Below are 54508 nucleotides of genomic sequence, written 5' to 3'. Positions count from 1 at the left end.
ATAATCAGGGTGGCATAGGCCAGCAGCGCCAGACCAATATGAATCATCATCCCCGGCGTGGTTTCCAGATGGGTGATAAACGCATTAGGCAGAAACGCGGCAAAGGCGAGGTTAATCAGCGCGAAGCTATACACCAGCGGCAGCAGCACCCAGCCACGGTTGCGAGAAGCGACGATGGTCATAATCAGACAGATCAGCAGGCTGACCAGCGAACCGATATTCAGCAGGCTAAGATTCTGCCCCCCATCCATGGCAAATATTCGTTGCTGCAACGCGATACCGTGAGACACCAGCGCGACGCAGGCAGAGAGAACCGCCAGACGCCGCCATGCGCTGTTTTTGCGCAACAGGCTGGGGATGATCAGGGCAAGGCTGATTGAGTAGGCGAGAAGCGCCAGAATCGCGAAAACGAACATAGATGTTGTCAGGTACCGGCCAGTGAATAAAAACAGCAGTATAGCGCCCGTAGCAGCTGGTTCCAAACGTTCTGATCGCCGATTGCAGAGATCGTCATTGCTTCGTGCTATAATCCGCCGAATTGTGTCGCCTGGGCGACCTCTGTATATGACGTAAAAGCGAGAGACAATGTTTGATAATTTAACCGATCGTTTGTCGCAGTCCCTGCGCAATATCAGTGGACGCGGACGGCTGACCGAAGAGAACATCAAAGAAACCCTGCGTGAAGTGCGCATGGCGCTGCTGGAGGCTGATGTCGCCCTGCCGGTAGTTCGTGACTTTATTAATCGCGTCAAAGAGCGCGCGGTAGGTCATGAAGTGAATAAAAGCCTGACCCCAGGTCAGGAATTCGTCAAGATCGTGAAGAACGAGCTGGTCGCGGCGATGGGTGATGAAAATAACACCCTGAACCTGGCGGCGCAGCCACCGGCTGTGGTACTGATGGCGGGCTTGCAGGGTGCAGGTAAAACCACCAGTGTCGCCAAACTGGGTAAGTTCCTGCGCGAGAAGCATAAAAAGAAAGTGCTGGTGGTGTCGGCTGACGTTTATCGTCCGGCGGCAATTCGTCAGCTGGAAACGCTGGCCGAACAGGTTGGCGTTGATTTTTGTCCGTCAGACCTGAGCCAGAAGCCGGTTGATATCGTCAACAATGCGCTGCAAATGGCCAAACTGAAGTTCTACGACGTGCTGCTGGTGGATACCGCTGGTCGTTTACACGTCGATGAAGCGATGATGGATGAAATCAAACAGGTTCATGCGGCGATTAACCCGGTGGAAACCCTGTTTGTTGTCGATGCCATGACCGGTCAGGATGCGGCGAATACCGCCAAAGCGTTTAATGAAGCGCTGCCGCTGACCGGTGTGGTGCTGACTAAAGTTGACGGTGATGCGCGCGGTGGTGCGGCACTGTCGATTCGTCATATTACCGGTAAGCCAATCAAGTTTATGGGTATCGGTGAGAAGACCGATGCGCTTGAGCCATTCTACCCGGAACGTATCGCCTCGCGCATTCTCGGTATGGGTGATGTGCTGTCACTGATCGAAGATATCGAAAGCAAAGTGGACCGCGCGCAAGCGGAGAAACTGGCCACTAAGCTGAAAAAGGGCGATGGCTTTGACCTTAACGACTTCCTTGAGCAGCTGAAGCAGATGCGCAATATGGGCGGTATGGCAAGCCTGATGGGCAAACTGCCGGGTATGGGCCAGTTGCCGGACAATGTTAAATCCCAGATGGATGACAAAGTGCTGGTACGTATGGAAGCGATGATCAATTCCATGACGCGCAAAGAGCGTGAGAAGCCAGAAATTATTAAAGGTTCGCGTAAGCGCCGCATTGCAACCGGTTCCGGTATGCAGGTGCAGGACGTGAACCGCTTGCTGAAGCAGTTCGACGACATGCAGCGTATGATGAAGAAGATGAAAAAAGGCGGCATGGCGAAGATGATGCGTGGCATGAAAGGTATGATGCCGCCAGGATTCCCTGGTCGCTAAACCGGTCCGAAATTCTGCAGGCGCAAAAGCATAGTCAGCTTTCGATTGCTTTTTGCGCCAAAATGAGTAAAATTTTCGGGCTTTTTATATTGCACCCGGGTCCCGCCCCTCGCTGGGTCCCGGGTGTTTTATTAACTTAAGAGGATGTTATGGTAACAATTCGTTTGGCACGTCACGGCGCGAAAAAGCGTCCGTTCTATCAGGTAGTTGTCACTGACAGCCGCAATGCACGCAACGGTCGTTTCATCGAGCGCGTTGGTTTCTTCAACCCGATCGCATCTGGTCAGGCTGAAGCACTGCGTCTGGATCTGGACCGTATTGAGCACTGGGTTGGCCAGGGCGCAACGCTTTCTGATCGCGTTAACGCGCTGATCAAGACTGCAAAAAAAGCAGCTTAATCTGTCACGGTGGTCAACATGAGCAAGCAACAGGCCGCGAAATCCCCTGTTCAGCCGTTAATTCTCGGTAAGATGGGTGGAGCCTACGGTATCCGTGGTTGGCTCAAAGTGTTTTCCTCCACCGAAGACGCCGAAAGCATTTTTGACTATCAGCCGTGGTTTATCCAACGTGCGGGTCAATGGCAGCTTATCGAGCTGGAAGGCTGGAAGCGCCACAATCAGGACATGATCATCAAAGTCAAAGGCATTGACGATCGTGATGCTGCGGGACTCTTCACCAATTGCGAAATTGTGGTCGATTCCGGGCAATTGCCAGCGCTGGATACAGGTGACTATTACTGGAAAGACCTTATCGGTTGCCAGGTTGTCACTACGCAAGGCTATGAACTGGGTAAAGTCACTGAGTTGATGGAAACCGGTTCAAACGACGTTCTCGTCGTCAGCGCAAACCTGAAAGATGCATTCGGTGCGAAGGAGCGGTTAATTCCGTTTCTTGATGAACAGGTTATCAAGAATGTCGATCTCACTACCGGCACCATTGAAGTAGATTGGGATCCTGGTTTTTGACCTCCGAAGATTGCGGTAAACAGACGGTTCCATCAATGTGGATTGGCATAATTAGCCTGTTTCCAGAGATGTTTCGCGCGATTACCGACTACGGAGTAACTGGTCGGGCAGTAAAAAACGGCCTGCTAAGCATTCAGAGCTGGAGTCCACGTGACTTCGCTTATGACCGGCACCGTACCGTAGACGAACGTCCTTACGGCGGCGGACCGGGAATGCTGATGATGGTGCAACCCTTACGGGACGCCATCCACGCAGCGAAAGCAGCGGCAGGGGAAGGCGCGAAGGTGATTTATCTTTCACCTCAGGGTCGCAAACTTGACCAAAACGGTGTTTGCGAACTGGCGACCAGTCAGAAGTTAATTCTGGTGTGTGGTCGTTATGAAGGGATTGATGAGCGCGTAATCAAAACCGAGATCGACGAAGAATGGTCGATTGGCGATTATGTGCTTAGTGGTGGCGAGCTACCAGCAATGACCCTGATTGATTCAGTATCCCGGTTTATACCTGGCGTACTGGGCAAACAGGCTTCAGCCGAAGAAGATTCATTTTCGGAAGGTTTGCTGGATTGTCCACACTACACCCGACCTGAAGTGTTAGAAGGGATGGAGGTTCCGCCAGTATTACTGTCGGGCAACCATGCCGATATTCGCCGGTGGCGTCTGAAACAGTCGTTGGGCCGTACCTGGCTTAGAAGACCTGAACTTCTGGAAAACCTGGCTCTGACTGAAGAGCAAGCAAGGTTGCTGGCAGAGTTCCAACGGGAATTCTCCGGGCACCAAAACGATGATGCGGCAGGTAAAGCGTAACGCTACCTCCTTAAATATCAGTTTACCCAGGATAAGAGATTTAATTATGAGCAACATTATTAAGCAAATTGAACAAGAGCAGATGAAACAGGATGTACCTTCATTCCGTCCGGGTGATTCCGTGGAAGTGAAAGTATGGGTCGTTGAAGGTTCTAAAAAACGTCTGCAGGCATTCGAGGGCGTGGTTATCGCTATTCGTAACCGCGGTCTGCACTCTGCATTCACTGTTCGTAAAATTTCTAACGGCGAAGGTGTTGAGCGTGTATTCCAGACGCATTCACCAGTAATCGACAGCATTGCTGTTAAACGTCGTGGCGCCGTGCGTAAAGCCAAACTGTACTACCTGCGTGAGCGTACTGGTAAGTCAGCTCGTATCAAAGAGCGTCTTAACTAAGATACAGCTTACGCTGCATCCAAAAGTTAATATAGAACAAGGGGTTAGCGATGAGCTAACCCCTTTTTTATGTTTTATGTCCACGGATTGTCCACGCAGAATAAAAATGTGGACAGTGGTGGACACAAAAAACCCGCCGAAGCGGGTAGGGGAGTCGATAGGGATTAGAGCCATAGAGCGCCCTGCAATGTTCTGTCTGGATGAGGTGGAACAGGCTTAACCCTGCCGGGGGCCATAATTATTTCGGCTACTGTCTCATGGGATTTGAAGGTGCAACCACAATTGATGTTCTGGCACTGATTGTAACGTTCTTTGGTTTCTTTAGAGACCTGAAAACTACTTCGCGTATGTGCGGCATTCCCACACAACGGGCAATTCATCATATGCACCACTCCCACTAATCTTAATAATTTAGATAATAATACTCTTAATGTATGATTTTGCGAAATTATACTTACCGGTTTTCATTCCATTTCTATGTCTGTGATTTTTACTTCCAACTCAATCGCCGTGGTATAGCCGCTGTCATTCAGGCTGTGCGTCAGCCTGCTGATCGTCCATTCCGCATCATCTATCTGCTTTTTGAAGCCGCTGACTTTCACCGGCATTTCCGGGTAAAGCTCTGCGCGCCCCATTGCCAGCTGGATGGAAAATGACGCTACTCCGCGCTGCAGCCGCTCCCACTGCATTTTTGCTGCCCGCTCAGCATTGCTGCGGTTCGCGTAGGTCCGACTCAGGACCAGCACGTTTTCATCCGAACCCACCAGATAATCGCCTTGCTTCGCCTCTGGCTCCTTTGTCTTTGCTGGCTTCTTTCGCTTGCGCTTTACCTTCACGGTTTCTTTCTTTACCGGTTCACGGGTATGCAGCCAGCTGGCGATCACACCGGTATAAGCGTCACGGTCCTCCAGGCTAAACCGATGGCCGTCACCGGCAGCGCGGGTGATGGTGATAACAGGCAGCGCTTTGCCACTGGCTGTCTTTCCCTGTCCCTGACGGATAAACAGCAGGTTGCCACCCTTTACTGATGCAATCGCGCCGTACTGGCGCGCCAGACGCATCAGAAAACTGCCGTCAGACTCATTGGTCTGGTCGATATGATCGATGGCCTGTTTTGACATTTCATCGCTTAGCGCCAGTTTCAGATCGTGCCGGGCAGAAATAGCCTTCACCACTTCGCCAACAGTGGTCTGGTGCCATGAGGCTTCACGGCGGGTATTTAACGTGGCGCGAAAGTCCGCACTGCGGGCGCGCAGCGTGAGTTTGTCCGGTGCGCCGCTGTGTTCGATGTTATCGACGGTAAACTGCCCCTTACTGATTAGTGGCTGCCCCTGCCAGCCAAGCGCCACTGTCAGCAACACACCGCGTCGTGGCAGTTCCAGCTTGCCGTCTGCGTCGTCCAGTTCAATATCCAGCTGATCCGCTTCAAATCCGCGATTGTCTGTCAGCTCAAGGCCAATCAGCCGTTTATCCAGATTTGCGGTGATGTCCTTACCGCCCATCGTTATGCGAAACGTAGGCGCTGCCGCTTTCCCGTTGATCCATTCTGAAGCCATCACTGCATTAACCCTCCCACGGCGGAGGTCAGATCGTTAACCGCCGACGTTGCCGCATCTTGCATGGTGGTCAGCTGATCGCTCAGGCTGCCATATAGCTCTTTCAGTGATTCATCCACGCGCATCAGGCCAAGAGTGAATTCAATACGCCTGGCTGCACCGTTGCTGAAAAACTCGCTTTTGGTTTCAGCCAGACTTTCGATCACATACATGCCGTAAATCATGCCACTACCCTCAATCAGCGGCCATGCTTTGCCCAGCTCTGCCATCTGCTCCAGCGCAAACAGCGACAGCTTGCCGCCGGTCACCTCCGGCAGCAGCACGCCAGACAGGGTGATTTTATCGTTATCCGGGCCGAGGTATTGCGCGGACGGACGCCTGCCAATGCGGTTATTGGTAGCATGCCGCCAGCCGCGCTGCCGCTGCAATTCCTGATACGGAACGGTCCTTAGCATGAAAACGTATAAACCCAGCGCCATCATCATTATTCGAATCCCCCCTGATCGCTGAAACTGCTGCGGCTACGAGCGCGGGCATGACGTTCCCGCTCATCCAGCTGGCGCGCCACTTCTGTTGCTATGTCCTGCGCGCTCTGGCCCGGTTGCGCCACAATGGAAATCGGTGCATGGATGGTAACGGGTGCAACAGCAGCGCTAATCCCCGGTGCGCGTGCTACATCCTGCCGGTAAGCCTTTGCGGGCAGGCTCATCGGATGCAGTGGCATCGCCTCAACTGGTGTGGCGGCAATCCCCATTGACAGTGCGGCAGCGGCTGCCAGTTGCGCCGTCCGGCGACGGCTGGTTATGTTGACAGGGCCATTGATAATCTCCGGTCCGTTTTCTCCCACAATGCCAAACTGCCCGGACGGAATATTGCCGCCGCTGTCGTACATACCCGCATATGCCGGAAATCCCCCGGCGGGCAGGTTTACTTTGCCATTCGCCACTGTCGCAGACTGCGGCTGCCTGATACTGTCGCCGGACGGTAACTTTTTGGACTCTGTGCTGATGATCCCCATTTTATCCAGCAGCCAGGATATGCCCGATTTCAGTGAGTCCAGCGGATGCAGGGCGATATTGATCCCGTCGGCAAGAAACTGACCGAACTTTTTCCCCATTTCGGCGGCGCTGTTCAGCTCCTCTTTAGTCGAACTCACAGGGGCGAGTAAATCCTTAAACCAGCCGAACAATGCGCGCACCTTGTCGCCAATCCATGTAAACACCGGCTGCAGCGGTGCAAATGCGTCGGAAATAGGGCCGACAGCAGCTTTGAATCCTTCCACCACTCCACCAAGAAACGCCTTAATGGGTGACCAGTATTTCCAGATAACCAGCGCCACTCCGGCAATAGCCGCAACGAGTAGCCCGACAGGACTCAGCAAAAATGTCAGCGTGCCGGATACTGCCATCATCGCCACACGCAGCACGGCCATCGGTCCGCCAGCCAGCCACGCCATCACACGGCCAGCGCCAGAAATTGCCAGCCGCGCCGTGCCCAGCGGATTCATAATCAGCCCCAGCGCGCCGGATGCGGCGGACATTGCACCCCGGAACAGCCTTAGCGGCGCACGTCCGACGGCTCCAAGCGCATTTCCGGTCATTCTCAGAGAAGCACGCAGCGAACCGAGCGGCCCGGCCAGCAGGCCCGGCTTGCTGGCAGTGGACGCTAAACCGCGCCGCAACAATGTCAGCGGCGATGAGGCCAGCCACGACAGCATGCCCCCGGTCCGTCCGGCAGCTTTGCCAAGCGACAGTAGCAGGCTGATGCCCAGCGTGCGCATACTCAGTTTCATTACCGCCAGCGGACCGAGTACGGCGGCCACGCCCACCGCCATGGTGCCAAGCGCCACCAGGGCAAATGCTATCCCTGCGGCTACCTTCATCAGCGTGGCGGTCAGCTGCGGGTTTTCCTCAATCCAGCGGCGGGTTGTGCTGGTCACTTTCTTTATGGTGTTCATCACGTCCATCAGCGGCTGGCGCAGCGTTTCGCCAAGGCTGCTAAAGTCATTAGCCACCCCAGCTTTTACCAGCATCCATTGTGCAGACAGGGAATCAGTGTTGATATCTGACTCTTTCTGCATGGAGCCATTCGCATCACTACCAGCGGTCAGTTTCAGCTGGCGATCCAGCTCCGGCATATTGTTGGCGAGTTTGGCTGCATCATCGCCAAATTCCTTACCGAAAATCATCGTCATTGCGCTCAGACGCTTGTCTTTCGGCAGGTTGTTCACCTTTGTCAGCACGCGCTGGATGGTGCCCATAGCGTCCTTCGTCATCGATTTTTCGATGGCGGCTGGATCCAGTTTCAGCAGGCTCATGCCCGCCATAAAGTTTTTGCCCTGCATGGTGGCAATCGACAGTTCACGCACCATGGCGTTTGATGCGCTGGCCGCGATTTCTGGTGCTGCGCCCAGTGACAGGAAGGTGGATCCCAGCGCGGCCGCCTTGCGAAAGTCCAGCCGGTCAGCCACGCCGCCCATACGCTGCAGCACGTCGATAATGTCCGAACCCTTGGACATGGCGTTATCATCCAGATAGTTAAGCGCATCGCCCAGCTGCTCAATATTGCGTGTCGGCACTTTATACAGCTGCGCAATTTTCCCCAGCCCCTCCGCCAGCTCGTCAGCGGGCAGCTCAAAGGCGGTGGCAGCTTTCGCTGCCGTACTGGCAAACGCCAGTAAATCGCGCTTCTGGTCCTTCCATGAGTCATTCGGATTTACCACATTCATTCGCGCGCCGCCCTCAATCAGCGCGGCATAGTCCATCGCGCCGTTCTGCATCGGCAACTGCTCACTGGCGTTCTTGATAGCGTCCTGCATTTCATAAAAGCGGCTGGTGCGGTTGCCATTGTCATCGCGCAGGCCGTTAACCTGCTTTGCCACGCCTTTCATCGCATCTTCCATGCTGGAATAGCTTTTCACTGCAGCAACGACTGGCACTCCCATTGCGGCACCGGCGGCGGTTGTGGTGGCACCGGCACCGGCAATGCGATCCCTCGCCTCCAGCGAACGGCTGTACTGCGCCCGTGCAGCGTTCATCTGGCGCTGGCGTTCACCCAGGCGTTTAAGTTCTTCCTGCTGTTTCGCCAGCGATGCAGTTACCGCGTCGGCGTCTGTTCTCAGCCCTTTTTGCGCACTGCTCAGCTGCTTTGTATCGATGCCAGCGTCGCGCAGTGCCTCCCGCTGGCGCTGGACCGACAGACGCAGCCCGTTGTATTTGCTCTGCAGATCATTAACGCGGGTTTTGGCTTGCTCAAGCAGTCGGGACTGCTGCGCGGTCGGGCGATTGGTACTGGCAAATTGCGTGGCAAGTTTCGCCGCTTCTTCGCGTGCTGTTTTGAGGCTGTTAGCGGTGATACCCAGCTGGGTATTGGTTTTGCGAAAGCCATCAATGCGGGACGCCTGAGCGTCCAGCTCTTTTAAGCGGGCTTTACTTGCCTGAATGGCGGCGGCCAGCTCTTTACTGCTGGCCTGTGCATTCTTGAAAGGGCGGGTGATTTTATCAACCGCGTTAAGGACCACCTGCAGACGCAGATTGTTATTACTCATCCTGACCGGCTCCGCTTCGGATTATCGCTTTATGCCGCCACTCCAGCACTTCTGTCAGCGGCATAACGTCAGTGACGGCGGGCGGCCAGTGGAAAATGGTGGCAATGTCCGCCACCAGATCGTCAACCGTCAGGCTGTCGGGAAATCTGACCGTGCCGACTTCGGCAACAAAAAAGTGACCACCTCAACGGACAGACTGAGAAGATCGGCAGGGTCCATTTCGGCAATTTCATGAGACTGCAGCGCCGGGATAGTGACGCGGGGCAATACCATCATCATGGCGTTTACGTCCATATCCATCAGCGCCTGCAGGCGTGTACCGCGTAGCGAACCGGATTGTGGTTTGCGTACCGTCACCTCGGTAATTTCGGTTTTGCCGCGCACAACCGGCGTGTCCAGTACGACGGATTTTTCAGTTACCAGCGCAGTGGTTTCGGTAGTGATTTCAGCAGTTTCTTTTTTCATTGTTCAGATTTCCGGGAATTCATAACGGGTTAAACGGCGCGACATTGCGCGCCGGGATAATTACAGGCCCAGCGCCGTGCGGTGTTCTTCCAGCAGGTCCACGCCGTCGACGATTTCAATCATGTTCACCAGATCGACCTCATACAGCACTTCGCCACCGATGGTCAGTTTGGCGTAGCTGTTGGTGTTGCTGACCTTGGTTGATGAACTCTCGCCGGACTTCCACTCGCCGGAATCCAGCTCCTTATGACGCCCGCGCACGATCAGCTCAACGGCCTGCACTTCTGCGGTGTCATCGGCCTGAATGGAGCCGGTAAAGCGCAGCTGAATGCCGTCAACCTTCGGGGTGCCCATCTGCTTAAACAGCAGTGACTCGGTACCGCCAATGGAAAATTCGGTATCCAGTGCGCCGTCGTCCAGCCCCATATCAATATCCACCGCGCCCGGCATCCCGCCGCCGCGATATTTCTCAAACTTGCGGGTGAATTTCGGCAGCGTGACGGACTCCACGATCCCCATCCAGTTTTCACCGGCGTTGAATAAATTCAGGTGTTTCAGTTTGCGTGGTAAGGCCATGATGGCTCCTTATGCGTTAACCTGGCTGGAGAAATCCACCAGGTACTGATCGGTAATGCGCTGGCGCAGCATCAGGTTTTCCAGCGGTGGCACTGGCGTATAGTCGTAATCAATCGCCAGCTTGCCCGCTTTGAGCGTGTCCTTATCGTTGACCGAATCATCCAGCCAGCAGTCGGCTCCCAGCAGATAACCCTGCGATACAAGGTTGCGCATTTTGGCGCGAATACCTTCGATGATGTCGCGGGCCAGTGAAGGCGTCAGCGGCATATCGACCGCCCACATATGCGCCTCAGCCATGGTGTCGGCCAGTACCTGCGCGGTGCGGGTGTAGTTCTCAAACTGGAACAATGGATCGTCGCTGAGCGTGCGGGAACCCCAGAAGCGGAAGCCATCTTTGCGGATAAGCGTGGTGATATCGTTCTGGTTCAGCAGGCCCGCATCGGTTGCCGGATCCTGCAAATCCCAGAACACATCGGCTGAAATGCCGGTTACGCCGTTTACGCCAACGTTTGACAGGGTTTTATGCCATCCAGTCTGCTGGTCAATTTTGGCACGCAGCCCCAGCGCGCGGGCGGTGGCGTATGCCGTTGCCTCTGCATCAGCCACAGTGTCCCAGCTGGTAAAGTCAGGCCAGATCAGCATGCCTTCGCGCTGGCTGAAGTTCGCGCGATAGGCAATGGCTTCTTCGAGGGTTTTGCAGCCATAGGCGGAGATATAGGCAAAGGCGCGCAGGCTCTGCGCCACGCTCAGCAGCTCGGTTGATACGGCCTGCGTGTCGTGACCGGGTACGCCAAGAATGCGTGGTTTAACGCCAAGCTGAGACTGGGCGGCCAGCAGGGCTTTCATGCCGGTGCGTTTACCTTCAGCCGTCACGCCGCCGATAATATTGGAGGTGGTTTCCGCTTCGGTTTCGCCCTGCGCCACGCGCACAACGACCGTCACCGGTTTAGCCTGATCGCCAATGGCATCCAGTGCGTTTGCCAGCGTGCCGGTAGTACCAGCCTTACCGCTGGCGGTCAGCACATCGGTAAGCAGCACCGGCTTGTTTAAAGGGAAGGTGGCAGCATCGGCATCATCGGCGGTGCAGACCATGCCGATAATTGCCGTGCTGACCGTGGTAATGGTGCGCGTGCCTTCGTTGATTTCCTCGACGCGCACACCGTGGTGATATGAATCTGCCATGCAGCGGTTCTCCTGTTCAGGTGTTCCGCTATGGTGTCTGCTGGTTCTTTTTAATGCATGCGCCGGGCTTTGTATGAACGCTGACACAATATATTGCGGCTTATCTTACGCCGCCCGATACCATGCCATCAGTCTGATATAGCTGTTTACCACGCTGATTTCTTTCCCTTCGCCGAGCTGATCGGTCTTTGCCGTCACGGTATGTTTATGCGCCGGGATTTTCACCGGGTGTTTGTGGGCCGGGGCGGTAGCGGTATTAATCTTTTTATTGCCGAACGCCACGTCATCCATTGAGAAATGGCCTGCCGTACCGCCTTCAACGAACCTGTCGTATTCATGGGCGTGCGCGCCGCCATCCTCCGTATTCAGGGTGCCGAAATCATGGCTGGACGTCTCACCCGTCACGTTAATCTGTTCGGCGGGCAGATTATCTCTGGCAAGCCGGATGCTGTCGCTGCCGCCGGTTGCCATCACATCAGAGCCGTCCTGTTTGCCGAGCCGGATGGTTTTATCTTCGCCGAGATACTTCCATTCCGACCACGGCCAGCGCGCGTTAGGGTCAACATTATCCTTAAACAGGCGCACCTCGCCGACCGGGTTATCATCTTCCCAGGCGTCGCGCAGCGCACCCTTAACCGCGTCGGCAATGGCGCTTTTCATCGCGTTATCAAGGTTACCGGCAATCTCGTCGGTGTAGTCCTGCGCCTCGCTCTTAATCCGGTTTACTTCATCAATGGTCGCCAGCACCACCGCCGGATTATCGATAAACTGCACGTCAGCCGTGCTGCTGACCGCCAGCCAGATGCGGATTGCCTGATGGCGTCCGGCACCCTGTGCCAGCTGCGGCTTGTAGGATTCCGGCATATTGGCGACGGCCAGACACACGCCATCCTCACTGAACAGCGCCACCTCGCGCAGCCAGAAGCCGCCGACCTGTGGCGGCATAATCAGTTCCGCCTCGATAATGCTGGCGCCCTGGTCTGCCACCGACAGGCGATTAAGCGGCGCGCGGTAACGCTCGTTAATCAGCCCGGTCTGCTGCGGGTCGGGCACCGGCAGCACGCCATTCGCATCGCCAACCGCCATCTGTGAAAACCCCACCGGCACGCCGGACAGGGCCGCCGCCGTCAGCCGGGCGGCGCCTGCGGCGGTCAGCACCGCGCTGAATTTTTTACCTGTCACTGTTTCACCTCCGTTCCGGCCAGCCATCAGGTTTAAACGCTGATACCGCGCTCAAGGGCTTCAACCCGCACGCTTTCATATACGGCGGCGACCTGACGCGCGACCAGCGCCACGTCATCAAAGAATCCGACTTCACTTACCACGCCGGAAGAGGTCAGGCCGGTAAATGACACCGTGGAGTTGATGCCGACCTGGAACGGGCGGCTCAGGTCGCGCTTCGCAATATCGGTGGCGGCGGAGACGATATCTTCCGTCAGCGTGCCGCCCTTGCCGGTATACAGCCGGTACTGGTAATTCGTGGCGTCAAACACCGCCATCCTGAAGACAAAATCACCGCGCGCCGGTCGCGCCATATCCGGGTCAGCAGTGCTTGGCAGCGTGCCCTGCGCCCCGGCGTCGTTGGTGTAACGAAGCGCGCCATACTCCTCCGGCGAAGCCGCGCGCGGCGTGCGTTCGGTGATGGCTTCGCCCGCCGGGCCGGGTGTGGCATACGCAGAAAAGTTATGCAGCGGGTAAAACTCAGTGGCACCGCTGACAATCATGCGAAACACGCTGTAAAACGAGTGCGTCGCCGCCGGCAGCTTGTCGAGGTTAATCCCGGCCAGCCGGTTGACCTGTACGCCGTCCGGCAGCCAGATAACGCCGCTGCCGCTTGTTTCGCCGGTCATGCCGCTGGCGGAAACGTCCGCGATGCTGGCAGGCGAGTCGCGGAAAATCATGCGCCCGTTAAAGGCGGGCAGGCTTTCAGGCCGGATAAAAATCGTCACCGCGTCAGGATTGGTAATGCGAGCTTTGGTTGCGCCGAGAATTAGAGCCATTATTTCACCCACAGTGTTGACAGTTTATTGCAGTCACCGCCCATCCACGTATCCACGTAGTGGTCGGCAGTTTCCGGCATTCTTCCGGCCACGACGTCAGGGAAGCGCCGCACGTAAAACGGCATGCCGCCCCAGCCGTGCCCTATTTCTGAAATGTCCTGAGTACCCGCGCCGCTGAGGGTGCGAAACCACGCCGGGTCGGTAATGCCGTGAATTACCGTCTCGGCCAGCAGGTGAATCCTGCCGCCGTCCAGCGCATACCAGTCTTCACCGTGCAGCTGCGCTATCTCACACATCATCACCAGCGGGCCAAAGGTGAAATGGTGATAGTGCAGCGCCTTGCTGCCGCGCAGCAGCTCAACGTTAATCGTGCCGTTGTCGTTGATATGGCCGAGGTCGGTCAGGAACTGCGCGGCGGCCTTGTCGTAAAACGCCTGCCTGCCGGTGGCGTTCCACAGGGAAAGCAGCGCGCAGGCCGCCCACGTTTTATGGTTGTTGTTGCCGTACAGCTCCATACGTTCAGATACCGCATCGCCCAGCAGATTCAGCCAGCGCAGCAGCGCAGGACGCCAGCCAAGCGGCGTCACCTTATCCAGCTTCCAGTAGGTCAGCCCGATATTGACCGCGCGCCAGTGGCGGTCGTAATCCGCAATCCCCACCGCTGAGTTAGAGCCGGTCAGGGCATTAAAACGCGCCCAGCGCAGCATCCAGTCAGCCGCCGCCCGGCCACGCGCATAGTCACCGTCAAACAGGAACGCGCCTGACCATGCTGCAATCTGGTCGTTAAAGTCGTTGACCGGCTTCAGCGTCTTCTCACGGATAGCCAGGTTAACCGGGTCAAACGCATTGCCGGTCGAGCCATACGGCCCGACGGTGGTCAGGTTGCGCACGGCCACTGGCGGTAACGGGTTTTCCAGCCACAGCGGATCAACCCAGCCGTCGTCGTAGAACTTCAGCCAGGGCGTGGCTTCCGGGGTGTCATCCGCCAGCGCCCATAACAGCCCGGCTTCGGCGGCAACGCGTTCATTACCCATGCGTACGCCACCGGCGTAAACCGCGCCGTTCTCCGCCATAAACAGCGTCGACCTGCCGTTTTCATCCGCCAGCCCGCCAATGATGGTTTCACCCCGCGCGGTTTTCTGCGCGTCGCCTTCCGTCACGTTGCTTCTGACGTCCGTCACGTTCTGCGAAATCTGCTGAATGGCCGCCATCCCGGCGGGATTCGCTATCGGCTTTGCCGCGCCGCTGTCATTCACATACAGCGTGAATGAGGTGATGCTGTCCACCCCCTGCGCCACCTGAAACACCTGCCCGGAAGGGGTTGCCGCCAGTCCGGTAATCGTGCCGTCCGGGTCGTCGCTGGTTTTAAAAAAGGTGCGCGCGCGGATGTACTCGACCGACTCCAGCATGGTTTTCAGCCACTGCGTGCGGTTGCCAAGCTGCTGCGCCTGCAGGTTGGCAATGCCGGTGCGACCGCCCTCGATTTTGTCCGTCCGGGCCACCTGATAAACCTCGTGTTCCCACTGGGTCTGTTCGTTAATTTTTCCCATCTCTTTCCCCGGAATAGTGATAGTTGTTGTCGTAGTGGGTCGAACCGTCATACCGGTTGCTGCCGTCAGGCTGATAGCCCTGCGGATAGACCGTGATAATGCTGCCGTCGCACAGCGAGGCGGCGTGATAAACCGCCCCCGTCATGCTGGCCGAAAGCGTCAGCTGCGCGATATGACGGCTGGCCGGTCTGGCATCGCCAATCAGCCGCTCAAGCTCGCTGACCATTTCCTCAGTAATGCCGACGTCCATCAGGTCGATGGTCAGGCGGAACGTTCCGGCGGGGTCGGCAACCTGCCACCACTCCGCCAGCGTCATGGTGTAGCCCATGTTTTCAGTCACGCGGCGGATGGCGGCAACGGTGCCCTTGCGCCGGTGGATATAAAACGCATCCTTAACCGTCCTGCGCTTCTCCGCCTCAGACCATTTCTCATCCCAGCGGTCAACGGAAAATGCCCAGGCGAGATAGGGCAGGAATTTCACCGGGCATATGTCCGGGTTCCACAGGTCACGCAGGGGTACGCTTAAATCGCTGATACCGGCGCAGGCTGCAGCCGCGCGGCGCTCAAGCTGTGTAGAACCCGGCGGCAGCAGGCTAGTCATCCGAACCGCCGATGCTGATGTGCCAGGCGGTGCAGTTGGCCGCCTGAGTTTTATCCAGCACCACATCATCAGACGGGGATGCCAGCTCAACGCGCTGCACCCCCTCGGCGTGCAGCGCCGCATAGATGGCAGAGCGGCGGATATCGCGACCGAGGCGGCGCTGCTCGTTGATATAACTGGTCAGGCGCAGTTCAGCAGCGGCGCGGATTGGCTCGACCGCCGGGCCGGGATAAACGTAAAGTACGGCATCAATCCGGTAATCGACGATTTGCGCCGACTGCACCGTGACGCGGTCAGCCACCGGCCTGACAGTTTCATCATTCAGCGCTGCGCTGACGGCGGCCAGCAGCTCAGCTGATGCAGTGCCGTCGCCGGTGCGTGACAGCACGCTGACGGTCACCTCTGCCGGTGCCGGACTGATAACCGAAGCGTCGGCCACGTTGCCGTCGGCGCTGAGGGCGTGGAATTCGTAAGCACCGGCAGGCCCGGCCACGCTCATCCCTTCAAAGGCGGCGGGAATACGCTGGCGCAGGTCGGCGTTGCTCTCCATCACGGCGGCGACCGGCGGCACGGCTTCCTCATCGGCGGGGGTGATCACCAGCCGCTGCACGTTGTTATTCGCCGCCAGCTGATCCAGATCGCCGTTCATCGCATAGGCCACCATCACCGCCTGCGCGGCTTCGTTGACGCGCTGGCGCAGAATAACCTCACGATAGGCGTTTTCTTCCAGCAGCTTAACGATGGGTTCTGATTCCAGCGTCAGCGTGCGGGCCACCGCTTCCTGTTCGTTAGCGGGATACAGGTCGATAAATGCGGCCTTGCGGGTTGCCAGCAGCGTTTCAAAATCCGGCACCTCAATAACCTGCGGTGCGGGCAGCTGTGAAAGATCAATTACCGCCACTGGTTGCTCCTGTTTCAACGGACAGCGCCAGCGGCGTGCCATCTGTACGATGCCCGGTTAAATCTACGGTCATGCTGCCGTCATATGCGCTGTTCAACGTAACGGAATCCAGTGTAATACGCGGTTCCCAGCGGCTGATCGCCAGATAGGCTGCGGCCAGTACCTGCAGACGGTTTACCGGATTCTGCGGCTGGTCAATCAGTGCGGACAGCAGCGAACCATACTCACGCCGCGCGATTCTGCTGCCCTGCGGAGTAATCAGAATGTCGCGGCACGACTGGCGGATATGCGCCAGATCGGTAATACGCTCACCGGTTTGCTGATTCATCCCCAGATACATCATCAGACTGGCCCTCCTGAAATATCGCTGCCGGACTTCACGGCATCATGGCCGTGCTTATCCACCACGATCCCGTTTGAACTCATCGCGCCGCCACCCTGGGTAACGCCACCATTGATAACTATTTCACTGTTAATCCGGGTCTGATCCGCCGTAACAACAAACTGGCCGGTCTTCAGCTCAATGCTGTCTGCCGCCTCAATCAGCAGGCTTTTGATCCCCTTCACCAGCCAGCGCCCCGTGGCAGGCTCATACTCAAACCAGCCGCCATCGGGGTATTCAGTTACGCTGGCATCTTCGGAAAGTGATGGCGGCGGGTTGTCGTCGGAATAGATGGCGGGCAGCGCAAAGGCGGTTTCCAGATTGCCGCCGATACTCAGCAGCACAACCTGCTCACCGACTGAGGGTTTCCACCATGTGCGGGAACGCCCGGCGCGCATGGTGAGCCAGTTAATCCAGTTGGTTTCGAGTTCGCCCGTTTTCACCCGGCACAGCCAGTTATCCCGGTCCACTTCGGTTACCGTGCCGGTGCGGATCAGGTTGGTGATAAGGCGCAGGAGTTCGTTTAGTTGTGCATTCATATGCTTTAAGATGCATGAATCTTGAATTACAAACAGCAACATGCGATTGTGCTATCCATGAAACATGACAAATTGGAAGTTAATTGAATGACTGATATTGATGCACAAATTGAAAGAATCCTGATAGAGAGGGCAACTAATGCTATCAATTCTGGTTCGGAGTTTGAGCTGGAAAAAGAGTTGTTAACTGTGGTCGTGGATTATAGTGAAAAGATAATTATTAATTTGAACGCTGAGTTGGAAGAGTTGATTTCAAAGAATCATGAGCAAAACTTGAAATTTACTGAAAATCACTATGGCAAATGGAAGCCAGCTTTAGATAAATTAGAAATGCTAATTACCACCTGTATTGAGAGTGGCTCTAAGTACAATGAGAAAAAAAAGGATTTAGCATCGGAATATGATGACGTCTATTTTTATGTTTTGATCAGGCTACATGCAAAAGCATGTCATGTTTCCAATGAAATACTTTACTTGCTCAAAGGTGGCTATGCAGATGGTGCACATGCTAGATGGCGAGCTTTACATGAAATAAATGTTACACTAATATTCATTTCTAAACATGGGACAGAATGTGCTGAAAGATTCTATTTTCATGAAATGATTGACTCATTCAATATGATGAAGTCCGTTATAAAATATGAAGATAGGTTACAAGTTAAAGGTTCAGGAAAGGAAGTATATGAAGATTACGAGACTGTTTACAAGGAGTTATTAATAAAATACGGAAAAGACTTTGAACAGCAATATGGATGGGCTAATATTTACTTCCCCGACATTAAGAAGCCAGGCTTCCAGAGTTTAGAAAAGGATGTAGGACTTGACCACATGCGACCATATTTCAAATGGGCTAGTCAAAACATACATACCAGCTTCAAGAGTATAAGTAAAAATTTATCGCTCCCTTTTAGCCAAGGAAATGAGTTAATGGTTGTAGGTCCCAGTAATTATGGACTTACTGATCCTGCTGACGCAACTGCGTTAAGTATCGCTCAGGCAACCTGCTGTTTATTAGTTAACACCACAAATTATGAAAATGTTGTACTGGCTAGTATTATAAGTACACTCTCAGAAAAAATCGGTAGAATTTTCCATTCGATAAGTAACTGCAATGATTTTGAAAGTAAAAGTTAATCACTTATTGTTCATATTACTAAGGATGCTTAATGTCATTTTACAAATACGTCAACATTGATACGCTCGATAAAATTCTTAGTGGTTCAATAAAAATAACTCAACCAAATGCATTTAACGATCCTTTTGAACTTGCGGTGGAAGTCTATAACCCAGATGATATAAACAAAGGATTAGTTACTTTAAATTTTAACGTAACCACTCCTAAAGGGGATATAACTAAATATCTTCAACCAGAAGGATTTGAAGATGATAATTGCAATGACATCTGGACACGAGAGCTAATTAGCTTACTTAGTCAAAAAATCGGTTTTTTATGTCTATCCAGAAATAGCGATTCTCACTTAATGTGGGCGCATTATGCAGACAATTATTCAGGTGCGGTAATTGAGTTCGACGATAATCATGAATATTTTGAAGGCGCCTTTGAAATATCTTATGTGGAAGATAGGCCAAAAATTCACATGGATTATTTTTTAGACAAAAAGGAGGTGGCAATTTCTGAGCTTTGCATAAAATCTAACGAGTGGTCTTATGAAAGAGAGTGGAGGTTGGCGAGATCCTTTAAGGATTGTAAGAAAATAAAAACCGGGAAAGGAATTCCAGATATTTTCACTATGCCATTACCATTAGATTCTATAAAAGGGATAGTGTTAGGTGAACGCTGTAGTCTTGAAAATGCAAAAAAAACATTTCACCGCATTAAAAACACCAGCATTTCATTGAAAATTGCAGCATTAGCTAATTGGAAATATGAATTTAGATATGAAACCGTAAAGTTCAACCTACCAATAAATGAAATGTGTGCCCCTATCTCTCCATATACTGCAGATATATTCATAGGAGAAAAGGGTGTACAAGGAGAAATGGCTAAATGGGTAAAAGAAAATCACCCTATGACAGAGATAACAAAGTGGAGGCTATGAATTTATTCACCAGCAATCCAATTAATTAATGTATATTGAATATCATTTTCTAAATTATCGCTTAAACCAAGTAGCGGGCGCTCAGCATACTTCGCCGTCAGCCCGCGCTTATTCACCCGGTCACGCAGACCATAGTGATGCACGCGGGCAATGCGCTGTACCTTACCCTCAAACTGCACCGTTGCCTCATCTGCCGTCGCGCCAGCCTTAAGATACTTCGCGGTTTTCAGTTTGGTAAACATCTTACGACGCACGCGGCCTTTCTTGCTGCGGGCCGTTATGCGGCGCGGTTCAAATGCCGTGCCGTCCGGGCTGCGCTGCAGGGTGATATTTTGCTGTTGCTGCTTACGCATTTTCAGCGCCACTTCACGCAGCAGCTTTTTACGTTCCGCCGTGGTGAAGCGCCCCAGCAGAGCCGTCAGCCATTCATCTACCTGATGCAGTTCAGCCACGTTTTGTCATCCAGAATACTTCAGGTTCCACCGGTTCCGGCACGGCCTCTATTTTGGTCACGCCATCTTCCTGACGGGCGATCACCCGCTCGGTCAGTTTCAGGTTGAGGCTTAAATCACACGCGCCGTTGTTGAGGATATCAGCCTCAAACGTCAGCGCTTTATCACGCAGATCGGGATTTGCCATCATGTCCGGCTGATTATCGCGCAGCCAGAATAAAACCGGGGCCATCAGCAGATTCTGGTCCCCGGCAAAATCGGTCACCACCACATTCAGCGTGTAGCGATATTCCCACGATATTGACGGGGCCAGCGTGGCAACCAGCGCCCCCTCATCGACAAACAGATGCAGCGTTTCGGGGTTATCGCGCAGGTGCTGCACGCCCTCAGTCAGGGCTTTGCGTAAGGATTCCGGCTTGTTCACTGTTTCGGTTCTCGCAGGCTATGGCAGTATCCACCTTGTCGGCGCACATCGCCCAGGCGGCCTCGGTATCATCCAGCTGACGGTTCAGATCGCCGTTACTGCGCGGGTTTGCCGCTGCCAGCTTGCAGGGGGTCAGCTTCGGACAGCCACTTGCGGTAATCCTCACCTCCGGTGAAGGCCGGGCGCTGCCGCAACCGGCTAATAACATCAGGCAGAGTGGTAGCAGCCCAGCGCTTAAGCTCGTCATTTTCACGGGTTAAATCCTCAATTTTTTGCTGCCGCTTACGTAGCAGCGCATGGGTATCTTCAGCGGTCGCATACAGGCGCGTCTGCTCCCGGCTGCTGGTTTCGGTCAGAATGGACAGAGCAATCAGCTGGCTGTTTTTCTGCGTCAGCTTTGTGCCCTGGCTGGTGATTGTCGTACCCTGCGTTTCGATAGTCTGATGCGCATTGCTTAGCCGCCACGACTGCACGCCTGCAAAAGAAAACAGGATCAGCAGTCCTGCCATCAGAAGGTTACGCATTACTGAGTTACCCCTTTCATGCACCAGGCCATTTCACGCCCGCGGCGGTTATCCAGCCCCTGATTAAACACGCCTTTCACGTATACCCAGCGCGGCAGCTGATGGCAGGCATCCGGCCACAGCCGCTGGTTCAGTAATTTCACCATTGTTGAGCCGCACGCATTGCCGGTGCCGACGTTGAACGCAAAAGACACCACCGCGTCATACACATACTGCGGCAGCTTTACGATGATGCATTTACGCAGCGCCGCCTCAACGCGCAGGACGTTGCGGATAAAGCCGCCAGCGGCCTGCCGCTCGGTAATGCTCTGCCCCTTCACCACGCCGGACGTATTGCCGATCCCGTCCGTCCACACCCCGGCATCGCACTGATAGGGTTTCAGGCGGCAGCCTTCATAATCCGCAATCAGTTTCAGCCCCTCCACGGAGGTATTCAGCTGCGAAAACCCCGGCAGCGTGGCGGCAACGGCCAGCACCGCGCCAATGGCGCAGCGTTTAACGATTTGCAGACTCATACTCACCCCGGCTTATTTTTCCGCTGACCAGCAACTGAAACGTTTTCCGCCGGTAGTACCAGCTCACCAGAAACATGCCGATACCCAGCACCATACCGAGTACGGTGGCAACGTCTTGTAAATCCCATTTCCCCAGCCAGCCCATCAGCAGCGCGATGCTGTACGTGATAAAGGCGCTGATTCTCTCCGTTGTCATGGCTCAGTCCCAAAGCTGAACGGTTTGCGAGGTTGCTGCAGACACCTGATCCGGCAGCTCAAGCTCCATCCCGTGAGGTAAAAAGGGGCCGACTTCCGCCAGCCCCGGATTCGCCTGCAGCACCAGTTCGGTCAGCCCCTGCGTGCGCCCGTAGTAACGCCAGCAAATTGCATCAACCGTGTCGTACTGCTGCGCACGCACTTTCATCAGATCAGCTCCACGATGGAATGCGGTGCATCCTGCAGGTGGCTGATTGCCCAGCGGGCGTCGCGCCACAGCTCATCGGTGGCATCGTCCAGCGCTTCACCGCGTTTTGCGCCTGCGCCGGTGGCATCAACGTCCTGATAGCGCTCATTCAGGTTGGCGCGGGTCCAGCACCAGACCGCGCGGCGATACTGCTGCAGCCGCTGGCTTTCGCCGTCCAGCTCCTCCGCCGGTACGTCGGCCAGCCGCAGAAAACCCAGCACCAGCTGGCGCGCCTTAAAGTCGAACAGCTCCGCGTTCACCTCTGAGATGGCTGTCAGCACCGCCTGACGCAGCCGACCGGTTGTCACCGTTCCGTCAGTACGCATGGCGCTGCGAAAATCAGCCAGATCGAGATCGGGCCAGAACGATGTATTTCTGATGAGTTGCGGCGTCTCCGGTGCCTGTTCCGGTGCAACGAATTTCATTGCGTCTTACTCCTGATTAGTCGGGCGGTGGACGGGGTATCTGATGCGGCTGAAAGCCTGTCGCAACCCCGTGCCGCCCCGCGCGTGGGCACGTTCGGTCAGCCATTGCTGGCGTTGCGCAGCTGGCGTTCCAGCTGCTCAATGTCTTTTTTCACACCGCTGTTTTTGTCACGCTGCAGCGCATGGCGCAGATGATTGAGGGCAGCCGCCGGGTTGCCCTGCCGCTGCGCATAAGCAATCGCTTTATGCAGACGGGCGCGCGACTGATCCGGCATATCCCGTTCGCCCAGCACGTCGAGCGCTTCCAGCAGGATCCCGGCATCAAACGGCTGCTTTGCAGAAGCAGCGGCCATGGCGGCGTCGGCAAACTCTTCCGCAATGACCGTTTGCGGATTGCGGTCAAAGCCACGCGGCATCACCCAGCCGTGTTTCAGCGCGTGGCGGGCAATATCAAGCGCACCCGCGTAATCCCCGGCATCGGTGCGCCAGACCATCAGATACATCAGCACGTCATCCTGCTGCTTACCGTCCGCCGCCAGCACGCCAGCCACCCAGGGGGCATATTTCGGCAGCACTTCCACCTTGATACCGGCGCGTTTGAGCGTGGACTGAATGCCCTTAAGGCGGCGCTTGTCCTCGGATAACTGCAACAGCTGCTGGTCATAGCCGGTCGCATGGCGGCCAGTGCCGCCCTGACGGGCGGCCTCCTTTGCCTGCACAAACTGCGTATGCCGCTGGAAAGGGTTAAGCGCCATGGTTACTCACCTGCGTTTTCACTGGTTTCAGCCACGGCAGCCGGTGCGGTAACTTCGGCGAATTTACCCAGCGTGATGTTTTCCACCAGGCAGGTGCAGTCGTAATCCTCCACCACGTAGGCTTCATTGACGGATTCGAAGTTTTCCACGCGGTCACGCTTCGGATTGTCGATCACCGCGCGGCGGCGGGTGCCGTCCTGCCAGTAGATGGAGAGGTTATCCAGACGGGTAATCAGCAGGGCGTTAGCCGGGAAGTAAGGCGCGCGCACCGCCTGCAGGCCACCCATACGTTTCTGGCTAATGATGAGATCCGCCGCCAGCGCTTCGGTATTGGGCTGCTGCTGATTGACCAGCGGGAAATATTTGTCAGCCAGCAGGCCGCGACCACAGATAACCACCAGTTCGGTGTCATCCTGATACTGCACCGCGATTTTTTCGTTAACGGCGGCCATCACCAGCGCGTCGAGGTTGGCAAAGTCGCCGTTTTCACCCACGCGGATTTCAGCGGAGATCACCGCGCCTTCGTCATCAACAATATTGCTGATAACGTGGACCGGCGATTCCTGGCGGACTTTCTCCAGCCAGCCGATATTGACGTCCTGCAGCAGCTTGTTGGCGGTGCGGTTGGAGGTTTTCTCACGCTTCACGCCGTTGAAGCCGATCATGATGCGGTCCAGCGCCTGGCGGGTAATGATGGCGTCGCGGATGCGGGTCTGAAAATCCTGAAACTTCGCCCACAGGTCCAGCTTGGCGTAAGGCAGAGCCGTATCGAAATTGGTCTGGGTACATTTGTAGCCGGTGCCGTCGATATAGGTCGGATCGGTTGGCTCACGCTCTTTAGACGAGGTATCCGTGGTTCCGGCAATGGTGGAGCCAACGCCCAGCCCCAGCACTTCGCCGGACTGCTCATCCACCGGAATGATGTTAACCATGGTCAGGAACGCGGCGGACTCCTGAATCTTGCTTTCCAGTGTCTGCGCCACAGACGGCTCAACGCTGAATTTAGTGGAGACAGTTTCCACACCGACGTTATTCAGCTTTGCCAGCTGCATCAGGAAGGCGTTGAATTTAAAGCGGGTTGTATTTTTCATTAATCGTCGTCTCTCAAATTTTAGGGAACTTTGCCGGATGCGCTTACAGGCGGGTTATCAGCAGTCGGTAAGCTGACCTGCAGGTGTGTCACCGCCCGGCGCGCGCTGGCGGTAATCGGTGCGGCTGTCCTGCGCACTCAGTTTTTCGGTCAGTTCGGTAAAAGCGGTCTGCTGGCTTGCCAGTGCGCTTTCCAGCTGCGCAATGCGCTGATCGCTGGCGCTGAATTTCTGGCCGGTGCTTTCCCCGTGCGCCTGCTGCTCCTTCGCACACAGCTCAACGGCGCGGTGGATATCACTAAAGCGCGCCTCATCGGACTGTTCTTTTTTGGTAAACAGGGTTGAAATGCGGGTAAACAGGGCCGGCCTGTCGTCTGCCGCCTCTTCAATCTCGATCAGGGTTTCTTCTGACGCGCTGAACAGGTTTTCAGGCGACTTTTTGCGGTTCGCCAGCGGGTTATGTTCAGCCTTCGCGCTGAATGCCAGCAGTTCAGTGCCAAGACTGGCCGGATCGTCAGTGGCGGCCAGGCCGACCAGATACGCCTTGCCGGTGTCGGCAAACTTCGGGTTCACCTCCATTGAGGTGAAAAGCTTCTGGCCTTTTTTCACCAGCTCCACCAGGGAATCGGTCGGCTCTATATCGGCATACAGCGCCATTTTCCCCGCCAGCGGACCGTCCTTAATCTCTTCAGCCGTCAGCGCCGTAACCTTGCCATAACGGCTGAACGTGCTTTCAGGTGAAAACGATTTGATGTGTTCAAGGTTGATAAGCGCGGTATAGACCGACGGGGAGTAATTCGCCGCCATCTGCACCAGCCATTCACGCTGAATCTCGCGCCCGTCAGTGGTTGCGCCTTCAACGCCAATACGGAAACGCTTTGCTTTTGCTGCCATTCGCCTGGCTCCATTCGGTTACTGAGAAGGTAATTTCTCTTTGAGTCCCTATGGTTGCGGCTAACAGGGTGAGGGAACAATGACGCGGCATTGTGCCGTTACTGACACAACTGGCAGGAGCGGAGGAGGTGAACGCCGGGCTGTAGTCTGACGGCATGAAAACGACACTCACTCCGCAAGACCTCGATCCCCGCAGGCAGGCAATGTTCCTGTACTTTCAGGGGCTACGCGTATCCCGCATCGCTGAAATGCTGGGAGAGAAGCCTGCAACCGTGCACAGCTGGAAGAAGCGCGACAAGTGGGGCGACTATGGCCCGCTGGATCAGATGCAGCTGACCACGGCGGCGCGCTATTGCCAGCTCATCATGAAACCGGAAAAGGAGGGACGGGACTTTAAGGAAATAGACCTGCTGGCGCGCCAGGGGGAACGTCACGCGCGCATTGCCAAATTCAAGGACGGCGGCAACGAAGCCGACCTGAATCCGAAAGTGGCAAATCGCAACAGCGGCCCGCGTAAACCGCCGGAAAAGAACGTCTTTACCGACGACCAGATCGAGAAACTGCAGGAAGTGTTCCACGCGTCGATGTTCGGCTATCAGAAACACTGGTGGCGTGCAGGCAATGAGTATCGTGTGCGTAACCTGCTGAAATCACGTCAGATAGGCGCAACCTTCTTTTTTGCCCGTGAGGCGCTTGTCGATGCGCTGACCACCGGGCGAAACCAGATTTTCCTGTCAGCCAGCAAGGCGCAGGCGCACGTTTTCAAACAGTACATCATCGAATTTGCCCGTGAAGTGGACGTGGAACTGAAAGGCGATCCAATGACGCTCAGTAACGGTGCGTGCCTGTACTTCCTCGGCACCAACGCCCGCACCGCGCAGAGTTACCACGGCAATCTCTATCTGGATGAATATTTCTGGATCCCGAAATTTCAGGAACTGCGTAAGGTGGCGTCCGGCATGGCGCTGCACAAGCACTGGCGGCAGACCTATTTTTCCACGCCGTCCAGCCTGACGCACTCCGCCTATCCGTTCTGGTCTGGCGCGCTGTACAACCGGGGGCGTTCAAAAACGGACCGGGTAGACATCGACCTGACCCACGGCAGCCTGGCCCCCGGCCTGCTGTGTGCCGACGGCCAGTACCGCCAGATTGTCACCGTGGAGGATGCGGTGCGCGGCGGCTGTAACCTGTTTGACCTTGACCAGCTGCGCATGGAGTACAGCCCGCCGGAATATCAGAACCTGCTGATGTGTGAGTTTATCGACGATCTCGCCTCAGTGTTTCCGCTGGCCGACCTGCAGGCGTGCATGGTGGACAGCTGGGAAGTCTGGACCGACTTTCAGGCGCTGGCGCTGCGCCCGTATGGCTGGCGTGAAGTCTGGATCGGTTACGACCCGGCGAAAGGGACGCAGAACGGCGACAGCGCCGGATGCGTGGTGATGGCACCGCCCGCCGCACCCGGCGGCAAGTTCCGCATTCTGGAGCGCCACCAGTGGCGCGGCATGGACTTCCGCGCGCAGGCCGACGCCATCAAAAAGCTGACCGAGCAGTATAACGTGACCTATATCGGCATCGACTCAACCGGCGTCGGCCACGGGGTTTATGAACATGTTAAGCAGTTTTTCCCGGCGGTGCGTGAGTTTATCTATAACCCGAACGTGAAAAACGCCCTGGTGCTTAAGGCATACGACATCATCAGCCACCGCCGAATCGAATTTGACGCGGGTCACACCGATATCGCGCAGTCCTTTATGGCAATCCGCAAGGCCACCACCGCCAGCGGTAACCGCCCGACCTACGAAGCCAGCCGCAGCGAAGAGGCCAGCCACGCCGATTTGGCCTGGGCAACCATGCACGCCTTATTTAACGAACCGCTGCAGGGCGAGAACGCCAACAGCTCAAACATCGTGGAGATTTTTTAGAATGGCCAAGCGCAAATTTCAGTCATCCAAACCAACTATCACCCATAACGCCAACCCGCAGGCGGCAGCAGAGGCGTTTTCTTTCGGTGACCCGATCCCGGTGCTGGACCGCCGCGAACTGCTGGATTACGTCGAATGCGTGCAGATGGACAAATGGTATGAGCCGCCGGTCAGCTTTGACGGGCTGGCGCGCACGTTCCGCGCCGCCGTTCACCACAGCTCACCGATTTTCGTTAAGCGCAATATCCTGACCAGCACCTTTATCCCGCATCCGCTGCTGAGTCAGCAGGCGTTCAGCCGTTTTGTACAGGACTATCTGGTATTTGGTAACGCCTATCTGGAGCGCCGGACTAACCGCCTGGGTGAAACACTGGCGCTTGAGCCATCGCTGGCAAAATTTACCCGGCGCGGCGTGGACCTCGATACTTACTGGTTTGTGCAGTACGGCCTGCAAACACAGCCGTATGAATTTACGAAGGGGAGTATCTTTCACCTGATGGAACCGGATCTGAATCAGGAGATTTACGGCCTGCCGGAATATCTGTCCGCCATCCCGTCAACGCTGCTGAATGAGTCCGCCACACTGTTCCGCCGCAAGTATTACCTTAACGGCAGCCATGCCGGTTTTATCATGTATATGACCGACGCCGCGCAGAGCCAGGAGGATGTAAACAATATCCGCAGCGCAATGAAGAGCGCCAAGGGGCCGGGCAATTTCCGTAACCTGTTTATGTACTCGCCGAACGGCAAGAAAGACGGTATTCAGATCATCCCGTTGTCAGAGGTGGCGGCCAAGGATGAGTTTCTGAGCATTAAAAATGTGAGCCGTGACGATATGCTGGCCGCACAGCGTGTGCCGCCGCAGATGATGGGGATTATGCCTAACAACACGGGGGGATTTGGTGACGTGGAGAAGGCCAGCCGGGTGTTTGTGCGGAATGAATTGATACCGTTGCAAAAGCGCTTGGGAGAGTTAAATAAGTGGTTAGATGACGAAGTTATCACATTCGAAGAGTATTCATTATGCTAATAAAACGGAATCACCTATTGGTGGTTCCATTTCAAACAATCACTATATTGGTGACTCTGCAACAGAAAAAAATGAATCATCATCATCTCTCAAACTAATATACTCCAATCTCCACTGATCCATTCTTCGGATATCTGAGAGATTGAATGATGTGTCCGGCATTGCCACGCAACTTTCAAGTTCTATTTCTTTTAGTTCATCCCCTGAAGATGGATCGCCAAAAACTGAATGAAATAATGCAGTTATTTTTCCCGCTGCAGATTCAGATTCTCTGCGACCCACTATATTTCCAATAATACCATCATACACAATAAGGACATTTAGAATATATGGTGTATTCAATGGAAGATCTATGTGACGGCTCTCCCCTAAATCAAAAAAAACGCCAACAAGATGATCCGAATGAGGTGTTAAAGCTTTAGCAATAGCCTGCTCAAAATTGAGCTTACTATTCACTTTTTTTCTAAACCTGCTTTCGAAACAGTCTGGGAAGGCAGGCCTCCCATATCTAGCCGCGAGCCATTGTTTTAGTGCTCTTTTTTCCTCAGCACTTATTAGCAGATTCAAATCATGAGAGTTAAGATTATCAAGTTTATATTTATCTATTCTGTTTTTTTTAATATGATCAATTTCGATATATTTTAAACTTTCATCACTTACGTCATTATAAGCAATCTGCAGCTTTCTTGGGCTACGTGCGCGAAAAAGCATTTTTTCAGGTTTATCAATGATTGTACCAGACGAAACTTCCAGCTCATTTTCTTGATCGTTAGGAATATCACAATCATGAGTGATTACAACAAACCTTTGATTGGTGCCTTTTTCGGGCACCAACTCAAGTCTTACTGCATCTTCATCTGTTAAGAGATGACCCTGTCGCCACGTCGTGCCTCTTCCAATCATTTATTTCTCTTTAGATTAGTCAACTTCCGGAGTTCGAGGAATAGATATTGAATTTTGCCAATCATTGCTTGGCACTGCTTTCGACTGTCCACGTTTAGCCTTGGCTACCATACCATCAATAGCTCTCGATTCATTAATAAGTAAATTAACCAGACTAGTCCATTCAACATCACTTTTTAATTTATCGAACAATGACCTGCCGTTAAAGGCTTTCATCTTTATAAGGTCTTTCGCATTAACAATGCCAGCACTGGAAAAAGCATCTGCTACTAAGCTTAGCTTGGTAATGGAAGCCAAATTCTCTGTATCAGGGTAACTGTCTGCCGACAACCATTTATACACAGCCTGACGAGTTACGCCTATAAAACCCGCCAAGTCAGTCATTGAAGGACTGAGAACAGTTTTTATATTGTTTAGATGTGACACAGCATCCCGAACATCAGCTGTTAACGGATCGGATGTCGAGATATGCGGCTTACGTACCGATGTAAAGCCCAGCATTACTCTTGGCTGAACATACCCCTGCCATTGCTGCTTGTTTTCCATAGGAAAATTACTGCCAGTGCCCAACAAAGCTGTAGTAAGCACAGCAATGGTCTTAGCATCAGGCATATAGTGCCTGATGAATGGTGTAAATGTTGCGACTTCAGACATAGAACCCCCATAACCTACCAGGTGTCTTACTCCCATGTTTGCTGAGCATGGGGCTTAAGCATTGAAAAAAAGCATGTTTTCACTTCCCCATGCATTACGTCTAATTGTTCACGCAACCCATTATCATTTGTCAGCGCAATTGGTGCTTCAACATAATGATCAGTATCAATGATTGCATGATGCATCTTTCCGGTATTTATGAACTTGTCTTTTAGCTTTAGTCCTTGCGGCTGAATATCGGGAGGAAATGAGAGTTCGCCTGTTAACTTATGAACTCTCAGAACCAATGTTCCCTTAGCAATCAAAGGTCCAACTTCCGTCTCATACATATATTCATTCAGAGCATGAAGTTGCCTTGCCCCTGCCTGAACGCCCTGTAACCCATCAACAAGGTACATATCAACATTTTCACCAGCAACTGGTAACACAGCATCTAAGTATCTTATACCTAAACGGCTTACATGCTCTAGTGATACCACTTTGTGGACAGTAAAAAGCCCTGTCATGAGTTCTTGGAAAAATTCACTATGTGTTTCGTAATGGGTTGTCTGGAACGCGATACTATCGTTCTCAAGTATAAAACCACTACTTCTGTCCGCTTTTGTGAACAGCCATCGCCTAACTTCTATAACTTTCGGCTGAGGCGCCTCTTCCCCACTATTGAAAACAAACTGAAGCTGGTCAGCAGATTGCTCTTCGAAAAGAGTATATCCATGCCGTCTCAGCAAGTCTTGAATTTCATCGACAAATCTGTGCATCACCTGAACGACGTTGAACTTTGCTTGAGCTAAAGCGTAGTATACGGGGGCATTAGACATTTTGTTGCCCATACATCCCTCCTGAGTAAGTTACTAAACCTAGTTTACACCTTGGTTGACACTTCTAACAAGTTTAAGTTCCTAACTATAGCCCTTAGTTGATAGAAGACGCAGAGATCAAAGCGCGCGCTCGTATCCCCGCCACGCCTGCCCGCTTTTTGTAGTGGTTTTCATGCAGCTGCATGACCCAATGAAAACGGCACCGTGCCTGGTGCCGTTGAGGTGTTTAAGCTGTGTGTGGTTCATGCGTTTTCATGCAGCATAGGCATGCACTCCGCACTTTTAATTTCAAACCTGTAATCAACGCATCAGGCTCAGTGGGTAAATCTGTAATTGTTGAACCCGTGGGCACCTTCATCAATCAGTTTCACGCGTTCATGTGGTTTTTCTCTGATGTATTTATTCGCCTCGGCAGGGGTTATGGGGAAACCCTTTTGTGCCGCCAGCATCACGAAATCACGCGTGGCAATTTCAAAATAGCCCCGTCCAGTCAGGCGGACAGCTTCACTGTAAGCGCAATAAATTTCGATATCTCGTTTCATCGCTACGACCAGTCGTCACGTTCCCAAACATCCTGCAGGAGTTGGCTCAGCGTTTCCCTGTCTGATTCCAGATTAAAGCCCGCGATCTCAACGCCATTGGCGGAGCCTCTGCGAACTCTGATTTTTGTGGCAGGGAAAACCTCAAGCACCGCTCTATGTACCTCGGCCTCATATGCTTCCAGTTTTGCCTGACTAATTTTTTGCTCTTTATCCAGAGTGATTTCGACACGCATCCTGCAACCTCACTTATTTATTCTACAGCGTAAAAAATGCCCTCATCAGCGCAGGAGCTGAGAGGTTCAGAGTTAGCCAAATCGGCAATTAAAGTTAGCGCCAGCTTGAGATCGGACGGTTTGCAGTTCGCGACTAGCGAAACTTCAGCAATGAACTGCACGCACGCCAGTCTCTTATGAATGGGGCTTAAATCTTCCAGCGGCATTTTTCCCTCCCACTAGGTACTGTGTATTTATACAGTAACATAGCCTTTCGGCTCTTTTAAAGAAAATTATTTCATTTTATATCGTTTTTTATCTTCATGATTTTTTGTGGTTTTATCCTTTTCAGTGCGGAATGTTCGTTCATAAGAGATATTGAAATCTTCGAGTGCCTTTTCGATATACTTACAAACTAAAGGATGATGTTTAGTTCTCTTTTCAGGAACTTTAGGCGCTAACTTAAGGCATCTTTCAGTTAAGTCTGCCTTTACATTGCGCGGTGCTTTTGCTGAGTAAATCGCGCCATCAGCAGCGCCGCGATACCACCGACCTAAGATTTCGGTATCAGCACCACGTATAAGCCGCACGGCCAGTGCCCGGCTGATTACTTCGCCGGTCAGGTCCCTTATTTCCGCTATAGCTCTGTCACAGGCACTTTCTACTGATGCCGGTCTCAGTAATTTCTTGTGCTGTTTTTCAATTCTTTGACCCCGTATCCGGTTGAGCATGTGGCGGCGTTCCTTCCTGCTGACGCTATTAAAGTCTATTTCAGACGAACTTACCGGCGTCGGCGGATCCTCAGATCCCGGTCTCCCCGTACAGTTATTGACAGAACTCCGAGAGGACGCGGGCGCGTCCTGAAGGTCAATGGCCAATTCAACAGCACGCTTTGCGACAATCTTCCATTGCGTCAGGCGGGTTAGAATTGGCGTGTCATTACCCACAGAGGTAGCGTACAGACCTTGCAGCCGTAGCGTTTCCTCTCCGTATTCGTTCAGCTCAGATGCGGGCTGATACCATGTGCGCACTGCCAGATCATCGCGACGAACAAATGGGCCGCCCTGAGCATTGACGTATGCAGCCCAATCTCCTGCGTCTGCGGCATCGTGTGCTTCAGCAAATTCAACGCTGAGACCATGCGCTGTTTCACTATCGTCCATGCGACGTAATTCACGGTATACGGTAACCGGCGCACCACCGACAAACTGAAACTGTCGAATACGCCAGCGCGCCGCCCAGGCTGAAACAGCTGGGGCGGTATCCTTAAGCAGCTGGCCGCTTTCATCGTCGGTTTCACCATCCAGTGCATAGCCATCGATATTTTTCGATATGTACTTAGCTACGTAGCCGGTGGCGCTGCCTTTTTCCGGATCGATTGCTTCGGCATGGAAGCGCGCTTTACGCGCTTTATCGCTGGTCAGTTCGTTATTATCCTGCTCACTGGCATAGTGGCGCATAATCTCGCGTACCTGCTCAACGTGTTCAGTGCGCATAAATAGCAGCATATGCCAGTGTGGAGTTCCATCATGATGAGGCTCAGCAACACGAATGCCAAAAATACGCAGGTCTTGTCGGTGTAGTTTGGCGCGCACCTTTTCCCATACTCCGCGCAGATAGCGCTGGGTGTCCGCCGGGCTGGTGCCATTCCATTTGCGGTTACGATGGCCGGTCTTGATGGTTGCATGATATCGAGCCGGAGAGGTGATGGTATAAAACTCACCAACGTAGCCCATTTGATTGCAGATGTTTTCAAAGCCACGAATGCGGGTCATAAGCTCACAACGGCGTATGGCCGGATTTGCCACGCTGCCATCGTATTTTTCGATTAGGCTGATGCGGTTGCCTTCTTCGTCTTCCAGCTCCATCCCTTTCAGAAACTCTCTTGTGCGGCGCTTTTGTTCGCGCCAGTCATGCACGGTCATTTTGCTGGCGTAGGGATTTTTCTTCTTACTGACGTTTGCCAGTGCTATCTGAATATGTTCGCGCCATTCTGCTGCGATACGGCGCAAGCGATTAAGCCACCAACGCTCTGACTTCATTTTGTATATGGCTGGTGCAGCATCATCTTCACTAAAAAATTTGGACGTGATGCGCTCCCACTGTGGCGCAGCCTGTCCCAGCTGGCGCGTGATGCGTGCGCAGGTCATATACATCTTAAAAAGCGCTTTATATTCTGAGGACTCGCGGGTTTCCTCATTCACCTGGATCAGTTCACTGGTAATGAAATTGGCAATATCACCCGCCAGCAAGTCAATATCTGCCCGCGGCATATCAGCCAGTCGATTCAGGCGACGCATCAGTTGTACCATCGCGATATCTGATGTGGTGCCGCGCTGCGTTGGCGTGTCCTCTATGTTGAAATGAGGTGCTTCGGCGAAATCCAGACGATATTTTGCGTTTACCAGCTCAAGGCGTGGCAATGTCCGCTCGACGAATGTTTTCGTTAAGTAGGCATTAGCCCGCTGAACTCCATGCTCTTTTTCCAGTTCGGCCAGACGGCGATTAATATCCAGACGAACTGTTATGGGCTGTTCTTCCAGAATTTCTTTTGCATGTGAAAGCGCCGCGATCATCTGATCGCGGCGATTGATCTCATCATAAGTAGGATAAGGGCTGGCGATGGCTTCCCGTGGGGTGTTCCACGGGAAGGCGTAATCAGTTTTCACTGTATTGCCTCAGCCATTTGAGAAGGATAAACAGCCGGATAAGTCACCTGGCTGATTAAGCCGGCGGGTCGACAAACGGCGATTATTTCTTTTGCTTTCTTACTCGTACCGGCAGCAACCCCCATGCTGCGCGCGGCATCAATAACCGTTATATCAAACTGGCTATACAGGTTACGCACTAACTCAGTGTCGCTATTAGATGCGATGACCTTATAGCGATTTGCCATATCAGTAAGCATGCATGAAAGGGCATATTGAGAGTCTTGATTAAAGCCCGATCCGTGGTACTGATTAAATGTTTCGTCATACGGTGGATCGCAGTAAATTACATCACCATCTCGAACCATCTGCAGGGTTTCACTGAATTCCGCACAGATAAATGTCGCGCGCTGTGCCTTGAGCGTGAAAGCATCAATTTCATCAGCCGGGAAATATGGCTTGGTGTAATGACCGTAAGGCACATTAAAATTGCCGCGCTGGTTATAACGACAAAGCCCGCGATAGCCATTGCGGTTGAGGTAAAGAAAATAAGCTGCACGGTCAATCAGTGGCAGTCCAGGATGATGATTAAACTCCTCCCGAATTTTGTAATAGCTTTCCTCATCCCGATTTTCAGAAAATACACGGAAAGCCTTAACCTTGAAGACTTGCGCATGCTCCTTTATCTGCCGATAAAGGTTAATCAGATCGGGGTTGATATCTGCAACCAGATAGGCTGGATAATCAGTATTCATCATTACCGCGCATGAACCTGCAAACGGTTCAAACAGACGCTTACCGGCTGGCAGATGTTTGATTAATTCATCCATAATGCCAGCTTTGCTGCCCGCCCATTTCAAGATGGTTTTATTCATAGCGCTGCCCCACGATAGTGGCTGGATTTCAGCTCGCTTAATGTTTGGCAGTCAACGCAAAGCGTGACGCCATCAATAGCTTTGCGGCGGGCTTCGGGAATAGGGGCATCACAGCTTTCACAGAAAAATGCACTGATCTGCGTTGTGCGCATAGTTGCTTTTGCAATGTTGCGGGCAAGGTTCTCAGCTTCGCGCTGCTGAACAAGATCCATTGAATCAGCCATTAGTGCAGCTCCTGCGCCTGATGCATGATATTCATCGCTTCATCACGTACCATTTCCGCAGCTTGCTCTCTGCTGAGCGAATGTATGGCAATTTTTTCGGCCAGAATATCGAGGCGTGCAGCCATAACTTCAGCTCGGTTACGACGTTCATCCATTCGAGCGGCTGTCAGCATGTATTCAATAGCTTCTGGTTCTGTCGTCATTTGCCTGGTTTCTACATTTCGCATATTTGGAACTCCATTTTTAGGCAAAAACATGCCCGGCGGGTTTACGCCATTTATTTAAAGTCGGTTATTTATTCAGCCAGAAATCCGTCTGACTCGGAAAACTGTCGCGGCAATATTCGGCCCCAACGCGCCATTTTATTCATCGCCTTAATAATTAGACGGCGGCGCTCTTCTTCGAAGAACTCAAAGGGCTTACCAATATCATCTTGCTTAAATGTTGATGGGTACTCACGATTAACCAGAGTGAGAACGCAGAATTTAAACTCCCCGTTCTGCCGGTTGAAATACCTCAGAGCAGGATTATCATTATTGCTGCGCATCTGCCGCCAACTTTTCTGAAATTCTTCAAAGGTCATCTTCTCCACTGTATCGGCGCGGGCATGGATCAGCCGGACCTCATTAAATGGGGTAGGGATATCCTTATCAGCGATTGTCAGGGCGAGGCGAGGCATACTAACCCCCCATGCGGCGCTTGATGCGCGCAAGTAAAGTTGGTTTCGCTGACGATAAATCATGTAAAAGCGCTTTCTGGTTATTGCTTGGGTGCCAGCGGTGACCGTTCTCGCCCATAATCCAGCCATGGCCATATGCTGGTGATGGGTTTTGACGCTTTAGCAATGGGGCGATTGATATAGTCATCATTGCCTCAGCTCAAACCAATAGATGCGCCGATACCGCTAACAGCATCAACAGTTGAAGCCATCGCCGGATTGCACTGGATGCGTGCATGAACAGCCATCGCGGCCAGTGAAAGACAGCGGATCCCGGAGTTGATGCTATCTACAAAAGCACTTTTACGTGAAAGAGTCATGCGCTCGTCTGAAACGGTTTCAGCAGCGACCTGACCAACTGCTGCGGTTGCTTTCATTACATAGGTGGACAGTTTTTCGGAAGACATTTCATTGGTCGGTACAGACGGCAAACAATTCATCTGCGCTAGCCAGCCATCAACTAACGTTGCGTCCTCTGTTGCATCAGTCAAAACTGCAATGTCCAGCCAGGTAAGTTGATGGACCTGTTCAGGGTTTAGCTTGTTGCGCAGGGTCTGCTTATTCATGCCTGCCTTATCTGCCAGCTGAGCCAGATTGTGGCGCAACGCGAAGGTACGGCAGGCATTATCAAAATGCGGTTGTTTAGATATCTGATAATCAAACATGAAAATTTCCTTTTTAACTTAAATAATCAAGTTACTTAAGCCGCCACATATCGGCAGTTGATACCCTGAGCCAGCAGCCGAGCGCGAAAGGCGATCATATTGATACGAGCCGCGCCACCGTCTTTTTTACGTGGCATCAATAGCAAATCACCGTCGGTCACCATCTGCTTAACGGTACGGATACTGTATCCATAGCTATCCGCGAACTCTTCATAGGTCATCAAATCGCGACCTGAAGGTATTGCAATTTGAGGTGTCATGTTTGATTATCTCCAGTTGAATGTTGTTTTCGTGCATTGGCGTGCATTTTCGTGCTTCGAGGTGAATATTATGATCCATATGGATTATTGTAAACACCCAAAATGGAATATTTGGTGAAAATATGACGATTGATTTTGGCGATGCTAAGGATGTGCTGGAAAGAATCCTTAATTCTTATGGAGTTAAGTCACGTCCTGAACTTGCAGAGCTACTGCACATACCTCTACCAACTATCAATAACTGGGTTGCTCGGGGAAGCGTTCCCGGTAACTACGTGATCCAGTGCTCGTTAGAAACAAAAGCCGATTTGCAGTGGTTGGTTAGTGGTGAGCTTAAAAATGTAAGTTCACCATCAGTTACTGATGGCACCCTTCACGGAAAAGAGTTGTACGACTTGATGCTGGCATCGGGCGGAAAAGCTGTGCTGCGCAGAATCCTTGACGCTTACGGTTTTACGATGCAAAAACAGCTTGGTGATCTGCTGGATATCGCTTCCGGCACAATGAGTGCCTGGGTGCGCAGAGATTATTTTCCCGGTGATGTAGTTGTCGCATGTGCGTTGGATACCGGTGTGTCGCTCCGGTGGTTGGCAACGGGGAAGGGAGCGCCAGGAGAAAAAGCTGAAACACCTGCAAGCAATCCAATTGGTTTGCGTAAGTTGAATAAATACAAATTAAACGGTGGAAGTCTGGATGCAGCAGGGGAGTGGTGGGCTGACTCTTCATTGCTATCTTCTGATATCAAACAACCTGCGTTTATAGAAAAAGGTGCCATTTCATGGATTGTTGACCTCGGGGCGGAGTCCGTAAGTAATGGTTTATGGATCCTTGATATCGATGGCAATAAAGACATTTATCAAGTGGTGAGGATTCCCGGCAACAGAATTAAAGTTTCAGATAGTAAATCTGAATTTGAATGCTCGACTGAAGATGTGAAGCCAGTAGGAATGGTTACGCTAACACTTACAAAAAACTCATAAGGGATATATGAAACACAGCAATTTTATAATGTTAACTCTAGTTTTAGGCATGTCTTTTTCTTCTCATGCTGCTCCAGAGATGTTTAAAAATTCCGTTGCGATGATGGAAGATCACAATGATTACGCGCCAGACACTGGTTACTTCAAAGTATTAAAGGAAAAGCCTCTGCACGTGCAGATTCTACCTGCGATCTTTCAGGGCGATACTGATAAAAATATTACTTACACAGTAAATAAAGCAGCTGTATATGCGGCTTATCGTGTCTTATTTCAGACGCCAGCTGATTCGGTGAAAGTCACAGTGTTGCCGCGAGAATTAGATATGGGTACTCGTAAATATACGCCTAAACCTAAGCACTCCATTACCTTTACACTTACCCGAAAACGTGCACTGGAGCTAACAAGCCAGTATGCGGGAATTTCTGAGGCCAAAGAACTGATGCAGGACGATGGCTATACATGGGCTGACCCGTTTAGCGAGTGCTGTTACACGGATGGTGGCAATCCGGGTCTTAGTGCTTTTGTAGAAGAGCTTCGTTCAAAGTAGGTTATTGAGTATGGCAATCAGTAAATTGTCCTCTGGTGAGTGGCAATGTGACTTCCGTGTAGATGGCCGTGGAAGCCGTAGGGTTCGTAAGTCATTTTCCACAAAAGGTGAAGCCGTTGCTTATCAAAGTTATTACCTTGGAGAAGCAGAGGACAAGCCGTGGCTTGGTGAAAAACTGGATCGCCGACGACTCAGTGAGTTGATTGATTTGTGGCATAAACTCCACGGGCAGTCATTGGCTGCCAGTAAGTCACGGTTGGCTAAACTTAATATCGTTTGCCGTGGGCTGGGTGATCCAGTCGCGGCAGATATCACCCCGAAAGATTGGGCACATTATCGTGACCAGCGACTCAGCGGAAAGATAGACAATGGTTATCATGCTAACCCGGAAAAGTGGATAGCAAAGCCGATCACGGTTAACCGTGAGCATCAGTATCTGGATGCGGTATTTAATGAGCTAAAGCGCTTAGGTGAATGGAAGTTAGCGAACCCACTCCAAGGGGTGCGAGTCTTCAAGGAAAAAGAAAAGGAGATGTCCTGGCTGACGGATCCAGAGATTAAAAAATTACTGGAAGCATGCGACGCGTACGGAAAAATATTTCTGACCAGAATAGTCAAAGTCTGCCTGGCAACCGGTGCGCGCTGGAGTGAAGCGGAAAGGTTAAGCCGTTCCCAGCTTTCTCCTCATAAACTTACTTTCACTAAAACGAAAGGGGGGAGAAACAGGACCGTGCCGATCCCACGCTGGTTATATGATGAGCTTGCGCCATTGCAGGGGAAAATGTTCCATCCTTGCTATCAGGATTTCAAAAAGATGCTGGCCCTGACCGATATAGAACTGGCCGAGGGGCAAAAAACGCATGTACTCAGACATACATTTGCCAGCCATTTTATGATGAACGGCGGCAATATTTTGGTGCTGCAGAAAATTTTAGGGCATTCAAATATTAGAGAAACTATGCGATACGCGCATTTCGCCCCCGATCATTTAGAGGAGGCTGCACAGTTGAATCCAATTTCTAGCTTCGAAGGTTACTGATATGCATCAAAAAACAGCTAAATCTTCCCTTCATTGATAAGGTTTTCTTTTGTAAATCGCAAATTTTGCGCGGATAATCGACAGCACCTTTAGACAAATGGTGGCTGACATGGAAGAGCAAAAGGAAGGCAGTCTCAGGCTGCTGACACTCAATGAAGTGAAACTGGCGAAATCCGTATTCGGAGATTCAATCGAGTATCCTAAAGTATGGATTCACCATGATAGTTATCTCCCCTTTGGCCTGCAGAACAAAGATACGGCTATGACTCCTAATGGCGAGCTATATTTCCGTCAACACTACAGGTCAGATTTCGCCGTGACTGCTCCCCCACTGCAGCATTTGTTTATCCACGAAATGAGCCACGTATGGCAGAGAAGCAGGGGAATGAATGTTATCGCAAGGGGGCTAATGAGCTGGGCTGTTAGTTACCGTTATAGCCTCGATGGCCGCCCCGTGAGGCGTTACCCAATGGAACAGCAGGCGCAGATTATTGCTGATTACTTCATTCTCAATGCGCATGGCTACATGGTCTGGAACAACCTGAGAAACAGTGGCGATATCACCCTCGACGGGGATATTACGGAGGCTGTGATCAAGCAGCAATATCAGAAAGCTATGCAGAATTTCCCATGGGGCTGAAAATGAACATTTACGCTAAATGCCGCGCAATTTTGTTTCTTATTTCCTTGCTGGCACTTACAGGTTGCCCTGGATCCGGAGACAGATTAAAAGCTGACGAAACAACCTCTGCCAGTATGACTGAAAATGGTGTGTGCTTTCAGATCACCAATGCTGAGGATTATCAGCCCTCTTTTATCGCTATCAATCAACGTGGAACTCCGCCTAAGCAACAAACTTTCACGAACAATCCCAATCTGACCATCCAGAATGGCCAGTTGTGTATCCCGCCATCTTTCCATCGCTTCCCGGACAAAGGGCAATTCATCGTCAACTATGTTCTGGCGTCAAAAAAACAGAGCGATTCACCACGTCGCTTTGTTGTCGGTTTTGAGATTTCCGGTAACCATATCCGTGATCTCCCACTGACCGAACAGGAGATTGTCCGGTGATAAAGGGGGCGGTTTGTACGCTTAATAAAGCACGACTGGCAGTCATTTGAGGTTTGAATGGTGGTAGCGGAAAAGTGTCCACCGATTGTCCACGCAGTATGTTTTTCATAGCACTTGATTGCACCAGAGATACACTTAACTAACTGTTTTATATAAAAATACCATATGTATCAATGGTGCTTATTATAAGCGTCTTAACTAAGATACAGCTTACGCTGCATCCAAAAGTTAATAGCAAACAAGGGGTTGACCAGATGGTCAGCCCCTTTTTTTTGGGGTGCTGTCCACGGATTGTCCACAGCGAGTATGGGTTCCATATTAGTCCCGCTCCTTTGCACTGTGCGCAGCGTATAACGACTCTGGAAACCTTTTTGGCTCTCAAACATGCGCTGAAACTGGCATAGCCACCCCTTATCCTGTCAAAAAAAAGAGCGGCAAATATTGCCGCTCTTCAGTGCCCGCATTACCCGTTACGGATTATCCTTGTCCGCTTCCGGCTCAGGCATATTCTTGCCTTCTTCAATAAACTCTTCATCAATCTCATCGATATTGCCCTGGTGGTCGCGCCCGGAAAGCAGATTCCAGCAGGCAATAAACAGTGCGGCAATTAGCGGTCCAATAACAAAGCCATTGATGCCGTAGACCTCCATCCCACCAAGGGTAGAAATCAGGATCAGATAGTCAGGCATTTTGGTATCTTTGCCGACCAGCAGCGGTCGCAGGATATTATCCACCAGACCGACAATCACCACAAAGAACACCACCAGGAAGATACCTTTCCATAGCATGCCTGAGGCAAACAGGTAAATTGCCGCCGGTACCCAGATGATTGCTGACCCTACCGCCGGTATCAGCGATAAGAAGGCCATTAACGCGCCCCATAGCATACTGCCATCGATATCAGTGAAGTAAAACGCCAGTCCACCCAGTAAGCCCTGAACAGCGCCGACCACCACTGTGCCTTTCACCGTTGCGCGGGCAACCGCTGCGAACTTCATCAGCAGATGGTGCTTAACATATTTCGACAGCGGCAGGGCTTCCAGAATCAGATTAACCAGATAAGCGCCATCTTTTAGCAGGAAGAACAGCAGGTAGAGCATCACGCCGAAACCAACCGCAAAGCTAAAGGTACCTTTACTGATCAGGAACACACTGCCAGCTAAATACTGTCCGCCACGCAGGGCGAAATCAGACAGCTTTTGCTGAATCTCCTTCGCATTATTCAGATCATGCTCGGTAAGAAATTGCTGAGCCCAGCCGGGGAGATGTTGCAGGGTGTCGGCTAGAATTGCCGGTAGCTGGGTATTGTGGTTCTGCAGTTTCTGATAAACCACATTAAATTCAATCGCCAGTGATGATGCAATCAGGCTGAGAGGCGTAAAGACAATCAGACATATCACCAGAATGGTAAGCAATGAAGCCAGCCCGTTTCTGTCACCCATTGCGTTGCGCATTTTGGTTTTCAGCGGATGGAAAATAACTGCCAGTATCGTTGCCCACAGCACCGATGAATAGTACGGCTCTAAAACCCCAAAAAAAGCCAGCGTGACTAAGATAAGGATCAATATAAAGAATCCTTTGGCGATGCCTTTAACTCTCATTTTTATCTCTCAGGAATATGCATTTGCCCCGAATCATATTAGGAAATACTGATTAAGCAACGTTAGCGGGCAGAATATAAAAGAGAACGTGTGCTACTCCCTTGTTTAGCATCATTTTTATGCGCCAAAATAATATCGTTTATTTGCTGATTACACGGCTAAACGGCTCTGGAGTGGAGGCTGTTTTTTGAGCTGCTTCACAGATGTATAAGAAAAACTGATTTCTCTGCAACCGATGCCTGCACGTTGCCACTCAGATATATGGTTATTTATTTCCTGTATGGAGTGGTAGTAATTATGCAAAACGGCATCCCTGCTAGCGGTCAGCGACCGATACCTAATTTTTCCCTTCCCACCAATGTGCAGTCAGAACAGACCAGGGGGAATGGCCTGAGTCGTACAAACAGCAGCAACAGCACCAGCAGCACCGGTAGCGTCGAATCTGAGAGCCAGAGAAACATCAGCGAACTGCATAATCTGTTAAGAGACTATTTCCCTGGTGGCGAAGGTATGGAAGAGCTGATGCATGAGCGCGCCACCGGGCTGGATGAAATGGGTTATGACCGCGATAGCGCCAAAGCGGTACTCAGCAAAGGGATGAAACTGGATGATATTACTGCTGCGGCTGAAGGCGCACTCACCACTGTTTCCTTTGCAGCTTCCGGTTTCCCGGCTGAGACACTGTCTAAAGCTGCTAACCTGTTTTTTAACACCACTAAAGGCTCACTGACTTCCGATGTTATTGGTGGAGTGATGGCGGGCGGTTCCGCCATCGTACTGAAAGCTTATTCAGATAAGGTGCTGGCCAATGCGGTGAAGGATGCCAAATGGATGGTCGCTGACCATGACAAACTGGAGCCGGTGATGCAGGAGCTGGTTGATCGCCGCGAGGGACTGGGGCACAGCATGCAGCAGGCACTGCTGGGCGGAACCGGTTTTAACGCCAGAAACCTGGTGACGGGCAGTGCCGCTGTTGGCACGGCAATGGTAGCCGAAAAGGAGCGCCTTGCGGCGAACACCACGTTAGGCACGGCATTAACCCCTGCTGCCGGCGCGCTGAGCAGTGTTGTTGCCAACAGAAACAACTCGCTGCATGGGCCGGAGTTTTTATTAGGTCGCACCGACTGGCGGGAGCGCTTCCAGCAGCTCGACCAGACCAGCATTAGCGGGCAGATGGTTTCGGGCACCAAAGACCGGCTGATTACCGCTGCACAGGATATGTTGACATCGCCGCGCCAGATTGCGAAAGGGCTGATGAATCCATTTTCCGGCAATATGGTGGCGGAAACCATGACGCTGGCGGCGGGTCTCGGTGGGGTTAACGGATTAAAGAATCTGACGCGTGCGCATATGCAAAGTGGCACCGAGAATCTCGCGTCACAACAGGCGGTAGAGCAGGCGGTAAATCTGGTGACATCGGCTGGCGCCTATGCGTTGCAGGGCATTGCCGGAACCCTTGCCGGGCCGGCGCCGACACGCAACGATGAGGCGATTGACCATTTCTTCGATACCCATCCTCAGCTGGATGTCGCTAAGCGGCTGTGGGGTGATAACGGTACAACTAACGCGCCAGCTGAGGAAGCTCCTCCGCGTCCGGGTAACCCGGTGGCGGCGGATCTTGAACGCCAGAGTCTTGAATCAGCAGGTGACAGCGCCAGCATCGTGTCAGGCGAGTCAAACAGTATTCCGCTGCAAACCCTTTCCCGGCCAGGCAATCCGGTGGCGGCACAGCTGGAACGTGAAAGTCAGGAGTCACTGCAAAACAGTACCGCGCCCCCGGTCAGCAGTGAAACGTTACGCCCCCCACGCGCAGGCGGATCGAACTGGCAAACGGCGATGGCGAAGGTGGGATCGCGTGATGAGCTTAATGCGCTGCAAATGCAGCAAAAATTCGCGGCAAGCACAAGTAGCAGGCCTGTAAAAGATAAACCAGATTAACTGCGCGGTTTTACGCAATAAATTCAGCGGCTTGAAAGCTTACTGCGGCCGCTGTAAATGATAGATAGCGGTATTAACCGGGCCACTCTCAAGAATAATTAAACCGTAGCGCAGGTCGATAAACTCTGCGCCGCTGGCAACTGCCACCGCGCGACTTGCCAGATTGGCCTCAGCTGCCAGAATTTCAATAGTGTTAATCTCCGGGCGCTGGAAGGCCAGTGCTGCAAGCTGTTTTACCGCCTGACGGGCAATTCCTTTACGCTGCTGACTGCTGCGCACCCAGTAGCCAATGGCGCACAGGCTGGCTTTGTCCTGCGGATAGCGCAACCCGGCGCCGCCTAACAGCTGGTCATTATCATCGTAAATACCGAACTCATCGGCTTCGCCTTTCTCACGCTGCATATGGGTAAAGGCAAACCACTGACGCGCCTGTTGCTTGTTATAGCCGGCATGTGCCCAGACCATCCAGGGCAATAAACTCTCCAGCGATTCATTGATCGCGGCGGCGAAGACGCCAGCATCCTGCATGGCAAAAGGACGAAGGTGGATATTCATTGGCAACTCCTCACTTGTCTCTGCTGTTTTACAGCATAAAACAATACAACAACGATTAAGAACTTAATGCAGGTTACGGATTTTACGGCGATTTTTGACGCGTGTGAAGCAGAATGCCTGTCGTTATTGTAAAGTTAAGTTTACAGATATTGATTTCGATGGTTTTTATTTATATGTATGATTTATAACAATTATAATGATAAATAATAGCGTTTTTATATTGAGTGGTAAATAAACTGTACACTCATGGATTGCAGGCTTTACGTTCTGTGGTAAAGTAATCGCAACCTCATTGAGGATCATGACGAACGCATAAACGAGTGAGAAAGGATCAGGATCATGCAAAAAGACGCGCTGAATAATGTTCATATCGCTGATGAACAAGTATTAATTACTCCGGAAGAGCTGAAAAAACAGTTTCCGTTAAACGCCCAGCTGGCAGCACAGATTTCCGCCTCACGTCAGACTATCTCTGACATCATTAGCGGTAAAGATCATCGCCTGCTGATCGTTTGCGGTCCCTGCTCGATTCATGATCCTGAAGCTGCGCTGGAATATGCCCGTTCCCTGAAACAGATCTCTGAACAGTTGAAGGATCAGCTGTATATCGTTATGCGCGTCTATTTTGAAAAGCCTCGTACCACTGTCGGTTGGAAAGGGCTGATCAACGATCCTTATATGGATAACTCATTCGATATGGAAGCGGGTCTGCATATTGCGCGCCGCCTGCTGCTGGATCTGGTGGAGATGGGGCTGCCGCTGGCCACAGAAGCACTGGATCCCAATAGTCCGCAATACCTTGGCGATCTGTTTAGCTGGTCGGCGATTGGTGCGCGTACTACCGAATCACAGACACACCGCGAAATGGCGTCTGGCCTGTCGATGCCGGTAGGCTTTAAAAACGGCACAGACGGCAGTCTTGGCACCGCGATCAATGCGATGCGCGCTGCAGCGATGCCACACCGCTTTGTCGGTATTAACCAGGCCGGTCAGGTTTGTCTGCTGCAAACCCAGGGTAACCCTGATGGTCATGTTATTTTGCGCGGTGGTAAAGCGCCGAACTACGGCCCGCAGGACGTGGCGCAGTGTGAAAAAGAGATGCTTCAGGCGGGACTCCGTCCATCCTTGATGATAGATTGCAGTCATGGCAATTCAAACAAAGACTATCGTCGTCAGCCCGCAGTGGCTGAGTCTGCAATCGCGCAGATTAAAGACGGCAACCGCTCGATTATCGGCCTGATGCTGGAAAGCAATATTAATGAAGGCAATCAGTCTTCTGAACAGCCACGCAGTTCTATGCGCCACGGCGTTTCCGTCACTGATGCCTGCATCAACTGGGAAACTACCGATACGTTGCTGCGTGAGATTCATCAGGGCCTGAGCGGAGTGCTGACGGCGCGTCTGTCACAAGAGGTTTAATTTATGGTGGCTGAACTGACCGCGCTACGCGATCAAATCGATGAAGTTGATAAAGCGCTGCTCGATCTGCTGGCCAAACGACTGGAGCTGGTTGCTGAAGTTGGCGAAGTGAAAAGTCGTTATGGATTACCGATTTATGTCCCGGAACGCGAAGCTTCAATGCTGGCTTCGCGGCGCAAAGAGGCGGAAGCGCTGGGCGTGCCGCCTGATTTGATTGAGGATGTGTTGCGCCGTGTAATGCGTGAATCCTACTCCAGCGAAAATGATAAAGGCTTCAAAACCCTTTGCCCGGAACTGCGTCCGGTCGTGATTGTCGGCGGTAAAGGGCAGATGGGCCGACTGTTTGAAAAGATGCTGACCCTGTCAGGCTATCAGGTGAAAATACTTGATAAAGACGACTGGGATCAGGCGGAAAGCATGCTGAGTAATGCCGGTATGGTGATTATCAGCGTGCCGATCCATCTGACGGAGCAGGTGATTGCCGGACTGCCGAAATTGCCGGATGACTGTATTCTGGTTGATCTGGCATCGATAAAAAATCGTCCGTTACAGGCGATGCTGGCGGCGCACAGCGGCCCGGTACTGGGTCTGCACCCGATGTTTGGCCCGGACAGCGGCAGCCTGGCGAAACAGGTGGTGGTGTGGTGTGATGGTCGTCAGCCTGAGGCTTATCAGTGGCTGCTGGAGCAGATCCAGGTATGGGGCGCGCGCCTGCACCGTATCAGCGCGGTGGAACACGACCAGAATATGGCATTTATTCAGGCGCTGCGCCACTTCGCCACTTTTGCTTATGGTTTGCATCTGGCGGAAGAGAACGTGCAGCTGGAGCAGCTGCTGGCGCTCTCTTCACCGATTTACCGGCTGGAGCTGGCGATGGTTGGGCGTCTGTTTGCCCAGGATCCACAGCTGTACGCAGATATTATTATGTCTTCCGGCCGCAATCTCGAGCTGATCAAGCGCTATCATCAGCGTTTTGGCGAGGCGATTAAACTGCTGGAGCAGGGCGATAAGCAGGCGTTTATCGACAGTTTCCGCCGGGTCGAACACTGGTTTGGCGATCATGCCAAACGCTTCCAGGAAGAGAGCCGCACGCTGTTGCGTCAGGCCAATGACAGTCGCTTGTAAGTCAACGCGCAAAATAAAAAACCGGGAACTTCCCGGTTTTTTTATGCGTTGATTGTCGTCGATTCAGCGAATTATTGAGGATCGACCGGCACCACATTTTCACTCGGGTAGCAGCCGAGCACTTTCAGTGAGCGGGTAATCGCCGTCAGTTCACGCAGCGCCTGCTGCATCTCGGCGGAACGCAGGTTGCCCTGTACATCGATATAAAACATCTCTTCCCACGGATTGCCATTAATCGGACGTGATTCGAGTTTGCTCATAATCAGGTCGTGCTGGCGCAGCACCAGCAGCGCTTCGACCAGTGCGCCGGACTGCTGTCCTGTAGCCATAATCAGCGTGGTTTTGGCCGGAACCTGTTGTGATACTTCGACCGGTTTACGCGCCAGAATAATAAAGCGAGTAATGTTCTGCTGCTGATTTGCCAGATCGCGCTCCAGCACCTGCAAATTATAGAGTTCGCCACCGGCTTCACTGCCCAGCGCGGCCGCTTTCGGTGAATTCAGGGCGGCGACTTTTTCCATCGCTGCGGCGGTGCTTTCGGTGTACTCAATCTTCCAGTGCGGGAAGCGGTTAATAAACTGGCTGCACTGCTGGAAAGGTTGCGGATGGCTGTAAACCGTTTCAATCTGCTGGAGATCGGTGCTGTCCGCCACCAGTACGCAGTGGTTAATTGGCACCGTCATTTCACCCACCAGTGACAGGCTGGTCTGTTGCAGCAGGTCATAAACATCGTTGATCGAGCCGGAGCTGGTGTTTTCAATCGGTAATACTGCGTAATCGGCCTGACCGGTTTCCACCTGATTGATAATGTCATGGAATTTCAGGCAGCCACTTTCAATAAAATGCTCAAAGTGGCGCGCGGCATAGCGGCGGGCAGCAAGGTGTGAATAAGAGCCTTTCGGGCCGAGAAAGGCAATCCGCGCTGAATGGGAATCCGGCTGGTTGAGGTGTTTCTGCAACAGCGCCTGCTGGGTCAGTACTGAATCTTCAATAATTTGCTGGAACAGGCGGGTGATGTAGTGAGCATCCAACTGGTGGCGCTTGCCCACGGTGATCAGATGTTCCAGTAGATCACGCTCGCGATCGATATCGCGAATCGGGCGCTGGGTCGCCATCTTGGCTTTCGCCACTTCAATCGCCAGCCCGCGCCGCTCGGCAAGCAACGCTAATAATTTTTCATCAACGGCGCTGATTTTATCGCGCAGGGCTAACAGAGGGTTTTCGGTGTTCATTATCGCTACCTGTCAGATGTCCAAAAAAAAAGCCTCCCGTTTGGGAGGCTTTGTTGTTCGTCTTCGCATTCATTCTTACACGACGAATTGCCTCCCAATCAGGGGAAGGTAAAAAAGAATGCGAAGAAGAACAATTGCGGTTTCATGGTGGATTCCATTATCAGTGAGCGTTTACAGTAACCGTTGCAATTTATCACTGTCAATAAAAAACGCGCCCGCGGGCGCGTTGATGCTGTTTACCTTGTTACTCTTCATCGACCACGCTGAGGTCTTTGACACTGGCTTCAGCGCGGCGCGCTTCGCCTTTATGCTGAACTTTATTCAGCTGACGCTCCAGTTTATTAATCAAGTCGTTGATTGCTGCGTACATGTCTTCTTTCTTCGCGCTGGCAATCAGCTGGCCATTTGGCGTGTTAATCGTCGCGTCAGCGACAAATTCCTTCGGCTCTTTCGACAACACAATATGCGGATTTATCAGATGGGTTTGCCACTTTTCAAGCTTCGCGAGACGGTCTTCGACATGCTGGCGGATGGCCGGTGTGATTTCCATTTGCTTGCTGGTAATGTTCAGAACCATAGTACTTACCTCTCTGTCATTTCCGTCTTGGTGAACCCAGCATAGCGCGAAAAAGGCCTCAATGCGTGATTGAGATCACGAAAATTTGTCACTTTTTGTCAATCAGGAGAAATCTGTGAAATGGGCCAGTAATTACGCGAGAAGGGCTTGCGGGGTGGCTTGTTAGCGGGCATTATTGATGAGTTAACCCGGCCGGGTAATCTGAAATCAGTTGTTTTTTCGGCCAAAAAAATGGCAGCCAGATGGCTGCCATTTTTGTTTCTTTCTCTTACGCCTGATTAGTGGCGATAATTTTCGCCACCTTCTCTGCCTGAGCATTAAGCTGCAGCTGGCGATAAGCATTTTCCATCAACGGCAGGGCCGTTCTGGTGGCCTGCGTATCCGGATAATCCTTCATCATCTGTTCTACGCGATTAACCACAGCGACATAAGCACCACGCTTAGTATAGAATTGCGCCACGGAAAGCTCATATTTGGCCAGACGATCTTTCAGATACACCAGACGTTTGCGTGAATCAGCGGCATACTGGCTATTCGGATAGCCGCGCAGCAACTGTGAGAAGTCACGGAAAGCATCGCGTGCATGCTCAGGATCGCGGTCTGATCGATCAACACCAAAGAAGCCCTGTAGTGCTGAATCATCCAGAGCCATATCCGTCAGACCTTTCATATAGACGACATAGTCGATGTTTGGATGGGTTGGATTCAGGCGCATAAAGCGATCGATTGCGGCCTGCGCCAGCGGTAAATCGGCATTTTTATAGTAAGCGTAGATCAGATCTAGCTGAACTTGCTGGGAGTAAGGGCCGAACGGGTAGCGGTTATCGAGCGCTTCCAGTTGCGTTATTGCTCCTTTAAAGTTACCGTCCTGCAGTTTTTGCTGGGCCGTAGCGTAAAGCTCAGATGGTGGGCTGTCAGGAACCACATCCTTGGAGCTGGAACAACCAACCAGTGCCAGGCTCAACGTGGCTGCAGCCACCAGATATTTCATACGCGTCATGACGATTTGATTATCCTCAAGTGTTATTGCGGAAGCTGTCCGTTAAGCTCCCTTTAGTGACCAGGTACGATAGCACATTATATTAAACGGCATCGCCGTGAAAACCCAACGTTAACGAAGAAGCTGTTTATGGCACAACTAGTACAACTCACCGCAACGGTGTCCGAATCACAACTCGGACAACGCTTAGATCAGGCTTTAGCGGAAATGTTCCCTGATTATTCACGTTCTCGCATAAAAGAGTGGATCCTTGACCGTCGCGTGACGGTTAACGGCAACGTGATCGACAAGCCAAAAGAAAAAGTGCTGGGTGGCGAGAAGGTCGCTATCGATGCCGAAATTGAAGAAGAAGCGCGCTGGGAAGCCCAGGATATCGCGCTGAATATCGTCTATGAAGATGACCATATTCTGGTGATCAATAAACCGCGCGACCTGGTGGTCCACCCTGGCGCGGGTAATCCTGACGGCACCGTACTTAATGCTCTGCTGCATTACTATCCGGCAATTATGGATGTGCCGCGTGCAGGCATCGTGCATCGTCTGGATAAAGATACTACCGGATTGATGGTAGTGGCGAAAAGTGTTCCGGCGCAAACTCATCTGGTGGAATCACTGCAGTTACGTGAAATCACCCGTGAGTATGAGGCGGTAGCTATCGGTAATATGACTGCTGGCGGTTCAGTTAATGAGCCAATTAGTCGCCACTCCACCAAACGCACTCATATGGCGGTGCATCCGATGGGTAAACCGGCGACTACGCACTATCGCATTATGGAGCATTTCCGTGCCCATACGCGTCTGCGTCTGCGTCTGGAAACCGGTCGTACTCACCAGATCCGTGTGCATATGGCGCACATTAACCATCCGCTGGTGGGTGATCAGCTGTACGGCGGCCGTCCGCGTCCACCGAAAGGCGCTTCTGATTCCTTTATCAGCACTTTGCGTGGTTTTGATCGTCAGGCACTGCACGCTACGATGTTGCGTCTTTACCATCCGATTACCGGTATCGAAATGGAATGGCATGCGCCATTACCACAGGATATGGTCGATTTGATTGATGCGCTGAAAGCTGATACCGAAGAATTTAAAGATCAGATGGACTGGTAATGAGTGAACTGATTATTCCCGACTGGCCGGCGCCGGCCAATGTTCGTGCCTGCTCCACCACGCGTGCCGGAGGCGTCAGTCTCGCCCCCTGGGATGCGCTGAATCTGGGTACGCATGTAGGGGATGATCAGGCGACAGTGCAGGCCAACCGCGAACGTTTAATCACGCTGGCGGATCTCCCCGCGATGCCGGTATGGCTGGAACAGGTGCATGGCACGGATGTTTTGCGCCTTAACGGTGCTGCGCCGGATGACTTGCGCGCTGATGCCGCCTGGACCGACAGGGCTGGTGTGGTCTGCGTCGCAATGACTGCCGACTGCTTACCGGTACTGTTCTGTTCGCAGGACGGTAAGCAAGTGGCTGCCGCCCATGCCGGATGGCGCGGACTGCATGCCGGCGTATTAGAAGCAACTCTGGCCAGTTTCTCCTGTCCCGCGGGCGAAATCCACGCCTGGCTGGGACCGGCGATTGGGCCGGCGGCATTTGAAGTGGGCTGTGAGGTGTTTGACGCCTTCGTTGCCGATAATCCCCAGGCCGCTGCGGCATTTAAACCGGTTGGCGCAAAATATTTTGCCGATATCTGGTTGCTGGCGCGTCTGCGACTGGAAGCACAAGGTGTGCTTTCTATCAGCGGTGGCGGGCTTTGCACCGTGACGCAAGCGGAGCAATTTTTCTCCTTCCGACGCGATGGCGTCACCGGCCGCCTGGCAAGTTTGATCTGGCTGATATAACCTTGACCGTCAAGACGATCCAGTTAGCGTGTTTTTTCGCCATAAATTCAGGTCAATAACCTTGAATAATTTGAGGGATGACCTCATCTAATCTCCAGTAGCATTTTGACCTGTATGGGAGGAATTATGCGTCTGGATCGTCTTACTAATAAATTCCAGCTGGCACTCGCCGACGCTCAGTCACTCGCACTGGGGCGTGACAACCAATTTATCGAGCCTTTGCATCTGATGAGCGCTCTGCTTAATCAGGAAGGGGGATCGGTGCGTCCGTTACTCACCACTGCCGGCGTTGATGTCGCCGCATTGCGCACCGGTATTGAGCAGGCGGTCAGCCGCTTGCCGCAGGTGGAAGGAACCGGTGGTGATGTGCAGCCTTCAGCCGACCTGGTTCGGGTACTCAATCTTTGTGACAAGCTGGCGCAAAAGCGCGGCGACAACTTTATATCATCTGAATTATTTGTTCTGGCCGCACTCGACTCGCGCGGCTCGGTAGCGGATTTACTGAAATCTGCTGGCGCAACCAGCGATAAGCTGACAAAAGCGATTGAACAAATGCGTGGAGGAGACAGCGTGAACGATCAGGGGGCTGAAGATCAGCGCCAGGCTTTGAAAAAATACACTATCGATCTGACCGAGCGTGCGGAGCAGGGCAAGCTCGACCCGGTTATCGGCCGTGATGAAGAGATTCGCCGCACCATTCAGGTGCTGCAACGCCGTACCAAAAACAACCCGGTGCTGATTGGTGAGCCGGGCGTTGGTAAAACCGCGATTGTTGAAGGACTGGCGCAGCGCATTATCAATGGTGAAGTGCCGGAAGGTCTGAAAGGACGCCGCGTACTGTCACTGGATATGGGTTCGCTGGTGGCGGGCGCCAAATACCGTGGTGAGTTTGAAGAGCGCCTGAAAGGGGTGTTAAGCGATCTGTCAAAACAGGAAGGCAATGTCATTCTGTTTATTGATGAGTTGCACACCATGGTTGGCGCCGGTAAAGCCGATGGCGCGATGGATGCCGGCAATATGCTGAAACCGGCGCTGGCGCGCGGTGAGCTGCACTGTGTTGGCGCCACCACGCTGGATGAATATCGCCAGTACATCGAAAAAGATGCCGCGCTGGAACGTCGTTTCCAGAAAGTGTTCGTCGCCGAGCCGAGCGTTGAAGATACCATCGCGATTCTGCGCGGGCTGAAAGAGCGCTATGAGCTGCACCACCATGTGCAGATCACTGACCCGGCGATTGTGGCGGCGGCGACCCTGTCGCACCGTTATATTGCTGACCGTCAGCTGCCGGACAAAGCTATCGACCTGATTGATGAAGCGGCATCGAGCATTCGTATGCAGATCGACTCGAAGCCGGAGTCTCTCGACCGTCTGGAGCGCCGCATTATTCAGCTTAAGCTGGAGCAGCAGGCGCTGAAGAAAGAGTCGGATGATGCAAGTATCAAACGCTTAGAGACGCTGGAAGATGAGCTGGGTCAGAAAGAGCGCGAATACTCCGAACTGGAAGAGGAGTGGAAAGCCGAGAAGGCTTCTCTTTCCGGTACGCAGACGATTAAAGCTGAACTGGAGCAGGCCAAGCTGTCGATGGAGCAGGCGCGGCGTGTGGGCGATTTGGCTAAAATGTCCGAGCTGCAGTACGGCCAGATCCCGGAACTGGAAAAACAGCTGGCATCCGCCACGCAGTCAGAAGGCAAGACCATGCGCCTGTTACGTAATCGCGTAACCGACGTTGAGATTGCCGATGTGCTGGCGCGCTGGACCGGCATTCCGGTGGCGCGCATGATGGAAGGTGAACGCGAGAAGCTGCTGCGCATGGAGCATGATCTTCATCATCGGGTGATTGGCCAGGATGAAGCCGTAGAAGCAGTATCGAATGCTATCCGTCGTAGCCGCGCCGGATTAGCGGACCCGAATCGTCCAATTGGTTCATTCCTGTTCCTTGGACCTACCGGTGTCGGTAAAACCGAGTTATGTAAGGCGCTGGCCAATTTCCTGTTCGACAGCGACGATGCGATGGTGCGTATCGATATGTCGGAGTTTATGGAAAAACACTCAGTGTCACGACTGGTCGGTGCGCCTCCGGGATATGTCGGTTATGAAGAGGGTGGTTACCTGACGGAAGCGGTTCGTCGTCGTCCTTATTCTGTCATCCTGCTCGATGAAGTTGAGAAAGCGCATCCCGATGTGTTCAACATTCTGTTGCAGGTGCTGGATGATGGTCGGCTGACCGACGGGCAGGGCAGAACCGTCGACTTCCGTAATAGCGTAGTGATTATGACCTCGAACCTGGGTTCAGATCTGATTCAGGAGCATTTTGGCGAACTGGATTACGCGAAGATGAAGGAGCTGGTGATGTCGGTAGTAGGTCATCACTTCCGTCCTGAGTTTATTAACCGTATTGACGAGCTGGTGGTGTTCCATCCGTTGGGTGAGAAACATATCGCGTCAATTGCCAAAATTCAGTTACAGCGTCTGTATCACCGTCTGGAGGAGCGTGGCTTTACCTTGCAAATCTCCGACGATGCGCTGTTACTGTTAGGTGAAAACGGTTATGACCCGGTATATGGTGCGCGGCCATTAAAACGTGCCATCCAGCAGCAAATTGAGAACCCGCTGGCGCAGCAGATCCTCTCTGGTGCACTGGTTGCGGGTAAAACCATCGAGATGGTGGTAAAAGACGGGCAGATTGTTGCCCGGCAATAAACCGCTGTTATTAAGAAAAACGGGCCGCAAGGCCCGTTTTTGTATATTTATCCCTCAATGTCTGGCGATTTAGATGCTGTTTGGGTGAAAAGTGAGCGCTTGAGCAATTTATTCAATTTAAACCTTGTCACCCGCCAGAAATTCCCTATACTGCGCCTCCACTGACACGGAACAACGGCTTACACAGCGCGGTGTCAGGAGGTTCGGTAACACGAACCGCCGGAAGAAACCTTCAAAAAAAGGTTGACTCTGAAGGAGGAAAGCGTAATATACGCCACCTCGCAACAGCAAGTTAAACCGCTGATTGCACTGCTCTTTAACAATTTATCAGACAATCTGTGTGGGCACTCGCAGGGTTGATATCGCAAACCATCTCCGGATGGAAAAAATTTGAAATATCAAGTCTCAAGAGTGACTACTATATT

67 protein-coding genes and 1 other annotated feature (1 of these 68 cut by a window edge) are annotated in these 54508 nt (G+C 52.4%); of the genes, 20 read left to right on the top strand and 47 right to left on the bottom strand.

The features are described 5' to 3' along the window. Window positions 1–416 carry the 5' portion of a cytochrome C assembly family protein gene (locus N5923_RS10140; protein WP_267142416.1) on the bottom strand. 373 nt of this gene lie to the left of the window's left edge, so the window shows 416 of its 789 coding nt (coding positions 1–416); its start codon is at window positions 414–416; its stop codon lies beyond the left edge, outside the window. A gap of 169 nt (window positions 417–585) precedes the next feature. Between N5923_RS10140 and ffh the strand changes: the two genes are divergently transcribed. From ffh to rplS, 5 genes are all read left to right on the top strand, one after another. Beyond that, entirely contained in the window at window positions 586–1947 is a 1362-nt protein-coding gene (ffh, locus tag N5923_RS10135; protein WP_267142417.1) for a signal recognition particle protein, read from the top strand. Window positions 1948–2096: 149 nt separating this feature from the next. Further along, the gene (rpsP, locus tag N5923_RS10130; RefSeq protein ID WP_017803668.1) at window positions 2097–2345 is read left to right on the top strand and encodes a 30S ribosomal protein S16; all 249 of its coding nucleotides are present in this window, start codon (window positions 2097–2099) and stop codon (window positions 2343–2345) included. An 18-nt stretch (window positions 2346–2363) separates the two neighbouring features. Continuing rightward, window positions 2364–2912 carry a ribosome maturation factor RimM gene (gene rimM, locus N5923_RS10125; RefSeq protein WP_267142418.1) on the top strand — a complete coding sequence of 183 codons (549 nt, stop codon included), beginning with the start codon at window positions 2364–2366 and terminating at the stop codon, window positions 2910–2912. Window positions 2913–2947: 35 nt separating this feature from the next. Beyond that, window positions 2948–3718: a tRNA (guanosine(37)-N1)-methyltransferase TrmD gene (gene trmD, locus N5923_RS10120; protein ID WP_267142419.1), complete on the top strand. Its 771-nt coding sequence runs from the start codon at window positions 2948–2950 to the stop codon at window positions 3716–3718. A 46-nt stretch (window positions 3719–3764) separates the two neighbouring features. Then, window positions 3765–4112: a 50S ribosomal protein L19 gene (gene rplS, locus N5923_RS10115; RefSeq protein WP_003849035.1), complete on the top strand. Its 348-nt coding sequence runs from the start codon at window positions 3765–3767 to the stop codon at window positions 4110–4112. 164 nt (window positions 4113–4276) lie between these two features. On the opposite strand, the gene N5923_RS10110 is transcribed toward rplS, so the two are convergent. From N5923_RS10110 to N5923_RS10040, 15 genes are all read right to left on the bottom strand, one after another. Further along, a complete protein-coding gene (locus tag N5923_RS10110; protein ID WP_267142420.1) occupies window positions 4277–4495 on the bottom strand; it encodes an ogr/Delta-like zinc finger family protein in 219 nt (72 codons plus the stop codon). Window positions 4496–4576: 81 nt separating this feature from the next. Further along, complete coding sequence (locus N5923_RS10105) at window positions 4577–5668, bottom strand: phage late control D family protein (protein WP_267142477.1); 1092 nt, start codon at window positions 5666–5668, stop codon at window positions 4577–4579. Then, complete coding sequence (locus N5923_RS10100; RefSeq protein ID WP_267142421.1) at window positions 5668–6153, bottom strand: phage tail protein; 486 nt, start codon at window positions 6151–6153, stop codon at window positions 5668–5670. Before N5923_RS10100 ends, N5923_RS10105 begins: the two co-directional genes overlap by 1 nt. Next, window positions 6153–9215, bottom strand: coding sequence for a phage tail tape measure protein (locus N5923_RS10095; protein WP_267142422.1), 3063 nt, complete (start codon window positions 9213–9215; stop codon window positions 6153–6155). The genes N5923_RS10100 and N5923_RS10095 overlap by 1 nt, the downstream gene beginning before the upstream one ends. Continuing rightward, on the bottom strand, window positions 9208–9330 hold the full coding sequence (locus tag N5923_RS10090; protein ID WP_267142423.1) for a GpE family phage tail protein: 123 nt from the start codon (window positions 9328–9330) through the stop codon (window positions 9208–9210). The genes N5923_RS10095 and N5923_RS10090 overlap by 8 nt, the downstream gene beginning before the upstream one ends. 14 nt (window positions 9331–9344) lie before the next feature. Continuing rightward, complete coding sequence (locus N5923_RS10085) at window positions 9345–9680, bottom strand: phage tail assembly protein (protein WP_267142424.1); 336 nt, start codon at window positions 9678–9680, stop codon at window positions 9345–9347. 60 nt (window positions 9681–9740) lie between these two features. Then, entirely contained in the window at window positions 9741–10256 is a 516-nt protein-coding gene (locus tag N5923_RS10080; RefSeq protein WP_267142425.1) for a phage major tail tube protein, read from the bottom strand. Window positions 10257–10265: 9 nt separating this feature from the next. Further along, window positions 10266–11438, bottom strand: coding sequence for a phage tail sheath protein (locus N5923_RS10075; RefSeq protein WP_267142426.1), 1173 nt, complete (start codon window positions 11436–11438; stop codon window positions 10266–10268). A 105-nt stretch (window positions 11439–11543) separates the two neighbouring features. Beyond that, entirely contained in the window at window positions 11544–12647 is a 1104-nt protein-coding gene (locus tag N5923_RS10070) for a phage tail protein (RefSeq protein ID WP_267145230.1), read from the bottom strand. A 5-nt stretch (window positions 12648–12652) separates the two neighbouring features. Beyond that, window positions 12653–13438, bottom strand: a complete 786-nt coding sequence (locus N5923_RS10065; protein ID WP_267142428.1) for a hypothetical protein — start codon at window positions 13436–13438, stop codon at window positions 12653–12655. Beyond that, window positions 13438–14988, bottom strand: a complete 1551-nt coding sequence (locus tag N5923_RS10060; protein WP_267142429.1) for an alginate lyase family protein — start codon at window positions 14986–14988, stop codon at window positions 13438–13440. The genes N5923_RS10065 and N5923_RS10060 overlap by 1 nt, the downstream gene beginning before the upstream one ends. Beyond that, window positions 14975–15589, bottom strand: coding sequence for a phage tail protein I (locus tag N5923_RS10055; protein WP_267142430.1), 615 nt, complete (start codon window positions 15587–15589; stop codon window positions 14975–14977). Before N5923_RS10055 ends, N5923_RS10060 begins: the two co-directional genes overlap by 14 nt. Beyond that, window positions 15582–16490 (bottom strand): baseplate assembly protein, encoded by a 909-nt coding sequence (locus N5923_RS10050; protein ID WP_267142431.1) that lies wholly within the window; start codon window positions 16488–16490, stop codon window positions 15582–15584. The genes N5923_RS10055 and N5923_RS10050 overlap by 8 nt, the downstream gene beginning before the upstream one ends. Then, the gene (locus N5923_RS10045; protein ID WP_267142478.1) at window positions 16477–16836 is read right to left on the bottom strand and encodes a GPW/gp25 family protein; all 360 of its coding nucleotides are present in this window, start codon (window positions 16834–16836) and stop codon (window positions 16477–16479) included. The genes N5923_RS10050 and N5923_RS10045 overlap by 14 nt, the downstream gene beginning before the upstream one ends. After that, window positions 16833–17411, bottom strand: coding sequence for a phage baseplate assembly protein V (locus N5923_RS10040; protein ID WP_267142432.1), 579 nt, complete (start codon window positions 17409–17411; stop codon window positions 16833–16835). Before N5923_RS10040 ends, N5923_RS10045 begins: the two co-directional genes overlap by 4 nt. An 87-nt stretch (window positions 17412–17498) precedes the next feature. Between N5923_RS10040 and N5923_RS10035 the strand changes: the two genes are divergently transcribed. Both N5923_RS10035 and N5923_RS10030 read left to right on the top strand, forming a co-directional pair. Next, the gene (locus N5923_RS10035; RefSeq protein WP_267142433.1) at window positions 17499–18545 is read left to right on the top strand and encodes a DUF5677 domain-containing protein; all 1047 of its coding nucleotides are present in this window, start codon (window positions 17499–17501) and stop codon (window positions 18543–18545) included. A 32-nt stretch (window positions 18546–18577) separates the two neighbouring features. Then, window positions 18578–19471, top strand: coding sequence for a DUF2971 domain-containing protein (locus N5923_RS10030; RefSeq protein ID WP_267142434.1), 894 nt, complete (start codon window positions 18578–18580; stop codon window positions 19469–19471). A gap of 2 nt (window positions 19472–19473) precedes the next feature. Here the strand turns inward: N5923_RS10030 and N5923_RS10025 are convergent, their stop codons facing one another. From N5923_RS10025 to N5923_RS09975, 11 genes are all read right to left on the bottom strand, one after another. Further along, the gene (locus N5923_RS10025; RefSeq protein WP_267142435.1) at window positions 19474–19923 is read right to left on the bottom strand and encodes a phage virion morphogenesis protein; all 450 of its coding nucleotides are present in this window, start codon (window positions 19921–19923) and stop codon (window positions 19474–19476) included. Beyond that, a complete protein-coding gene (locus N5923_RS10020; protein WP_267142436.1) occupies window positions 19916–20347 on the bottom strand; it encodes a phage tail protein in 432 nt (143 codons plus the stop codon). Before N5923_RS10020 ends, N5923_RS10025 begins: the two co-directional genes overlap by 8 nt. Further along, window positions 20310–20555, bottom strand: a complete 246-nt coding sequence (gene lysC, locus N5923_RS10015; RefSeq protein ID WP_267142437.1) for an Rz1-like lysis system protein LysC — start codon at window positions 20553–20555, stop codon at window positions 20310–20312. The genes N5923_RS10020 and lysC overlap by 38 nt, the downstream gene beginning before the upstream one ends. Then, on the bottom strand, window positions 20443–20871 hold the full coding sequence (lysB, locus tag N5923_RS10010) for an Rz-like lysis system protein LysB (RefSeq protein WP_267142438.1): 429 nt from the start codon (window positions 20869–20871) through the stop codon (window positions 20443–20445). The genes lysC and lysB overlap by 113 nt, the downstream gene beginning before the upstream one ends. Next, window positions 20871–21386: a lysozyme gene (locus tag N5923_RS10005; RefSeq protein ID WP_267142439.1), complete on the bottom strand. Its 516-nt coding sequence runs from the start codon at window positions 21384–21386 to the stop codon at window positions 20871–20873. The genes lysB and N5923_RS10005 overlap by 1 nt, the downstream gene beginning before the upstream one ends. Beyond that, window positions 21367–21582 (bottom strand): HP1 family phage holin, encoded by a 216-nt coding sequence (locus N5923_RS10000; RefSeq protein ID WP_267142440.1) that lies wholly within the window; start codon window positions 21580–21582, stop codon window positions 21367–21369. Before N5923_RS10000 ends, N5923_RS10005 begins: the two co-directional genes overlap by 20 nt. A gap of 3 nt (window positions 21583–21585) precedes the next feature. Continuing rightward, window positions 21586–21789, bottom strand: coding sequence for a tail protein X (locus tag N5923_RS09995; RefSeq protein WP_267142441.1), 204 nt, complete (start codon window positions 21787–21789; stop codon window positions 21586–21588). Further along, a complete protein-coding gene (locus tag N5923_RS09990) occupies window positions 21789–22253 on the bottom strand; it encodes a head completion/stabilization protein (protein WP_267142442.1) in 465 nt (154 codons plus the stop codon). Before N5923_RS09990 ends, N5923_RS09995 begins: the two co-directional genes overlap by 1 nt. A 98-nt stretch (window positions 22254–22351) precedes the next feature. Next, window positions 22352–23008 (bottom strand): phage terminase small subunit, encoded by a 657-nt coding sequence (gene gpM / locus N5923_RS09985; protein ID WP_267142443.1) that lies wholly within the window; start codon window positions 23006–23008, stop codon window positions 22352–22354. A gap of 2 nt (window positions 23009–23010) precedes the next feature. Then, window positions 23011–24099 carry a phage major capsid protein, P2 family gene (locus tag N5923_RS09980; RefSeq protein ID WP_267142444.1) on the bottom strand — a complete coding sequence of 363 codons (1089 nt, stop codon included), beginning with the start codon at window positions 24097–24099 and terminating at the stop codon, window positions 23011–23013. A gap of 57 nt (window positions 24100–24156) precedes the next feature. Next, window positions 24157–24990 (bottom strand): GPO family capsid scaffolding protein, encoded by an 834-nt coding sequence (locus N5923_RS09975; protein ID WP_267142445.1) that lies wholly within the window; start codon window positions 24988–24990, stop codon window positions 24157–24159. A gap of 155 nt (window positions 24991–25145) precedes the next feature. On the opposite strand from N5923_RS09975, the gene N5923_RS09970 reads away from it, so the two are divergent. Next, entirely contained in the window at window positions 25146–26912 is a 1767-nt protein-coding gene (locus N5923_RS09970) for a terminase ATPase subunit family protein (protein ID WP_267142446.1), read from the top strand. Between the two features lies 1 nt (window position 26913). Beyond that, a complete protein-coding gene (locus tag N5923_RS09965; RefSeq protein ID WP_267142447.1) occupies window positions 26914–27942 on the top strand; it encodes a phage portal protein in 1029 nt (342 codons plus the stop codon). A gap of 42 nt (window positions 27943–27984) precedes the next feature. On the opposite strand, the gene N5923_RS09960 is transcribed toward N5923_RS09965, so the two are convergent. From N5923_RS09960 to N5923_RS09895, 14 genes are all read right to left on the bottom strand, one after another. Beyond that, window positions 27985–28845, bottom strand: coding sequence for a hypothetical protein (locus N5923_RS09960; protein ID WP_267142448.1), 861 nt, complete (start codon window positions 28843–28845; stop codon window positions 27985–27987). 15 nt (window positions 28846–28860) lie between these two features. Continuing rightward, complete coding sequence (locus N5923_RS09955; RefSeq protein WP_267142449.1) at window positions 28861–29499, bottom strand: helix-turn-helix domain-containing protein; 639 nt, start codon at window positions 29497–29499, stop codon at window positions 28861–28863. Between the two features lie 26 nt (window positions 29500–29525). Continuing rightward, window positions 29526–30329, bottom strand: coding sequence for a TIGR04255 family protein (locus tag N5923_RS09950; RefSeq protein ID WP_267142450.1), 804 nt, complete (start codon window positions 30327–30329; stop codon window positions 29526–29528). A gap of 302 nt (window positions 30330–30631) precedes the next feature. Beyond that, the gene (locus N5923_RS09945) at window positions 30632–30859 is read right to left on the bottom strand and encodes a hypothetical protein (RefSeq protein WP_267142451.1); all 228 of its coding nucleotides are present in this window, start codon (window positions 30857–30859) and stop codon (window positions 30632–30634) included. 2 nt (window positions 30860–30861) lie between these two features. After that, window positions 30862–31092, bottom strand: a complete 231-nt coding sequence (locus N5923_RS09940; protein ID WP_267142452.1) for a DinI-like family protein — start codon at window positions 31090–31092, stop codon at window positions 30862–30864. A gap of 17 nt (window positions 31093–31109) precedes the next feature. Further along, entirely contained in the window at window positions 31110–31298 is a 189-nt protein-coding gene (locus N5923_RS09935) for a hypothetical protein (protein ID WP_267142453.1), read from the bottom strand. 66 nt (window positions 31299–31364) lie between these two features. Beyond that, a complete protein-coding gene (locus N5923_RS09930; RefSeq protein WP_267142454.1) occupies window positions 31365–33740 on the bottom strand; it encodes a replication endonuclease in 2376 nt (791 codons plus the stop codon). Further along, a complete protein-coding gene (locus tag N5923_RS09925; RefSeq protein WP_267142455.1) occupies window positions 33737–34594 on the bottom strand; it encodes a DNA adenine methylase in 858 nt (285 codons plus the stop codon). The genes N5923_RS09930 and N5923_RS09925 overlap by 4 nt, the downstream gene beginning before the upstream one ends. Beyond that, window positions 34591–34818, bottom strand: coding sequence for a TraR/DksA family transcriptional regulator (locus tag N5923_RS09920; protein ID WP_267142456.1), 228 nt, complete (start codon window positions 34816–34818; stop codon window positions 34591–34593). The genes N5923_RS09925 and N5923_RS09920 overlap by 4 nt, the downstream gene beginning before the upstream one ends. Further along, window positions 34818–35045 (bottom strand): DUF2732 family protein, encoded by a 228-nt coding sequence (locus N5923_RS09915; RefSeq protein WP_267142457.1) that lies wholly within the window; start codon window positions 35043–35045, stop codon window positions 34818–34820. The genes N5923_RS09920 and N5923_RS09915 overlap by 1 nt, the downstream gene beginning before the upstream one ends. 68 nt (window positions 35046–35113) lie before the next feature. Next, complete coding sequence (locus N5923_RS09910) at window positions 35114–35497, bottom strand: hypothetical protein (protein ID WP_267145229.1); 384 nt, start codon at window positions 35495–35497, stop codon at window positions 35114–35116. A gap of 1 nt (window position 35498) precedes the next feature. Beyond that, the gene (locus N5923_RS09905; RefSeq protein ID WP_407704438.1) at window positions 35499–35684 is read right to left on the bottom strand and encodes a phage filamentation protein Fil family protein; all 186 of its coding nucleotides are present in this window, start codon (window positions 35682–35684) and stop codon (window positions 35499–35501) included. Window positions 35685–35691: 7 nt separating this feature from the next. Next, a complete protein-coding gene (locus N5923_RS09900) occupies window positions 35692–36201 on the bottom strand; it encodes a phage regulatory CII family protein (protein WP_267142460.1) in 510 nt (169 codons plus the stop codon). A 35-nt stretch (window positions 36202–36236) separates the two neighbouring features. Continuing rightward, the gene (locus N5923_RS09895) at window positions 36237–36461 is read right to left on the bottom strand and encodes a hypothetical protein (protein WP_267142461.1); all 225 of its coding nucleotides are present in this window, start codon (window positions 36459–36461) and stop codon (window positions 36237–36239) included. Window positions 36462–36583: 122 nt separating this feature from the next. Here N5923_RS09895 and N5923_RS09890 point away from each other — a divergent pair, with 122 nt between their 5' ends. The 5 genes from N5923_RS09890 (at window position 36584) to N5923_RS09870 (ending at window position 40098) form a co-directional block, all read left to right on the top strand. Further along, window positions 36584–37441: a phage repressor protein CI gene (locus N5923_RS09890; RefSeq protein ID WP_267142462.1), complete on the top strand. Its 858-nt coding sequence runs from the start codon at window positions 36584–36586 to the stop codon at window positions 37439–37441. A gap of 7 nt (window positions 37442–37448) precedes the next feature. Continuing rightward, on the top strand, window positions 37449–37988 hold the full coding sequence (locus tag N5923_RS09885; RefSeq protein ID WP_267142463.1) for a hypothetical protein: 540 nt from the start codon (window positions 37449–37451) through the stop codon (window positions 37986–37988). 10 nt (window positions 37989–37998) lie between these two features. Further along, window positions 37999–39027: a phage integrase gene (locus N5923_RS09880; RefSeq protein WP_267142464.1), complete on the top strand. Its 1029-nt coding sequence runs from the start codon at window positions 37999–38001 to the stop codon at window positions 39025–39027. A 109-nt stretch (window positions 39028–39136) separates the two neighbouring features. After that, window positions 39137–39667 carry a type IV secretion protein Rhs gene (locus tag N5923_RS09875; protein ID WP_267142465.1) on the top strand — a complete coding sequence of 177 codons (531 nt, stop codon included), beginning with the start codon at window positions 39137–39139 and terminating at the stop codon, window positions 39665–39667. Window positions 39668–39669: 2 nt separating this feature from the next. Then, window positions 39670–40098 carry a putative T6SS immunity periplasmic lipoprotein gene (locus N5923_RS09870; RefSeq protein ID WP_267142466.1) on the top strand — a complete coding sequence of 143 codons (429 nt, stop codon included), beginning with the start codon at window positions 39670–39672 and terminating at the stop codon, window positions 40096–40098. Between the two features lie 470 nt (window positions 40099–40568). On the opposite strand, the gene N5923_RS09865 is transcribed toward N5923_RS09870, so the two are convergent. Beyond that, window positions 40569–41699: an AI-2E family transporter gene (locus tag N5923_RS09865; protein WP_267142467.1), complete on the bottom strand. Its 1131-nt coding sequence runs from the start codon at window positions 41697–41699 to the stop codon at window positions 40569–40571. A 297-nt stretch (window positions 41700–41996) separates the two neighbouring features. Between N5923_RS09865 and N5923_RS09860 the strand changes: the two genes are divergently transcribed. Then, a complete protein-coding gene (locus tag N5923_RS09860) occupies window positions 41997–43637 on the top strand; it encodes a hypothetical protein (RefSeq protein ID WP_267142468.1) in 1641 nt (546 codons plus the stop codon). Between the two features lie 39 nt (window positions 43638–43676). Here the strand turns inward: N5923_RS09860 and N5923_RS09855 are convergent, their stop codons facing one another. Beyond that, complete coding sequence (locus N5923_RS09855) at window positions 43677–44192, bottom strand: GNAT family N-acetyltransferase (RefSeq protein WP_267142469.1); 516 nt, start codon at window positions 44190–44192, stop codon at window positions 43677–43679. 339 nt (window positions 44193–44531) lie between these two features. Between N5923_RS09855 and N5923_RS09850 the strand changes: the two genes are divergently transcribed. Continuing rightward, window positions 44532–45611: a 3-deoxy-7-phosphoheptulonate synthase gene (locus tag N5923_RS09850; protein WP_267142470.1), complete on the top strand. Its 1080-nt coding sequence runs from the start codon at window positions 44532–44534 to the stop codon at window positions 45609–45611. A gap of 3 nt (window positions 45612–45614) precedes the next feature. Continuing rightward, window positions 45615–46736: a bifunctional chorismate mutase/prephenate dehydrogenase gene (gene tyrA / locus N5923_RS09845; RefSeq protein WP_267142471.1), complete on the top strand. Its 1122-nt coding sequence runs from the start codon at window positions 45615–45617 to the stop codon at window positions 46734–46736. 71 nt (window positions 46737–46807) lie between these two features. On the opposite strand, the gene pheA is transcribed toward tyrA, so the two are convergent. The 4 genes from pheA to bamD all read right to left on the bottom strand — a co-directional run bounded on the left by pheA (window position 46808) and on the right by bamD (window position 49545). Beyond that, window positions 46808–47968, bottom strand: coding sequence for a bifunctional chorismate mutase/prephenate dehydratase (gene pheA, locus N5923_RS09840; RefSeq protein ID WP_267142472.1), 1161 nt, complete (start codon window positions 47966–47968; stop codon window positions 46808–46810). A 22-nt stretch (window positions 47969–47990) separates the two neighbouring features. Beyond that, window positions 47991–48115, bottom strand: a sequence feature (Phe leader region). Beyond that, entirely contained in the window at window positions 48067–48114 is a 48-nt protein-coding gene (gene pheL / locus N5923_RS09835) for a pheA operon leader peptide PheL (RefSeq protein WP_267142479.1), read from the bottom strand. Its footprint overlaps the feature before it by 48 nt. A 97-nt stretch (window positions 48116–48212) precedes the next feature. Beyond that, entirely contained in the window at window positions 48213–48545 is a 333-nt protein-coding gene (gene raiA / locus N5923_RS09830) for a ribosome-associated translation inhibitor RaiA (protein ID WP_017803680.1), read from the bottom strand. A 268-nt stretch (window positions 48546–48813) separates the two neighbouring features. Then, window positions 48814–49545 carry an outer membrane protein assembly factor BamD gene (gene bamD, locus N5923_RS09825; RefSeq protein WP_267142473.1) on the bottom strand — a complete coding sequence of 244 codons (732 nt, stop codon included), beginning with the start codon at window positions 49543–49545 and terminating at the stop codon, window positions 48814–48816. 129 nt (window positions 49546–49674) lie between these two features. Between bamD and rluD the strand changes: the two genes are divergently transcribed. The 3 genes from rluD to clpB all read left to right on the top strand — a co-directional run bounded on the left by rluD (window position 49675) and on the right by clpB (window position 54083). Beyond that, the gene (gene rluD / locus N5923_RS09820) at window positions 49675–50652 is read left to right on the top strand and encodes a 23S rRNA pseudouridine(1911/1915/1917) synthase RluD (protein ID WP_267142474.1); all 978 of its coding nucleotides are present in this window, start codon (window positions 49675–49677) and stop codon (window positions 50650–50652) included. Continuing rightward, entirely contained in the window at window positions 50652–51383 is a 732-nt protein-coding gene (yfiH, locus tag N5923_RS09815; protein WP_267142475.1) for a purine nucleoside phosphorylase YfiH, read from the top strand. Before rluD ends, yfiH begins: the two co-directional genes overlap by 1 nt. Window positions 51384–51497: 114 nt before the next feature. Next, window positions 51498–54083, top strand: a complete 2586-nt coding sequence (gene clpB / locus N5923_RS09810) for an ATP-dependent chaperone ClpB (protein WP_267142476.1) — start codon at window positions 51498–51500, stop codon at window positions 54081–54083. Window positions 54084–54508: the final 425 nt, after the last annotated feature.

This window comes from Winslowiella arboricola (genome assembly GCF_025527015.1).
Lineage (GTDB): Bacteria > Pseudomonadota > Gammaproteobacteria > Enterobacterales > Enterobacteriaceae > Erwinia > Erwinia arboricola.
The sequence above is the reverse complement of the archived record's forward strand: the minus strand, read 5'-3'. Positions and strand labels throughout refer to the sequence as shown.

Bases quoted from the DNA above. Each gene is read 5' to 3' on its own strand.
- ffh (WP_267142417.1), top strand. From the start codon at position 586: ATGTTTGATAATTTAACCGATCGTTTGTCGCAGTCCCTGCGCAATATC.
- rpsP (WP_017803668.1), top strand. From the start codon at position 2,097: ATGGTAACAATTCGTTTGGCACGTCACGGCGCGAAAAAGCGTCCGTTC.
- rimM (WP_267142418.1), top strand. From the start codon at position 2,364: ATGAGCAAGCAACAGGCCGCGAAATCCCCTGTTCAGCCGTTAATTCTC.
- trmD (WP_267142419.1), top strand. From the start codon at position 2,948: ATGTGGATTGGCATAATTAGCCTGTTTCCAGAGATGTTTCGCGCGATT.
- rplS (WP_003849035.1), top strand. From the start codon at position 3,765: ATGAGCAACATTATTAAGCAAATTGAACAAGAGCAGATGAAACAGGAT.
- N5923_RS10110 (WP_267142420.1), bottom strand. From the start codon at position 4,495: ATGATGAATTGCCCGTTGTGTGGGAATGCCGCACATACGCGAAGTAGT.
- N5923_RS10105 (WP_267142477.1), bottom strand. From the start codon at position 5,668: ATGGCTTCAGAATGGATCAACGGGAAAGCGGCAGCGCCTACGTTTCGC.
- N5923_RS10100 (WP_267142421.1), bottom strand. From the start codon at position 6,153: ATGATGATGGCGCTGGGTTTATACGTTTTCATGCTAAGGACCGTTCCG.
- N5923_RS10095 (WP_267142422.1), bottom strand. From the start codon at position 9,215: ATGAGTAATAACAATCTGCGTCTGCAGGTGGTCCTTAACGCGGTTGAT.
- N5923_RS10085 (WP_267142424.1), bottom strand. From the start codon at position 9,680: ATGAAAAAAGAAACTGCTGAAATCACTACCGAAACCACTGCGCTGGTA.
- N5923_RS10080 (WP_267142425.1), bottom strand. From the start codon at position 10,256: ATGGCCTTACCACGCAAACTGAAACACCTGAATTTATTCAACGCCGGT.
- N5923_RS10075 (WP_267142426.1), bottom strand. From the start codon at position 11,438: ATGGCAGATTCATATCACCACGGTGTGCGCGTCGAGGAAATCAACGAA.
- N5923_RS10070 (WP_267145230.1), bottom strand. From the start codon at position 12,647: ATGGCTGGCCGGAACGGAGGTGAAACAGTGACAGGTAAAAAATTCAGC.
- N5923_RS10065 (WP_267142428.1), bottom strand. From the start codon at position 13,438: ATGGCTCTAATTCTCGGCGCAACCAAAGCTCGCATTACCAATCCTGAC.
- N5923_RS10060 (WP_267142429.1), bottom strand. From the start codon at position 14,988: ATGGGAAAAATTAACGAACAGACCCAGTGGGAACACGAGGTTTATCAG.
- N5923_RS10055 (WP_267142430.1), bottom strand. From the start codon at position 15,589: ATGACTAGCCTGCTGCCGCCGGGTTCTACACAGCTTGAGCGCCGCGCG.
- N5923_RS10040 (WP_267142432.1), bottom strand. From the start codon at position 17,411: ATGAATGCACAACTAAACGAACTCCTGCGCCTTATCACCAACCTGATC.
- N5923_RS10035 (WP_267142433.1), top strand. From the start codon at position 17,499: ATGACTGATATTGATGCACAAATTGAAAGAATCCTGATAGAGAGGGCA.
- N5923_RS10030 (WP_267142434.1), top strand. From the start codon at position 18,578: ATGTCATTTTACAAATACGTCAACATTGATACGCTCGATAAAATTCTT.
- lysC (WP_267142437.1), bottom strand. From the start codon at position 20,555: ATGTTATTAGCCGGTTGCGGCAGCGCCCGGCCTTCACCGGAGGTGAGG.
- lysB (WP_267142438.1), bottom strand. From the start codon at position 20,871: ATGCGTAACCTTCTGATGGCAGGACTGCTGATCCTGTTTTCTTTTGCA.
- N5923_RS10005 (WP_267142439.1), bottom strand. From the start codon at position 21,386: ATGAGTCTGCAAATCGTTAAACGCTGCGCCATTGGCGCGGTGCTGGCC.
- N5923_RS10000 (WP_267142440.1), bottom strand. From the start codon at position 21,582: ATGACAACGGAGAGAATCAGCGCCTTTATCACGTACAGCATCGCGCTG.
- N5923_RS09995 (WP_267142441.1), bottom strand. From the start codon at position 21,789: ATGAAAGTGCGTGCGCAGCAGTACGACACGGTTGATGCAATTTGCTGG.
- N5923_RS09990 (WP_267142442.1), bottom strand. From the start codon at position 22,253: ATGAAATTCGTTGCACCGGAACAGGCACCGGAGACGCCGCAACTCATC.
- gpM (WP_267142443.1), bottom strand. From the start codon at position 23,008: ATGGCGCTTAACCCTTTCCAGCGGCATACGCAGTTTGTGCAGGCAAAG.
- N5923_RS09980 (WP_267142444.1), bottom strand. From the start codon at position 24,099: ATGAAAAATACAACCCGCTTTAAATTCAACGCCTTCCTGATGCAGCTG.
- N5923_RS09975 (WP_267142445.1), bottom strand. From the start codon at position 24,990: ATGGCAGCAAAAGCAAAGCGTTTCCGTATTGGCGTTGAAGGCGCAACC.
- N5923_RS09970 (WP_267142446.1), top strand. From the start codon at position 25,146: ATGAAAACGACACTCACTCCGCAAGACCTCGATCCCCGCAGGCAGGCA.
- N5923_RS09965 (WP_267142447.1), top strand. From the start codon at position 26,914: ATGGCCAAGCGCAAATTTCAGTCATCCAAACCAACTATCACCCATAAC.
- N5923_RS09960 (WP_267142448.1), bottom strand. From the start codon at position 28,845: ATGATTGGAAGAGGCACGACGTGGCGACAGGGTCATCTCTTAACAGAT.
- N5923_RS09955 (WP_267142449.1), bottom strand. From the start codon at position 29,499: ATGTCTGAAGTCGCAACATTTACACCATTCATCAGGCACTATATGCCT.
- N5923_RS09950 (WP_267142450.1), bottom strand. From the start codon at position 30,329: ATGGGCAACAAAATGTCTAATGCCCCCGTATACTACGCTTTAGCTCAA.
- N5923_RS09945 (WP_267142451.1), bottom strand. From the start codon at position 30,859: ATGAAACGAGATATCGAAATTTATTGCGCTTACAGTGAAGCTGTCCGC.
- N5923_RS09940 (WP_267142452.1), bottom strand. From the start codon at position 31,092: ATGCGTGTCGAAATCACTCTGGATAAAGAGCAAAAAATTAGTCAGGCA.
- N5923_RS09935 (WP_267142453.1), bottom strand. From the start codon at position 31,298: ATGCCGCTGGAAGATTTAAGCCCCATTCATAAGAGACTGGCGTGCGTG.
- N5923_RS09925 (WP_267142455.1), bottom strand. From the start codon at position 34,594: ATGAATAAAACCATCTTGAAATGGGCGGGCAGCAAAGCTGGCATTATG.
- N5923_RS09920 (WP_267142456.1), bottom strand. From the start codon at position 34,818: ATGGCTGATTCAATGGATCTTGTTCAGCAGCGCGAAGCTGAGAACCTT.
- N5923_RS09915 (WP_267142457.1), bottom strand. From the start codon at position 35,045: ATGCGAAATGTAGAAACCAGGCAAATGACGACAGAACCAGAAGCTATT.
- N5923_RS09910 (WP_267145229.1), bottom strand. From the start codon at position 35,497: ATGCCTCGCCTCGCCCTGACAATCGCTGATAAGGATATCCCTACCCCA.
- N5923_RS09905 (WP_407704438.1), bottom strand. From the start codon at position 35,684: ATGACTATATCAATCGCCCCATTGCTAAAGCGTCAAAACCCATCACCA.
- N5923_RS09900 (WP_267142460.1), bottom strand. From the start codon at position 36,201: ATGTTTGATTATCAGATATCTAAACAACCGCATTTTGATAATGCCTGC.
- N5923_RS09895 (WP_267142461.1), bottom strand. From the start codon at position 36,461: ATGACACCTCAAATTGCAATACCTTCAGGTCGCGATTTGATGACCTAT.
- N5923_RS09890 (WP_267142462.1), top strand. From the start codon at position 36,584: ATGACGATTGATTTTGGCGATGCTAAGGATGTGCTGGAAAGAATCCTT.
- N5923_RS09885 (WP_267142463.1), top strand. From the start codon at position 37,449: ATGAAACACAGCAATTTTATAATGTTAACTCTAGTTTTAGGCATGTCT.
- N5923_RS09880 (WP_267142464.1), top strand. From the start codon at position 37,999: ATGGCAATCAGTAAATTGTCCTCTGGTGAGTGGCAATGTGACTTCCGT.
- N5923_RS09875 (WP_267142465.1), top strand. From the start codon at position 39,137: ATGGAAGAGCAAAAGGAAGGCAGTCTCAGGCTGCTGACACTCAATGAA.
- N5923_RS09870 (WP_267142466.1), top strand. From the start codon at position 39,670: ATGAACATTTACGCTAAATGCCGCGCAATTTTGTTTCTTATTTCCTTG.
- N5923_RS09865 (WP_267142467.1), bottom strand. From the start codon at position 41,699: ATGAGAGTTAAAGGCATCGCCAAAGGATTCTTTATATTGATCCTTATC.
- N5923_RS09860 (WP_267142468.1), top strand. From the start codon at position 41,997: ATGCAAAACGGCATCCCTGCTAGCGGTCAGCGACCGATACCTAATTTT.
- N5923_RS09855 (WP_267142469.1), bottom strand. From the start codon at position 44,192: ATGAATATCCACCTTCGTCCTTTTGCCATGCAGGATGCTGGCGTCTTC.
- N5923_RS09850 (WP_267142470.1), top strand. From the start codon at position 44,532: ATGCAAAAAGACGCGCTGAATAATGTTCATATCGCTGATGAACAAGTA.
- tyrA (WP_267142471.1), top strand. From the start codon at position 45,615: ATGGTGGCTGAACTGACCGCGCTACGCGATCAAATCGATGAAGTTGAT.
- pheA (WP_267142472.1), bottom strand. From the start codon at position 47,968: ATGAACACCGAAAACCCTCTGTTAGCCCTGCGCGATAAAATCAGCGCC.
- raiA (WP_017803680.1), bottom strand. From the start codon at position 48,545: ATGGTTCTGAACATTACCAGCAAGCAAATGGAAATCACACCGGCCATC.
- bamD (WP_267142473.1), bottom strand. From the start codon at position 49,545: ATGACGCGTATGAAATATCTGGTGGCTGCAGCCACGTTGAGCCTGGCA.
- rluD (WP_267142474.1), top strand. From the start codon at position 49,675: ATGGCACAACTAGTACAACTCACCGCAACGGTGTCCGAATCACAACTC.
- yfiH (WP_267142475.1), top strand. From the start codon at position 50,652: ATGAGTGAACTGATTATTCCCGACTGGCCGGCGCCGGCCAATGTTCGT.
- clpB (WP_267142476.1), top strand. From the start codon at position 51,498: ATGGGAGGAATTATGCGTCTGGATCGTCTTACTAATAAATTCCAGCTG.